Origin of the sequence: Morganella morganii H1r (assembly GCF_000633515.1) — a bacterium.
Classification (GTDB): domain Bacteria; phylum Pseudomonadota; class Gammaproteobacteria; order Enterobacterales; family Enterobacteriaceae; genus Morganella; species Morganella morganii_B.
The window spans coordinates 1-57671 of sequence record NZ_AYMP01000005.1; the positions used below are offsets into that span (position 1 = coordinate 1).

Annotated in this window: 53 protein-coding genes, 1 pseudogene and 1 riboswitch (1 of these 55 running past the window's edge); of the genes and pseudogenes, 30 read left to right on the plus strand and 24 right to left on the minus strand. The window is 50.8% G+C overall.

From position 1 onward, the window contains the following. Nucleotides 1–184: 184 nt before the first annotated feature. Both murI and btuB read right to left on the minus strand, forming a co-directional pair. Complete coding sequence (murI, locus tag U868_RS0102710) at nucleotides 185–1051, minus strand: glutamate racemase (protein ID WP_025151946.1); 867 nt, start codon at nucleotides 1049–1051, stop codon at nucleotides 185–187. Further along, nucleotides 996–2885 carry a TonB-dependent vitamin B12 receptor BtuB gene (gene btuB, locus U868_RS0102715; protein WP_025151947.1) on the minus strand — a complete coding sequence of 630 codons (1890 nt, stop codon included), beginning with the start codon at nucleotides 2883–2885 and terminating at the stop codon, nucleotides 996–998. Before btuB ends, murI begins: the two co-directional genes overlap by 56 nt. A gap of 65 nt (nucleotides 2886–2950) precedes the next feature. After that, nucleotides 2951–3135: riboswitch (cobalamin riboswitch) on the minus strand. Between the two features lie 107 nt (nucleotides 3136–3242). On the opposite strand from btuB, the gene trmA reads away from it, so the two are divergent. The 6 genes from trmA (at nucleotide 3243) to U868_RS0102745 (ending at nucleotide 7903) form a co-directional block, all read left to right on the plus strand. Continuing rightward, the gene (trmA, locus tag U868_RS0102720; protein ID WP_025151948.1) at nucleotides 3243–4343 is read left to right on the plus strand and encodes a tRNA (uridine(54)-C5)-methyltransferase TrmA; all 1101 of its coding nucleotides are present in this window, start codon (nucleotides 3243–3245) and stop codon (nucleotides 4341–4343) included. A 434-nt stretch (nucleotides 4344–4777) separates the two neighbouring features. Continuing rightward, a complete protein-coding gene (locus U868_RS0102725; protein ID WP_025151949.1) occupies nucleotides 4778–5467 on the plus strand; it encodes a DUF4198 domain-containing protein in 690 nt (229 codons plus the stop codon). 51 nt (nucleotides 5468–5518) lie between these two features. After that, nucleotides 5519–5989 carry an Additional component NikL of nickel ECF transporter gene (locus tag U868_RS0102730; protein WP_240182651.1) on the plus strand — a complete coding sequence of 157 codons (471 nt, stop codon included), beginning with the start codon at nucleotides 5519–5521 and terminating at the stop codon, nucleotides 5987–5989. Nucleotides 5990–6002: 13 nt separating this feature from the next. After that, nucleotides 6003–6635, plus strand: a complete 633-nt coding sequence (gene cbiM / locus U868_RS0102735; RefSeq protein ID WP_004237994.1) for a cobalt transporter CbiM — start codon at nucleotides 6003–6005, stop codon at nucleotides 6633–6635. Beyond that, on the plus strand, nucleotides 6628–7344 hold the full coding sequence (locus tag U868_RS0102740; protein WP_025151951.1) for an energy-coupling factor transporter transmembrane component T family protein: 717 nt from the start codon (nucleotides 6628–6630) through the stop codon (nucleotides 7342–7344). Before cbiM ends, U868_RS0102740 begins: the two co-directional genes overlap by 8 nt. Next, on the plus strand, nucleotides 7259–7903 hold the full coding sequence (locus U868_RS0102745) for an energy-coupling factor ABC transporter ATP-binding protein (RefSeq protein WP_029990535.1): 645 nt from the start codon (nucleotides 7259–7261) through the stop codon (nucleotides 7901–7903). Before U868_RS0102740 ends, U868_RS0102745 begins: the two co-directional genes overlap by 86 nt. Before the next feature lie 56 nt (nucleotides 7904–7959). Here the strand turns inward: U868_RS0102745 and U868_RS0102750 are convergent, their stop codons facing one another. Next, nucleotides 7960–8334: a YijD family membrane protein gene (locus U868_RS0102750; RefSeq protein WP_025151953.1), complete on the minus strand. Its 375-nt coding sequence runs from the start codon at nucleotides 8332–8334 to the stop codon at nucleotides 7960–7962. A gap of 23 nt (nucleotides 8335–8357) precedes the next feature. Next, entirely contained in the window at nucleotides 8358–9014 is a 657-nt protein-coding gene (gene fabR / locus U868_RS0102755; RefSeq protein WP_025151954.1) for an HTH-type transcriptional repressor FabR, read from the minus strand. Nucleotides 9015–9217: 203 nt separating this feature from the next. On the opposite strand from fabR, the gene sthA reads away from it, so the two are divergent. Continuing rightward, a complete protein-coding gene (sthA, locus tag U868_RS0102760) occupies nucleotides 9218–10618 on the plus strand; it encodes a Si-specific NAD(P)(+) transhydrogenase (RefSeq protein ID WP_025151955.1) in 1401 nt (466 codons plus the stop codon). Here the strand turns inward: sthA and oxyR are convergent. Continuing rightward, nucleotides 10615–11526 carry a DNA-binding transcriptional regulator OxyR gene (oxyR, locus tag U868_RS0102765; protein ID WP_004236590.1) on the minus strand — a complete coding sequence of 304 codons (912 nt, stop codon included), beginning with the start codon at nucleotides 11524–11526 and terminating at the stop codon, nucleotides 10615–10617. The genes sthA and oxyR overlap by 4 nt on opposite strands. 248 nt (nucleotides 11527–11774) lie before the next feature. Between oxyR and U868_RS0102770 the strand changes: the two genes are divergently transcribed. After that, nucleotides 11775–12488 (plus strand): hypothetical protein, encoded by a 714-nt coding sequence (locus U868_RS0102770; RefSeq protein WP_025151956.1) that lies wholly within the window; start codon nucleotides 11775–11777, stop codon nucleotides 12486–12488. Nucleotides 12489–12499: 11 nt separating this feature from the next. Beyond that, a complete protein-coding gene (locus tag U868_RS26290) occupies nucleotides 12500–12766 on the plus strand; it encodes a DUF2645 family protein (protein ID WP_071997687.1) in 267 nt (88 codons plus the stop codon). Nucleotides 12767–12895: 129 nt separating this feature from the next. Here U868_RS26290 and U868_RS0102775 read toward each other — a convergent pair whose 3' ends face one another. The 3 genes from U868_RS0102775 to U868_RS26235 all read right to left on the minus strand — a co-directional run bounded on the left by U868_RS0102775 (nucleotide 12896) and on the right by U868_RS26235 (nucleotide 14947). After that, complete coding sequence (locus U868_RS0102775; RefSeq protein WP_025151957.1) at nucleotides 12896–14098, minus strand: MFS transporter; 1203 nt, start codon at nucleotides 14096–14098, stop codon at nucleotides 12896–12898. Nucleotides 14099–14180: 82 nt separating this feature from the next. Next, nucleotides 14181–14594: a helix-turn-helix transcriptional regulator gene (locus U868_RS26230; RefSeq protein WP_345840321.1), complete on the minus strand. Its 414-nt coding sequence runs from the start codon at nucleotides 14592–14594 to the stop codon at nucleotides 14181–14183. Further along, nucleotides 14591–14947, minus strand: a complete 357-nt coding sequence (locus U868_RS26235; RefSeq protein WP_345840322.1) for a hypothetical protein — start codon at nucleotides 14945–14947, stop codon at nucleotides 14591–14593. The genes U868_RS26230 and U868_RS26235 overlap by 4 nt, the downstream gene beginning before the upstream one ends. Before the next feature lie 198 nt (nucleotides 14948–15145). On the opposite strand from U868_RS26235, the gene U868_RS0102785 reads away from it, so the two are divergent. Further along, entirely contained in the window at nucleotides 15146–15367 is a 222-nt protein-coding gene (locus tag U868_RS0102785; protein ID WP_025151958.1) for a helix-turn-helix domain-containing protein, read from the plus strand. Between the two features lie 64 nt (nucleotides 15368–15431). Here U868_RS0102785 and argH read toward each other — a convergent pair whose 3' ends face one another. The 4 genes from argH to argC form a co-directional block, all read right to left on the minus strand. Beyond that, a complete protein-coding gene (gene argH / locus U868_RS0102790) occupies nucleotides 15432–16811 on the minus strand; it encodes an argininosuccinate lyase (RefSeq protein WP_025151959.1) in 1380 nt (459 codons plus the stop codon). Between the two features lie 77 nt (nucleotides 16812–16888). Continuing rightward, nucleotides 16889–18112 carry an argininosuccinate synthase gene (locus tag U868_RS0102795; RefSeq protein WP_025151960.1) on the minus strand — a complete coding sequence of 408 codons (1224 nt, stop codon included), beginning with the start codon at nucleotides 18110–18112 and terminating at the stop codon, nucleotides 16889–16891. A gap of 70 nt (nucleotides 18113–18182) precedes the next feature. After that, a complete protein-coding gene (gene argB, locus U868_RS0102800) occupies nucleotides 18183–18956 on the minus strand; it encodes an acetylglutamate kinase (RefSeq protein WP_025151961.1) in 774 nt (257 codons plus the stop codon). Between the two features lie 42 nt (nucleotides 18957–18998). After that, complete coding sequence (gene argC, locus U868_RS0102805) at nucleotides 18999–20009, minus strand: N-acetyl-gamma-glutamyl-phosphate reductase (RefSeq protein WP_025151962.1); 1011 nt, start codon at nucleotides 20007–20009, stop codon at nucleotides 18999–19001. A 97-nt stretch (nucleotides 20010–20106) separates the two neighbouring features. Here argC and argE point away from each other — a divergent pair, with 97 nt between their 5' ends. After that, a complete protein-coding gene (gene argE / locus U868_RS0102810) occupies nucleotides 20107–21267 on the plus strand; it encodes an acetylornithine deacetylase (RefSeq protein ID WP_025151963.1) in 1161 nt (386 codons plus the stop codon). Between the two features lie 274 nt (nucleotides 21268–21541). Then, complete coding sequence (metF, locus tag U868_RS0102815) at nucleotides 21542–22441, plus strand: methylenetetrahydrofolate reductase (protein WP_025151964.1); 900 nt, start codon at nucleotides 21542–21544, stop codon at nucleotides 22439–22441. Between the two features lie 155 nt (nucleotides 22442–22596). Here metF and U868_RS0102820 read toward each other — a convergent pair whose 3' ends face one another. From U868_RS0102820 to metB, 6 genes are all read right to left on the minus strand, one after another. After that, complete coding sequence (locus tag U868_RS0102820) at nucleotides 22597–22971, minus strand: hypothetical protein (RefSeq protein ID WP_025151965.1); 375 nt, start codon at nucleotides 22969–22971, stop codon at nucleotides 22597–22599. A 293-nt stretch (nucleotides 22972–23264) separates the two neighbouring features. Next, complete coding sequence (locus tag U868_RS0102825; RefSeq protein ID WP_025151966.1) at nucleotides 23265–23894, minus strand: hypothetical protein; 630 nt, start codon at nucleotides 23892–23894, stop codon at nucleotides 23265–23267. A gap of 145 nt (nucleotides 23895–24039) precedes the next feature. After that, the gene (locus tag U868_RS0102830) at nucleotides 24040–24375 is read right to left on the minus strand and encodes a carboxymuconolactone decarboxylase family protein (protein ID WP_025151967.1); all 336 of its coding nucleotides are present in this window, start codon (nucleotides 24373–24375) and stop codon (nucleotides 24040–24042) included. 149 nt (nucleotides 24376–24524) lie between these two features. After that, the gene (ppc, locus tag U868_RS0102835) at nucleotides 24525–27158 is read right to left on the minus strand and encodes a phosphoenolpyruvate carboxylase (protein ID WP_025151968.1); all 2634 of its coding nucleotides are present in this window, start codon (nucleotides 27156–27158) and stop codon (nucleotides 24525–24527) included. Between the two features lie 717 nt (nucleotides 27159–27875). Further along, nucleotides 27876–30314, minus strand: coding sequence for a bifunctional aspartate kinase/homoserine dehydrogenase II (locus U868_RS0102840; RefSeq protein ID WP_025151969.1), 2439 nt, complete (start codon nucleotides 30312–30314; stop codon nucleotides 27876–27878). A gap of 8 nt (nucleotides 30315–30322) precedes the next feature. Then, a complete protein-coding gene (gene metB / locus U868_RS0102845; RefSeq protein WP_025151970.1) occupies nucleotides 30323–31483 on the minus strand; it encodes a cystathionine gamma-synthase in 1161 nt (386 codons plus the stop codon). 183 nt (nucleotides 31484–31666) lie between these two features. Here metB and metJ point away from each other — a divergent pair, with 183 nt between their 5' ends. Next, complete coding sequence (gene metJ / locus U868_RS0102850; RefSeq protein ID WP_004236602.1) at nucleotides 31667–31984, plus strand: met regulon transcriptional regulator MetJ; 318 nt, start codon at nucleotides 31667–31669, stop codon at nucleotides 31982–31984. 120 nt (nucleotides 31985–32104) lie between these two features. On the opposite strand, the gene rpmE is transcribed toward metJ, so the two are convergent. Next, the gene (rpmE, locus tag U868_RS0102855) at nucleotides 32105–32320 is read right to left on the minus strand and encodes a 50S ribosomal protein L31 (protein ID WP_025151971.1); all 216 of its coding nucleotides are present in this window, start codon (nucleotides 32318–32320) and stop codon (nucleotides 32105–32107) included. A gap of 303 nt (nucleotides 32321–32623) precedes the next feature. Here rpmE and priA point away from each other — a divergent pair, with 303 nt between their 5' ends. From priA to rraA, 7 genes are all read left to right on the plus strand, one after another. Beyond that, nucleotides 32624–34825, plus strand: a complete 2202-nt coding sequence (priA, locus tag U868_RS0102865) for a primosomal protein N' (RefSeq protein ID WP_025151972.1) — start codon at nucleotides 32624–32626, stop codon at nucleotides 34823–34825. Nucleotides 34826–35076: 251 nt separating this feature from the next. Further along, a complete protein-coding gene (gene cytR / locus U868_RS0102870) occupies nucleotides 35077–36105 on the plus strand; it encodes a DNA-binding transcriptional regulator CytR (protein WP_025151973.1) in 1029 nt (342 codons plus the stop codon). A gap of 77 nt (nucleotides 36106–36182) precedes the next feature. Further along, entirely contained in the window at nucleotides 36183–36989 is an 807-nt protein-coding gene (gene ftsN / locus U868_RS0102875) for a cell division protein FtsN (RefSeq protein WP_025151974.1), read from the plus strand. A gap of 100 nt (nucleotides 36990–37089) precedes the next feature. Beyond that, on the plus strand, nucleotides 37090–37620 hold the full coding sequence (gene hslV / locus U868_RS0102880; protein WP_025151975.1) for an ATP-dependent protease subunit HslV: 531 nt from the start codon (nucleotides 37090–37092) through the stop codon (nucleotides 37618–37620). Between the two features lie 11 nt (nucleotides 37621–37631). After that, a complete protein-coding gene (hslU, locus tag U868_RS0102885) occupies nucleotides 37632–38966 on the plus strand; it encodes an HslU--HslV peptidase ATPase subunit (RefSeq protein WP_025151976.1) in 1335 nt (444 codons plus the stop codon). Between the two features lie 114 nt (nucleotides 38967–39080). Then, the gene (locus U868_RS0102890) at nucleotides 39081–40010 is read left to right on the plus strand and encodes a 1,4-dihydroxy-2-naphthoate polyprenyltransferase (protein WP_025151977.1); all 930 of its coding nucleotides are present in this window, start codon (nucleotides 39081–39083) and stop codon (nucleotides 40008–40010) included. Nucleotides 40011–40136: 126 nt separating this feature from the next. Beyond that, nucleotides 40137–40670 carry a ribonuclease E activity regulator RraA gene (gene rraA, locus U868_RS0102895; RefSeq protein ID WP_025151978.1) on the plus strand — a complete coding sequence of 178 codons (534 nt, stop codon included), beginning with the start codon at nucleotides 40137–40139 and terminating at the stop codon, nucleotides 40668–40670. 268 nt (nucleotides 40671–40938) lie between these two features. On the opposite strand, the gene zapB is transcribed toward rraA, so the two are convergent. Then, nucleotides 40939–41181, minus strand: coding sequence for a cell division protein ZapB (zapB, locus tag U868_RS0102900; RefSeq protein WP_004236611.1), 243 nt, complete (start codon nucleotides 41179–41181; stop codon nucleotides 40939–40941). Nucleotides 41182–41496: 315 nt separating this feature from the next. Here zapB and U868_RS0102905 point away from each other — a divergent pair, with 315 nt between their 5' ends. The 6 genes and pseudogenes from U868_RS0102905 to glpQ all read left to right on the plus strand — a co-directional run bounded on the left by U868_RS0102905 (nucleotide 41497) and on the right by glpQ (nucleotide 48464). After that, nucleotides 41497–42315 carry an MIP/aquaporin family protein gene (locus tag U868_RS0102905; protein WP_025151979.1) on the plus strand — a complete coding sequence of 273 codons (819 nt, stop codon included), beginning with the start codon at nucleotides 41497–41499 and terminating at the stop codon, nucleotides 42313–42315. Between the two features lie 69 nt (nucleotides 42316–42384). Further along, nucleotides 42385–43911, plus strand: a complete 1527-nt coding sequence (gene glpK / locus U868_RS0102910) for a glycerol kinase GlpK (protein WP_025151980.1) — start codon at nucleotides 42385–42387, stop codon at nucleotides 43909–43911. Nucleotides 43912–44305: 394 nt separating this feature from the next. Continuing rightward, on the plus strand, nucleotides 44306–44752 hold the full coding sequence (locus U868_RS23360; RefSeq protein ID WP_240182644.1) for a hypothetical protein: 447 nt from the start codon (nucleotides 44306–44308) through the stop codon (nucleotides 44750–44752). 15 nt (nucleotides 44753–44767) lie between these two features. Then, entirely contained in the window at nucleotides 44768–45634 is an 867-nt protein-coding gene (locus tag U868_RS0102925) for a hypothetical protein (RefSeq protein ID WP_025151981.1), read from the plus strand. Nucleotides 45635–46014: 380 nt separating this feature from the next. Beyond that, nucleotides 46015–47367, plus strand: a pseudogene (glpT, locus tag U868_RS23365) (glycerol-3-phosphate transporter). A gap of 14 nt (nucleotides 47368–47381) precedes the next feature. Next, nucleotides 47382–48464: a glycerophosphodiester phosphodiesterase gene (gene glpQ, locus U868_RS0102940; protein ID WP_025151982.1), complete on the plus strand. Its 1083-nt coding sequence runs from the start codon at nucleotides 47382–47384 to the stop codon at nucleotides 48462–48464. Between the two features lie 66 nt (nucleotides 48465–48530). Here glpQ and emrD read toward each other — a convergent pair whose 3' ends face one another. Continuing rightward, entirely contained in the window at nucleotides 48531–49718 is a 1188-nt protein-coding gene (emrD, locus tag U868_RS0102945) for a multidrug efflux MFS transporter EmrD (RefSeq protein WP_025151983.1), read from the minus strand. Between the two features lie 325 nt (nucleotides 49719–50043). Between emrD and fpr the strand changes: the two genes are divergently transcribed. Continuing rightward, entirely contained in the window at nucleotides 50044–50793 is a 750-nt protein-coding gene (gene fpr / locus U868_RS0102950) for a ferredoxin--NADP(+) reductase (protein ID WP_025151984.1), read from the plus strand. 34 nt (nucleotides 50794–50827) lie between these two features. Here fpr and U868_RS0102955 read toward each other — a convergent pair whose 3' ends face one another. Then, entirely contained in the window at nucleotides 50828–51256 is a 429-nt protein-coding gene (locus U868_RS0102955; protein ID WP_025151985.1) for a DUF805 domain-containing protein, read from the minus strand. A gap of 57 nt (nucleotides 51257–51313) precedes the next feature. Here U868_RS0102955 and U868_RS0102960 point away from each other — a divergent pair, with 57 nt between their 5' ends. Further along, the gene (locus U868_RS0102960) at nucleotides 51314–51934 is read left to right on the plus strand and encodes a DUF1454 family protein (RefSeq protein WP_025151986.1); all 621 of its coding nucleotides are present in this window, start codon (nucleotides 51314–51316) and stop codon (nucleotides 51932–51934) included. Nucleotides 51935–52067: 133 nt separating this feature from the next. After that, entirely contained in the window at nucleotides 52068–52838 is a 771-nt protein-coding gene (tpiA, locus tag U868_RS0102965) for a triose-phosphate isomerase (RefSeq protein ID WP_025151987.1), read from the plus strand. A gap of 96 nt (nucleotides 52839–52934) precedes the next feature. Here tpiA and U868_RS0102970 read toward each other — a convergent pair whose 3' ends face one another. Then, nucleotides 52935–53537, minus strand: coding sequence for a phenylacetic acid degradation protein (locus tag U868_RS0102970; RefSeq protein ID WP_240182645.1), 603 nt, complete (start codon nucleotides 53535–53537; stop codon nucleotides 52935–52937). A gap of 391 nt (nucleotides 53538–53928) precedes the next feature. Next, complete coding sequence (gene pfkA / locus U868_RS0102975) at nucleotides 53929–54906, minus strand: 6-phosphofructokinase (protein WP_025151989.1); 978 nt, start codon at nucleotides 54904–54906, stop codon at nucleotides 53929–53931. A gap of 907 nt (nucleotides 54907–55813) precedes the next feature. On the opposite strand from pfkA, the gene U868_RS0102985 reads away from it, so the two are divergent. After that, nucleotides 55814–57671, plus strand: partial view of an autotransporter outer membrane beta-barrel domain-containing protein gene (locus tag U868_RS0102985; protein WP_025151990.1) — the 5' portion only. Its footprint extends 668 nt past the window's final position; the window shows 1858 of its 2526 coding nt (coding positions 1–1858); it begins with the start codon at nucleotides 55814–55816; its stop codon lies off the right edge, out of view.

The window sequence follows — 57671 nt, forward strand, 5'->3', positions numbered from 1 at the left end:
GCGAGGCTGCGTATATTACGCTTTCCTCATTTGGTGTCAAGCATTTATTTCAGACTTTTCACCTTGTTATCTCAGCGGACTTCGCGTCCTGTGCTGTGACAACGGATGCGCATTATAGGGAGTTTTCATCTGACCGCAAGGGGTAATTTATAAAAATGTGCTGACTGCTGATTAATGCAGCAAATCATCCTGTAATCGTCAGTTTTTTCAGCGATTCGAGTCCCAATTGCTGCAAAACAGGCTGTAATTTCTGTGTCGTTTCATCATCCCGCATGCAATACGCCACGTTTTTTTCAGCGGTTAAGTGATGAGGTTTCTCACTGTTATTGATTAACCACTGCACGCGGCGGGCAATCGCCGCACCGGAATCCACCAGCCGGGTGCCGTCCGGTAATGCCGATTTCAGTTCTTCGGCAATCAGCGGGAAGTGTGTGCATCCCAGCACCACGGTGTCAGGCGGCTCTTTCATATTCCGCCACGGCGCAAGGATAGTTTCCAGGGCACCCGCCGGAATCGCCTCGCCGTACAGTTTGCGTTCCGCAAGTTCGACCAGCTCCGCCGATCCTAATAGTGATACCTGACACTCTGAAGCAAACCGGTCAATCAGTTCCCGGGTGTAAGCCCGTTTTACCGTTGCCCGTGTTGCCAGCAGCCCGACCAGGCCGTTGCGTGTCAGTTTCGCTGCCGGTTTGATCGCCGGAACCACGCCGACCACCGGAATATCAGACATTGCACGCAGTGCAGGCAGCGTGATGGTGCTTGCGGTATTACAGGCAATGACAATCACTGCCAGCGGATGCTGCTGAGCAATCTGACGGACAATCTTAGTCACACGTTCGACAATAAAGGCTTCGGTTTTTTCACCGTAAGGAAACGCCTCATTATCGAATGCATATATGTAGTGGAGATCAGGAAGTAATTGTCTTACTTCCTGATAAACAGATAAACCGCCCATGCCGGAGTCAAACAGCAGCACTGTCGGGCGGGTTTTCAGGTCAGAAGTTGTAGCTTCCTGTGAGGAAGTATTCACGGCCAGCGGTTCGATAGCCATACACAGTCTCGTAGTCTTTATCAAACAGGTTAGCTACTTTACCACGAATTGTCAGATGGTCAGTGACCGGATATGCAGCAGTCACATCAAAAAGACTGACACCGCCCATAGAGACAGGTTTATAACCGTTAATTGCAGGATCAAAAGAACCGTAATCTTTATCAGTACGCTGGCCAATGTAATTATAGGTCAGGCCGAGATCCCACTCCTCAATATTCCAGTCCAGCTGGTATTTGAGTTGTTGTCTTGCCCGGCGTTCCAGCCTTTCATGGGTTTTCCCGTTTCTCGCATCAATATACTGATAAGAGAAAGTGTGATGGAAAATCCAGGTATCCATTTCACCGGTAAATTCCACACCTTCTATTTTTGCTTCTCCGACATTATAGTTTTGATACGGATAACTTGATTCGCTCTGAATTAATTCATCAATGTCATTACGGTATGCTGTCAATCTCCATTCCAGCGGCCCTGTAATTCCTTCAAATCCACCTTCCCACTGCTTACTTTTCTCCGGCTTCAGGTCCGGGTTGCTGCCCCACGCACTATAAAGCTGATTTAATGTCGGCGCTTTAAATGCCGTGCCGTACCCGCCGATCACCCGGTAACCTTCTGCAAATTCCCAACCGACATTTGTCTGCCATGTTGTATTCCAGCCATAATCTGAATGATGGTCAGACCTGATTGATGCCTCTGCGATAACCGGACCCAATCCTTGCTGTCCTGTTAAATATACACCGGTGTTATCGAAATAATTTTTATCCGCAGTTGTAAAATCACTGGAGCCGTCCATCATTTTCTGACGCGACCAGTCAACACCACCACTGACAGATCCATTTCCGACCTGAACATGGTTTCCCCACTGAACATTCTGCTGCTCAGTATCTGTGAGCCGGTGCTCTTTACCATATTGACCATGGCGCGGGTCATAGTTGTAATCTTTGGTACGGTTATAGCTGTAATTCAGAAATGAAGAATAGATTCCGCTGCTATATGAAATTCCGCCGTCATACGTTCTGCTGTACAGCTGGCGGGTATCAGCTAATACGTCATTGTAACTATCATAAAATGCATCGTAAGCCGTCCGGTTATCAAACCCGTATGCTCTGGTATATACATCAACATTATCATTTATCTGATGTTTTACCCCCAGCCAGAGGGACTTATTCATAAACCCGTCACGATCCGGCTGACGAACACCGCCGGTATTACCGTTAGCTTCAACATCAAACCCTTTCGTATAAAGATAACTTCCTGCCACAGTGATCGTAGTTCTGTCACCGATTTTTTGCTGTGTTGACGCATCGTATTCCTGATAACCATGAGACCCCATGGTTGCATTCAGTGTGGTTCCTTCTGTTTTACGTTCTGTCAGAATATTAATGACTCCACCAACCGCATCAGAACCATATACTGCGGAACGGGGCCCGCGGATATACTCAATGCTCTGAACCATCGATAACGGAATCTGACTGATATCTGAACTACCGGATACGTTGGCCTGATTCAGACGGACACCATCAACTAAAATCATCACATGACGGGCATCCGTCCCTCTGACAAACACTGAACTGGTCTGTCCGATACCACCGCTTTGGGCAACATCTACACCCGGCAGTCTCCGCAGCACATCTGCAACAGAATTCGACTGCCATTTATCTATCTCTTCACGGGTCACAACGGTTACCGGCGCCAGCACGGACGAAACCGGCTGCCGGAAGCGGTTAGCGGAAACAATTATCTGATCATCTTTAGTATTAGCAGAAGCGCTAAACGATAACGCGGAAAACACGGCCAGTCCGACAGCGGACAGCGCATAAGGCGAGGTCATTTTCATTTTTTCCTGAGCACCCACATATATATAAAGAGGATGCCACCCGTCTGCTTTGTAGCGTCAGCAGGACGGACGACAAATCTTCGGCAGGTCTTCGGACTCAGGAGGGTACTACGTGATTCCCCGCAACGACTTCCCGTCATTTATAACAGTGTCATCGTGTTGCTTTGCCATTACCGCTGCGCGCCAGTTCCGGAATTTCACCGGATTCCCTTTTCATTCTTATGAAGAAACCGAATTATCATGCTACGATCCGGTTTTAAAACCTGTCCAGAATAAGATGTCTGAATTGTCGGGCGGAACACTTTAATCACCAGGACACGAACATTTTTTGTGATCAGCAAAACGGATCGACGCGCCATGCATAACACGTTACCTATTGAAAATTATGAAGAACAACTTGCGGAGAAGGTAAGAAGTCTGCAAACAATGATGCAGCCTTTTCAGGCGCCGGATGCTCACGTATTTGCGTCACCGGTTTCACACTACCGGATGCGCGCTGAATTCCGTATCTGGCATGAAGGGGATGATCTCTGGCATATCATGTTTGATCAGCAGACCAAACAGCGTATCCGGATTGATACCTTCCCGGCCGCGAGCCAGCTGATTAATGACATGATGCAGGCTATTTTGCCGTTACTGAAACAGACTCATCTTCTGCGTCACAAACTGTTTCAGATTGATTATCTGTCGACACGAAGCAACAAAATTATTGTCTCCCTGCTCTATCATAAAAAACTCGATGACAGCTGGACTGAAGCCGCCAAAACACTGCGGGCACAATTGCAGTCACAGAGTTTTGATTTACAGCTGATTGGCCGTGCCTCTAAAACAAAAATCATGCTGGATAATGATTATGTTGATGAAGTTTTACCGGTCGCAGGTAAAGAGATGATTTACCGCCAGGTGGAAAACAGCTTCACGCAGCCGAATGCGGCGGTCAATATCCATATGCTGGAGTGGGCACTTGCCGCGACCGACGGCTCACAGGGCGATTTGCTGGAGCTGTATTGCGGCAACGGCAATTTCTCACTGGCACTGACGCGTAATTTCCGCCGTGTGCTGGCAACCGAAATCGCCAAACCGTCAGTGGCTGCCGCGCAATATAATATCGATGCTAACCATATCGATAATGTGCAGATTATCCGTATGTCCGCGGAAGATTTCACACAGGCAATGCAGGGCACACGTGAATTTCACCGCCTGGCGGGGATTGATCTGTCCTCTTATGAATGCAATACCATATTTGTCGATCCGCCGCGCAGCGGACTGGATGCGGAAACCGTCAAACTGGTTCAGGGCTACGAGCGGATTCTGTATATTTCCTGTAATCCGGAAACATTATGTGAAAATCTGGAAACACTGAACCAGACACATGATGTCGTGCGGCTGGCGCTGTTTGATCAGTTTCCGTACACCCCGCACATGGAAAGCGGCGTTTTGTTGATCCGGCGCGGATAAGTTGTTACGTGTTTTCCCAAGAAGTTCTTGATCACTGATCAAGAACTTTTTTACTTTATGAGTTTATATCAATTATTTCTTTATGATCTCCGGCTGACGTCCCGGTTTTCTTTGTTCATCAGAATGATCCACTGAGGCCGCTGGCAAGCGGTGAAAAACACGTCATAAAGTGGCATTTAAATCCTGTAAATATTCATTCAACGAATATTCATTACACTCATAACATTTCAGAGACAAAAAATAACCCTCACGCAATAGATTAACAACCCACCCAAGTCCATTAAAAAAAACGGTTGCGGTAAATAAATATTTAACAATTTACTGTGAGCAGTTCCTGATATTAATTATTCTTCTGAATTTAAGGTCTTATTTTTATTTTCACTCCTCTATACTCGGCCATAAATAATCCCGCAACTTAACCGAAAGGTATTTTTATGTCTCTGAAGAAAATGACGTTAATTTCAGCCGCCCTGTTATTTGGTAGTTTTCAGGCAAATGCACACAATGTTTGGATTGAACAAACTGACGGCTCTGATTATGTTGTCCGTTTTGGTCATAATCCGACAGAAAAATATCCGGAAAATAAATTAAAACCGGTTCAGGCGGTAATGCATGACGGTAAAATGGAAACTGTCGGCACCACCTTTAAAGATGGTGAAGCTTACTTTGTTATGCCTGAGAATGCGTCAATTATATTATTAGGTTACGACAACGGTGTCTGGAGTAAATTAAAGAACGGCCGTACCGTTGAGAAAAATAAACTTGAAGTACCGGATGCTGAGTTCAGCAAGAACCCGATTAAATTCAGCAAAAATATCGTCAAATGGGATGACAATGCCACAAAAGTCTTTAACACCCCGTATGAGCTGGTACCAATGACCAAACCGGTGGCCGGTCAGGAGTTTGAGATCAAAGCCCTGAAAGATGGTCAGCCGCTGGAAGGCATGAAAATCGCCAAAAGCGAAGAAGACCCTGGTGTGCTGACCAACAAAGACGGCCTGGCAAAATTCAAAGCTGAAAAAGGCGCCAATAAAGTTTACGCCGAATACAAACTGGACACACCGGATAATAAAGAATACGGGTTCCAGCAGCTGGAATATGTTTTATCTTTTGACGCTGAGTAATTAAACGTTATGAAATCTGTTTATTTATTTGTCATTTTACTGATTAACGGGGTGCTGTTGGCAACAACAGCACAAGCTCACTCCATGCATGTGGTTGCACAGCTGGAAGGGAATGTGATCAGCGGCCAGTCGTATTATTCTGATATGTCTCCGGCAAAAGATACTTATGTCGGTACGTATCTGAAAGGCCATGAAGATGATGAAATATCCGGTAAGACCGATGAAAAAGGGTATTTCAAAATCGAAGTCCCTGCGACCGGTGATTATATTCTCTATGTTGAAGGTGATGAAGGGCACAAAGTGGAAACGGAAGTGCCGGTTATTTCCGCCACCGCCAATACCGGCAGCGGTGATTCCTCTTCCGGTTATATTCAGATCCGCCAGGATATTGACCAGCTGAAGAATAAGATCTATCTGCAGAATATTCTCGGTGGTGTGGGCTATATCGTGGGTATTTTCGGTGTGATTGCGTTTTTCCGTGCCCGTGAATTAACGAAGCAGGCCGCCAAAAACGCCGCATAACAGGAGGAAGACCATGCATTTATCTGAAGGCGTATTACATCTTCCTGTTCTGGCCGGTGCCGGTGTGGTGGCAGCCGCCGGGGTTGCCATCGGCATCCGTCAGCTGGATACCTCGCGTCTGTCACTGGCAGCCCTTTTCGGAGCGGCATTCTTTGTTGCCGGTACCATCCATGTGCCGATCGGGGTCAGCAGTGTGCATCTGATCTTAAACGGACTTGCCGGATTGTTTCTCGGCTGGGCGGTTTTCCCGGCATTCCTGATTGCCCTCGCACTGCAGGTGCTGTTTTTTTCCTTCGGCGGCTTCGCGGTTCTCGGGGTTAACCTGTGTAATATTTCCATTCCGGCGCTGCTGGTCTATTACCTGTTCCGGAATTCCCTGCGTCCGGGGCTGAGTCAGGGACGTCTGGTTTATCTCGGGGTCATGGCCGGGGTTATCGGTACGCTGGGTACGGTGTGTCTGACCTCACTGGCACTGGTGCTCGACAGCGGTAAATCCTATATCGATCTGGTCTGGCTGCTGTTTATCGGACACCTGCCGATTTTTGTCACCGACTCCCTGATCAGTGTGGGGATCCTGCTGGCGCTGGCAAAAATGCGTCCGGCCTCCCTGATGGTCAATCAGCCCGGGCAGCATACCTATGGATAAATGGCTGCCTCCCCACCGGCGCCTGCTTCTTGCGGTTCTCTGGGCTTTTCTGCTCAGCGGTATCCGGCAGACCGACTGGCTTATTGCCGGTCTGTCGGGTGCTTTTCTGCTGTTTGTTGTCTGCCGCCGCCGTCAGTTGGGCCGTTCACTGCTTACCGTGCTGAAACTGAATATTTTTATTCTGTTTGTCTGGCTGACACTGCCGTGGAAAATTGAAAGCCAGGGCATTGTGCAATCCCCGGCAGGGGTGTTTCTCGCCCTGCAAATCACGCTGAAAATGAATGCAATTCTGCTGTTTGTCTCTGCGATGCTGACAAATATGACAGATATCGATCTGGCGTGTGCGGTGAAATGTTACCCCCTGCCCGACAAGCTGATAAAGCTGTTTATTCTGACTATCCGCTATATCGCGATTTTCAGTGAAACCAAACAACAGCTTGAAACGGCCATGAAAGCACGGGGATTCCGCAAAGGGATGAATAAACGGACATTTACTATGTTATCCCAGCTGGTCGCCCTGCTGCTGATCAAAGCCATGCACAAAGCGGAAACCACTGAAATGGCGCTGAAAGCCCGGGGTTTTTACGCGCGTCCGTCTTCTGTTAATACAAAAAGGTCTGTTAATGACGTCCCAAAATCCCCTGATTCAGGTCAGCAATCTGGTTGTCAGCCGCAACAATGCGCCAATAATTCAGGATCTGAGCTTTGAACTGAACGCCGGAGAACGGCTTTTTCTGTGCGGTGATATCGGCAGCGGGAAATCGACCCTGCTGCACACACTGTTAGGTTTTATCCCGTTCACCGGGGATATTTCGGTTTTCGGTCAATCCCGTCACTCGGAAGATGATTTCACCGGGGTGCGCGGCCCGCTGGGACTGCTGTTTCAGCATCCGGATGATCAGTTGTTCGGCCCGGGTGTGCTGGATGATGTGATGTTTGGTCCGCTGAATATGGGAATGACACAGGATGCCGCACGGGAGCGCGCTTTACAGTGTCTGGAAATGCTGGATATTGTCCGCCTGAAAGACCGGGCTGTGACGGAGATTTCCGGCGGTGAGAAAAACTTTACCGCGCTGGCCGGTGTGCTGGCAATGTCACCGTCTGTTCTGCTGCTGGATGAACCGACCAACGGCCTGAATGAGAAAAATATTCAGCGTCTGGAAGCGATTCTTACACAGCTGGATCTGCCGATGATTGTAGCCTCACATAATCAGCAGTTTACACAGCGGATGGCGCACCGCGTGATCCCGTTCCCCTGCCGTCCCTGACACGGACACTAAAAAGCCGGTCAGTGACCGGCTTTTTCATCGTCTTTCTGACACAATTACTCTGTCACTTCATCCTGCCCGGTGGCACGGCGCTGTTTCATCGCCCGGTAGAGCCACACGGCAATAATCACAATAAAGACGGCGGAAAAGTAGTTTGACCCGGCTTCCGGATATTCGGCACGCATCAGGGCATTATAGGAGAACAGACCCAGGAAGAACGTACCGGTTACCAGTTTCGGCATGCCTTCCGGCAACATCTGGTTGAGGTAGCGCTGATGGAAACAATAGACCGCAAGGCACAATGCCAGAACCGGAAAAACCGAAAAATGGACTGCGGAATTAAAAAGTGCTGAAAAAGTACCGTGTACTGAAAGCCCGACAATAAACGCGAGCAGTAAGGTTCCTTTGTCACGGCGATACTGTTCCGTCATAACGTTCTCCTTGATGATGAGTGCTAGATTAATGGGGTGTAATCGGGGTCATGCATTTTCTCTTGTTCGCGGCGGTACCAGTAATATGCGCCTCTGGCGATCATCCGCAGCTGTAATACCAGCCGCTCTTCCAGGTACGCCCGCTTGTCCAGATCAATATCCAGTGCTTCCGCACCGGCGCTGAAAACGATGGTTACCATCGATTCTGCCTGTAATTCAGTAAACTGACGCGGCATTTTACTTTCCAGTTCCAGATAATCTGCCAGTTCTGCAATAAAATGCTGGATTTCCCGTGCGACCGCCGCACGGAATTCTGCGGATGTACCGGAGCGCTCACGCAATAATAACCTGAAAGCGTTAGGGTTATTACCAATAAACTCCATAAATGTCGCAACTGATGTCCGGATCACACTCCCGCCTTTGGCGATACGCTGACGCGCCTGGCGCATCAGCTGGCGCAGCATCAGCCCGCTCTCATCGACCATTGTCAGCCCCAGCTCATCCACATCCTTGAAATGACGGTAAAAAGAGGTCGGGGCAATCCCGGCTTCACGGGCGACCTCGCGCAGGCTCAGACTGGTGAAGCTGCGCTCAGCACTGAGCTGACTAAAAGCAGCTTCAATCAGGGCCCGGCGGGTTTTTTCTTTCTGTTTTGCTCTTACACCAATCACGTTACTCACCGAATTCAGACTCTCAATTTATTCAGACGGATCAATATAACAAACTTAATACTTTTTTCAGTGATGATTAGCTTATGACCGGTGAAATTCCCGAAAAAAGATTTTCCGAAGTGTGACCTGTAAACCTTACTAATCATAGGCTGATTTTCCATCTGATGTTAAGATGATGTTGTTAATTTATGTATAAACAGGTTATTTCTCATATGCAACAGAACCAGTTTGATGCCATTGTCATCGGCTCCGGCCCGGGTGGCGAAGGTGTGGCAATGGGACTTGTGAAGCAGGGAAAACGGGTTGCCGTAATTGAGCGTTATAATGACGTCGGCGGCGGCTGTACCCACTGGGGAACGATTCCTTCCAAAGCACTCCGCCACGCCGTCAGCCGTATTATCGAATTTAACCAGAATCCGCTGTACAGTGATAACTCCCGGGTTCTGAAATCGTCATTTTCTGAGATCCTGGCACACGCCGGCCGGGTCATTACCCAGCAAACCGGCATGCGCCGTGGCTTCTATGAGCGCAACGGCTGCACCATGTTCTGCGGCGAAGCAAAATTCACCGAAGAGGGTGCTGTCCGTGTGCGCTACAGCGACGGCAGCTGCGATATTCTCCGTGCGGAGAATGTGGTTATTGCCACCGGCTCGCGCCCGTACTGCCCGCCGGATGTGGATTTCAGCCACTCCCGCATCTATAACAGCGACACGATTCTGTCGCTGACACACGAACCGCGCCATGTCATCATTTATGGTGCCGGGGTTATCGGCTGTGAATATGCCTCTATTTTCCGCGGCCTGAGTGTGAAGGTGGATCTGATCAACACCCGCGACCGCCTGCTGGCGTTTCTCGACCAGGAGATGTCGGACGCCCTCACCTATCACTTCTGGAACAACGGCGTGGTTATCCGCCAGAATGAAGAGTATGAGCGGATTGAGGGCACGGATGACGGTGTGATTATTCACTTCCGCTCCGGAAAAAAAGTGAAGGCAGACTGCCTGCTCTTTGCCAACGGCCGCACCGGTAACACCGATAATCTCGGTCTTGAGCATGTCGGGATCACCGCTGACAGCCGCGGTCTTATCAGTGTCAATGATACCTATCAGACCAGCAACCCGGCGGTTTATGCGGTCGGGGATGTTATCGGCTACCCGAGCCTCGCCTCAGCGGCTTATGACCAGGGGCGGATTGCCGCCCGTGCTATCACCCATGACGGCAATGCGCCGCTGCATCTGATAGAGGATATCCCGACCGGGATTTACACCATTCCGGAAATCAGCTCAGTCGGTAAAACCGAGCAGCAGCTGACGGCAATGAAGATCCCGTATGAAGTGGGCCGGGCACAGTTCAAACATCTGGCACGGGCACAAATTGCCGGGCTGGATGCGGGCAGCCTGAAAATTCTGTTCCACCGCGAAACCCGGCAGATTCTGGGGATCCACTGCTTCGGTGAGCGTGCGGCTGAGATTATCCATATCGGCCAGGCGATTATGGAACAAAAAGGTGAAGGTAATACCATCGATTATTTCGTCAATACCACCTTCAATTACCCGACGATGGCGGAAGCCTACCGGGTTGCCGCACTGAACGGGCTGAACCGCTTATTTTAAGCGGCAGGCTCCTGCTGGTAATAAGCGCACATTTTTGCACGGATAGCCTCTGCCAGCTGGCTGTAACGGCTGCGCAGCGGCGACCCCGGACGATAAACCAGGATCACTTCACGGAACGGTTCCGGATTGGTGCAGGAGAGATAACACACGCCGTCACGTTTGTGTTCCGGCGGAATCGCCAGATCCGGCAGTAACGTGATACCACTGCCTGCCGCCACCATATTGCGCAGGGTTTCCATACTCGTCGCCCGGAAGTGGGTATCTTCCCGTGCACCGGCCTGGAAACAGAATCCCATCGCCTGATCACGCAGACAGTGCCCGTCTTCCAGCATCAGCAGTTTTTCCCCTGCCAGTTCATGCATTTCCACTTCCTGGCGGGATGCCCACGGATGTTCATCATAAATCGCCAGTTTCATCGGCTCATTAAACAGCGGCTCTTCAATAAAGCTGCCGGTTTCTTTTACCCGCGCCAGAATCGCGCAGTCCAGTTTCCCGCTGTCCAGTTGCGCCAGCAACTGATGGGTCTGAGCTTCGTGAAGATACATTTCGAGCTTCGGCCATAACCGGTGCAGTTCCGGAATGATATGCGGCAGCAGATACGGGGCGATAGTCGGGATCAGCCCGATATGCAGCGGCCCCGCCATGCTTTCCCCCTGAAGGGAGGCCATTTCCTCAAGGATTTTCACTTCCCGCAGAATGGTCCGGGCCTGATCCACCAGCAGCATTCCCTGCTGGGTAAACAGGACTTTGCGGCTGGTGCGCTCCAGCAGCATCACACCCAGTTCATCCTCGAGCTTGCGGATCTGTCCGCTCAGTGTCGGCTGGCTGACATGACAGGCATCTGCCGCGCGGCGAAAGTGATTATGCTCAGAAAGTGCCACCAGATATTCCAAATCCCGGATATTCATGCCTGTGTCTCCGACTGCAATTAATAGATAAAATCAATTGATAACTATCATAACGCAACTGCATTGTTAGTCGAGCTTAAATCACAGGCAGAATACAAGCGTAAATTGATGTTCAGGTGTTCACCATCATTTCAGATAAAAAATTCCGGTTATCTCTGAAAAATACTATACTGAAAAAGATAGTATTTTCAATCACACGAAATAAGTTAATTTACTTGGTTGATGTATTACAAATAAAAGGATTTTAAATGTCAGATCTAATGGATTTATGCAATGCAGACAGCAATGAAAATTATCCAAAATGGGGAGTAATTGATGCCGCATGGTGGCAAACATTTGGAGGGGACGATTACCTCAATAAATATAAAGACAGCTACCTTATTTATCACAGAACGAGTATAAAAAAAATAGCATCACAATATAAAATACCTGCTGACTTATTAGGAAGTGTAGCCAGAATAGAAGCTAGCGGAAAACCTGATGGAGTAAAACAATATGTTGTTCTTCCGATCAGGCAACTTGATTATTCAGGCCCTGATTGGATTGACAAACATCTCACAATGACAAACCCGCCTGAAAATACATCTATTGGTATAGTTGCAATACAAATAAGAATAATAAGTGAAATGTTTGGTAAGAACCCGGAGAAACTAAGCATCAATGATGTTAACTATATATCCAATTGCTTACAAAAGGATATTTTTAACCTGAATGTTGTTGCAAAGCATCTTCACGACCTGATTATTTATGATTTCCCTGATATTGATACAACAAATTTAACTGATGAACAATTCATCATTGCCGGATCAAGATACAACAGAGGGAAAGAACGTAATTTAAATGATTTCAAACAATCCATTAATACAGATACAAGCGATTACAGCTCAAGAGTGTATACTTCATATGGAAGAACGATGCTGAGAAACAGAAATAAAGTAAAAGCATTACTTGAAATTAAATAAATGGAGTAAACATGAAATTACTACTGATAGCCTATACTTTTATTTCATTATTAATAATAAAAATATTTACATCTTCAGATTATGAATCGTTATTAAGTGATGGTATTTCCAGCGTCTGTGAACTACCAAAAGATAATGATTCAATATCCTATTTTTTGCCGATCCTGTGTTTCGTGCCATTTTTATTTTTCAAGAGAAATAAACTATTTTACCTGTCACTTTCATTTATTCTGATTTATTACATATGGAGAATCTGGCTCAGATTTTTATTTTGTTAGAATCATGTATTAATCGTGACCTGCGATGTTTTACCGGCTACAGCCAACACACCGCAGAACATAACCGGAAAAAGTCAGATATATCACTGTTGAAGTGCCGGGATAATTACCCGGCACTGGCCGGTGTTGCTACCGGTAAGCGTATGCCTTCATATCACTATTCCGCATTAACCGGTAAGAAAGTGCGACTGTGAGACCGGTGGCGGCGATATACACCCCGGCATATGTCAGGTCATATGACACCAGCCAGCCGATAATTAACGGGGTAAATCCGCCGATCAGGGTGGATGCCAGGTTATAACCCAGACTTAAAGTGGTAGTGTGACCACGGGAAATACCGGCAATCACCGATGCCAGTGTGCAGGAGATACAGGATGCATTAATGGTCAGAATCAACTGAGCGGTAATGACCAGGCCGGTGTGTTCGCTGCTGAGTAAGAAATAAATTGGCACTGATAATATCACCAGACATCCGGCACTGATTTTAAAAACACGTTCCGCTGAACTGTATTTATCCGTCAGCCACCCGCAGATAAGAATAGAGATGAACAGAAAACAGGATGAGTATATTGCATAACCTTCTTTCAATATGTCTGTCTTAATCTGTTCACGGACCAGTGAGGAAGACATGTTATAGGAATAGAAAACAGCGGAACCCGGAATCGTCATCAGAAAGATAAGCAGTGCCTGATAACCATTAACCTGTTTGCCCGTTACCGGTTTAACAGATAGTTCCGGTAATCGTGTACGGAACCAGAAACTCATCATAATATTCGCCAGACCAACCAATAACGGAATACGCCAGCCAATACTTTGCATCATATCTGGTGTGAGCATCGTTTCCAGAACCAAAACCAACCCGAGAGAGATAATCACACCGAGAGTAGAACTTGCCACAACGAGTGATGACAACCTTGCTTGTTCATTATCTTTTGCATGACTGAACAGATACGTAATTAATGACGGATACTCACCGCCAAAACTGAACGACAATGTCATTTGCAAAACTAAAACGGCAACAGGTGTATAAGATCCTAATAAATTAACCGGCAATAACGCCATACATAACGTTGCAGTACCTGTTATCAGGCTGGTTAATATCAGCGCCGATCGTTTCCCGGCCCTGTCCGCATAATGTCCGATAATATAGCCGCCGATCGGGCGTGCCAGAAAACGCAGCGCAAATATTCCCCAGACCATTTCAGTTGCTGATTCATAGCCCAGTCTTTCAAGCTCAGCACTGAGGTATACGGAGATTGCCGCAAAAACCGCGATATCGTAATACTCCAGTGCATTCCCTGCCACGGCACCCAGCCGGTATCTCCATTTCATTCTCAGTTCCCTTTGATCCTGGTAAAGACGGGCTGCCCGGCAGCCCGTTCTGTTATTTTGTTATCTTATTTGTACGAACGGCTTACGGCAGACTTACCAGGGTATCCAGACACGCCAGTGTGATCCCGTTTTCTTTCAGCGCATTAAACACCCCGCCGGACGATGCATGCGGGCAGCCCAGTTTTTCTTTTATCCGCTGAATACGTTTATGCTCTGATGCTTCTGAACACCCTTGTATCGCGCTGATTTCTTTTATTTTACGATGGGATAATAATAATCGAATGGTGAGAATTTCTTTGCGGGTAAAGCGGATATTACCGAAACGCATATATTGGTGGATATCTAAAATATCAGCAGAGTCATTGTTTACCTGATCATTTTCATTAGCAGACGTATTTATTTCTGCCCGCAATGGTAAAATCAATTCTTCTTTCTTTTTCCAGAGTCTGTCTGCGTAATCAGAAATAACCGGTTTCCATTTATAGATGGTCATCATATCCGCGACAGATAATTTTTTTCCTGAATTGATGGACACAATCTCAAATGAATCGCCGTGCTTCGTACAGAAATCCACTTTAAACTGACTATTTTTCCCTTTCCGTAAAACCGCTCTGTACTCATCCTCCAGTACTGAATTCCTGCACTCAGGCGTTCCCCGATACGTAAATCCATATCATCCCCCCAGAATGTCAGTAACCAATCATAGTCACTGGATAAGACATTGACGGATTTGTCAGAAAGATTAATTCTGGAATAATTAATCCCCATATCATTCCAGTCAAAATATTGAGAAAAATCATTTTTCAGATTATTACATAATTCTTCCATTGCGATACTTTGAATATTCATTTTATTCCCTGTGCAAGTGAGTATTTGTTAAATTACTTTAATGTTTAGCATAGTGAAACAATATTTCAACCCCTCAATTTACTCGTATTTTAAAATTTATAATTTAGTCTACCCTTTAATTTCAGTACTAATATTACTAATTAGCATGATATTAAATACTCACCAAATTTAGTCAGATTAATTAATAAAGGAATAAATATTCATAAAGCACAAGACTGGCATCCGGCGGATATTATTGCCGCTATCAAAAAAAGAGGAACATCATTGTCGGCACTGTCGCGTAATGCCGGATTACGGCCGGCGACACTGAATAATGCCCTTGCACGGCGCTGGCCGAAAGGCGAAAAGATTATTGCGGATTTCCTGAATGTATCACCGGCCGACATCTGGCCTTCGCGTTACAGGCAAAAAATATACTGATGATAATAAATAAAAACCCCGGATCACGGGGGGACAGAGCGTGATCCGGGGACAATGCATTATGTTATACCCGTTTCAGCCGGATTTTGGCTTCACTGATGGCCGCCGCCACCTGCTCCGGTGAAACACCGCCTTTCGCGCAGCGTTTTTCCAGGCAGGACTGAAGTGACAGGATGTCATACACATCCAAGGCAATCACCGGACTGAATTCCTGCAATTCGGTCAGCGGCATTTCTTCCAGTGCCACGCCTTTTGCTATCGCACCGACCACCACTTCACCGACAATATGATGCGCCTCGCGGAACGGAACACCGTTTGCCACCAGGTAATCCGCCAGCTCAGTCGCGTTGGCATAGCCCTGTTTGGCCGCTTCCTCACAACGCGGGCGTTTTACCTGAATACCTTCCAGCACCAGCGCCGCCATATGCAGGCAGTCCAGCCAGCTGTCGAGAGCATCAAACAGCCCTTCTTTGTCTTCCTGCATATCCTTGTTATAGGCAAGCGGCAGACCTTTGAGGGTCATCATCATGCCGGTCAGCGCACCCTGCACCCGGCCGCATTTACCGCGGATAAGTTCAAGGGCATCCGGGTTTTTTTTCTGCGGCATCAGGGAAGAGCCGGAGGTGACACGATCAGATAACTCAATAAATGCCGCTTCGCCGCTGTTGAAGAAAATCATATCTTCAGCAAAACGGGAGAGATGCACCATGCTGATCGCCGCATCACTGAGCAGTTCCAGTACATGGTCGCGATCAGACACACTGTCGAGGCTGTTGCGGGTCGCACCGACGAATCCCAGCCAGCCGGCCAGCTGTTCCCGGTCGATGGCATACGCGGTTCCGGCCAGCGCGCCCGAGCCGAGCGGGCTGTAATCAAAGCGCGCCAGGGCATCACGGACACGGCTTTCATCCCGCGCCAGCATTTCACTGTACGCCAGGCACCAGTGGGCAAATGTCACCGGCTGTGCCCGCTGTAAGTGGGTGTAACCCGGCATCACCGCATCCTGATTCTGCTCCGCCGTCAGCACCAGCGCCTGCTGTAATTCCTGTAATGCCGCGAGGATCTGACTGACCGCCTCTTTGCACCACAGTTTTAAATCAGTGGCCACCTGGTCGTTACGGCTGCGCCCGGTGTGCAGTTTTTTTCCCAGATCGCCGACTTTGCCGATCAGTTTGCCTTCCACCCAGCTGTGGATATCTTCCGCATCACTGCGCAGAATGGCACGCGGATCAGCCTGCACTTCCGCCAGCAGCTCATTCAGTGCCTGCTCCAGCGCCGCCTGCTCCTGTGCGGTCAGCACATTGACCGTCACCAGTGCTTTCGACCAGGCCACAGAGCCGGTGATGTCCTGCTCCGCCAGACGATAGTCGAATCTCAGCGAGTCGTTGAATTGTTTGAACCGTTGATCTGCTTCCTGACTGAAGCGTCCGCCCCACAATGCCATACTTTTTCCCTTTCTGTTTTTAATGATAAATCAGTCTGATGCACGTCCCTGTGCATAATCTCCCTGTCTCCCGCCGGTTATTTCTGCGCTTTCAGCGCACGGATCCGTGAGGAGAGTGAATACAGGCGGATAAAGCCGCCCGCATGGCTGTGGTCATAGACTTCATCTTCGCCGAATGTGGCGAACTCTTCAGAGTAGAGGCTGTTGGCAGATTGTTTCTGAATCGCCGTGACCTGTCCTTTATAGAGTTTCAGCACCACTTCACCGCTGACCTCTTCCGCCAGGGAATCTGCTGCTGCCTGAATAGATTTACGCAGCGGGGCAAACCAGCGCCCGTCATACACCACATAGGACATTTCCAGGCCAATCTGCTGACGCCATTTGAAGCTGTCACGGTCAAGGATGATCTCTTCCAGTCCGCGCAGCGCCGCCATCATGATGGTGCCCCCCGGGGTTTCATAACAGCCGCGGGATTTCATCCCCACCAGCCGGTTTTCCACAATATCGATCCGGCCGATACCGTGTTTTGCGCCCAGTTCATTCAGGGCATTCAGGCAGTTATACGGAGACAGCGCTTTGCCGTTCACACCGGTAACTTCACCGGCCTTAATGGTGACAGTGACCAGTTCCGGCTGATCCGGCGCTTCCTGCGGATCAGCTGTCCATACCCAGCAATCCGCATTCGACTGATTCCACGGGCTTTCCAGCACGCCACCCTCGGTGGAGATATGCCATGCGTTTTCATCACGGCTGTAGATTTTTTCCAGGGATGCGGTGGTCGGGATATTACGGACTTTCAGGTAATCCAGCAGCGCCTCACGGGAACGCAGATCCCACTCACGCCACGGCGCAATCACTTTCAACTGTGGTGCCAGGGCGGTGTAAGTTCCCTCAAAACGCACCTGGTCATTCCCTTTACCTGTCGCACCGTGTGCCAGGGCATCCGCGCCGACTTTCAGTGCCAGCTCAACCTGGGCTTTAGCGATAATCGGCCGCGCCATCGAGGTACCGAGCAGGTATTTGCCTTCATAAAGTGCGCCGCTTTTCAGCACCGGATAGACAAAATCTTTAATAAATTCTTCACGCAGATCGACGACGTAGCAGGAAGATGCCCCGGAGTTCAGTGCTTTCTGCTCGACGCCGTCGAGATCTTCCGCGCTCTGGCCGATGTTGGCGACAAACGCCACCACTTCGCAGTTATCATAATGCTCTTTCAGCCACGGAATAATCGCCGATGTATCCAGGCCGCCGGAGTAAGCCAGTACGATTTTTTTAATGCCTGTTTTTTTTGCCTCTGTCATAACCCTGTCCTTTCAAGTAAATGTTATCCGCCGCTGCGGAGTGATTCTGCCAATGTGCTGATAATCCGGATTACGCGGAAATCCGCGTGCCGATGGCTTCGCCATCAAATAATAAATGCAGCTGATCCGCGTGACGCCAGGAGGCGATATCTACCGGACGCCCCAGTGTGGCCGCAGCTTCCAGCGCCGCATTCACTTTTACAACCATGCCGTCAGTGATAATGCCGTCGCCGATCAGTTTCTGTGCATGTACACTATCGAGTGCCTTAATTTTCTGGCCTTTGCCGTCCAGGATGCCGCTGACATCCGACAGCAGTACCAGATCCGCGCCCAGCGTTTCCGCAATCGCGGTCGCCGCCTGATCCGCATTCACATTCATCAGCAGCCCGTCTTCCGTGATACCGATGGAGCTGATGACCGGCAGAAAACCGTTGTTCAGTAACAGATTCAGCAGAACCGGGCTGCCGGGCTCCGCTTTGCCGACATGGCCCAGCTCGTCACTTAGTGGTGTGACTTTCACACTCTGACCATCGCCGAGACACAAACCGGTGCCGTTGAGCTGATAACGGGTCGCCCACGCCAGCAGAGTTTTGTTGGCACTGCCCGCCAGCGCCCCGGTGATAATGTCTATCTGATCCGCCGGGGTGACCCGCAGTCCCTGTTTTTTCACCACCGGTAACTGTAATTTCGCCATCAGTTCATCCACCACGCAGCCGCCGCCGTGAACGATGACGATGCGGCGGTTATTCGACGCCCGGTATGCGGCCAGTGCGGTGAACAGACGCTCCAGCGCTTCTTCGCTGTCCAGTAACACACCGCCTAATTTGATGACTAATGGTTCCATTTCCGTTTTCCGTCAGATAAAAGAGTGAATCGGGCTGTTTGCTCACTGTGGCAGCAGGGACAGCGTTTCATTAAAGCCAAAACGAATATTCATGCACTGAACCGCCTGAGCAGCCGCACCTTTGAGCAGATTATCCTCTGCACCAACGACAATCAGATGCTCACCCTGCACGGCAAAACCCAGGTCACAGAACGGCTGGCCGACAACGGCATTCAGTGCCGGTACGCCGTGGTCATACACCCGCACCAGCGGTTTATCGTCATAGGCGCCGTGATAGGCCGCGCTGACCTGCTCTGCCGTTACGCCGTTTTTCAGTCTGCAGGTGATGGTTGCCAGGATCCCGCGCTTAAAATTGCCGAGATGCGGGGTAAAAATCACCGGTGTGCCGAGATGCGCGGCAATTTCCGGCTGATGCCGGTGAGTAAACAGCCCGTAGGGTTGCAGACTCACCTCACAAAAACTGTTATTCAGCGCAGCTTTACGCCCCGCGCCGCTTACACCGCTGGTGGCATTAATCACCGGCCATTGGGTCAGATCCAGCAACGCATTATCGAGCAGCGGTTTCAGTGCCAGCTGGGAGACGGTCGGATAACAACCCGGTACCGCAATCAGCTGTGCGGTACGGATATTTTCATGCTGCCATTCCGCCAGCCCGTACACGGCCTGAGCCAATAAGGCGGTATGTTTGTGTTCAAATCCGTAGTATTGTGGGTAAAAATTATCCTGCTGAACGCGGTAAGCGCCTGAAAGATCAAACACCACGCAACCCGCCGCAAGGAAAACCGGGACAAGGTCATGGCTGACTTCATGGGCGGTTGCCAGGAACACCACATCGGTATTTTGTGCAGCGGCGGCCGGGTCTGTCAGCGGCTCCAGCGGTAAATCCACCAGGCCCCTGAACTGCGGATGCAGATCCGAAAAGCATTTTCCGGCATCCGCACTGTTGGCGGATACCATCAGGCCGGCCAGTTCCGTCTGCGGGTGGCGTTGGATATAAGCAGCGAGCTCTGCGCCGGTATATCCGCTGGCACCGATAATCAGCGTTTTCAACATAAGTTATCTTCACCTTGTACCTGAAACACAAACAATGTATTTTTATTCACATAAACTGCATGAATATTGATACTATTATGACTAAAGGCTGTCAACAGTGAATATTAAATTACCTGCATTTATTGAGATTTATCGTCAGCTCATCGCGGCACCTTCCATCAGTTCCACGGAAGCGGAATCTGATCAGAGCAATGAAACTGTTATCAATCTGCTGGCGACCTGGTTTGAAACCCTGGGGTTTGATGTCGAGGTGCAACCCGTTCCGGAAACACGCGGCAAGTTCAATCTGCTTGCCAGTCTCGGGGATGGTGACGGCGGTCTGCTGCTGTGCGGCCACACCGATACCGTTCCGTTTGATGAAGGGCGCTGGAGCAAAGATCCCTTCACCCTGACAGAACAGAACAACAAACTGTACGGGCTGGGAACGGCGGATATGAAGGGCTTTTTCGCTTTTATCCTCGACGCGCTGCGCGATATCAGTGTGAAAGATTTGCAGCACCCGCTCTATATCCTCGCCACCGCAGATGAAGAGACCACCATGGCCGGGGTGCGCTATTTTGCCGCCAATGCCGCTATCCGCCCGTCCTTTGCCATTATCGGCGAACCCACGTCGTTACAGCCGGTGCGGGCACACAAAGGCCACCTCTCCAATGCTATCCGCATTACCGGTCAGTCCGGTCATTCCAGTGATCCGGCGCGCGGCGTCAATGCGATTGAGCTGATGAATGAATCCATCACACACCTGATGTCGCTGCGTAACGAGCTGAAAGAAAAATTCAATAACCCGGCGTTTGTTATTCCGTATCCGACCATGAATTTCGGTCATATTCACGGCGGTGATGCGGCAAACCGTATCTGCGGCTGCTGTGAATTACATATGGATATCCGCCCGCTGCCGGGTATGACCCTCAGTGATATCGATGACATGCTCAATACCACGCTGGAGCCGGTGAAACAGCGCTGGCCGGGACGGCTGGCGATTGAGGAGCTGCACGCGCCTATCCCGGGTTACGCCTGCCCGACGGATCATAAAATGGTCGGTGTGATTGAAAACCTGCTCGGCGAAAAAGCGCAGACCGTCAATTACTGCACCGAAGCACCGTTTATTCAGGATCTGTGCCCGACTCTGGTTCTCGGTCCCGGTTCAATTGAACAGGCGCATCAGCCGGATGAGTTTCTCGAAACCCGCTTTATTGAGCCGACCCGCGAACTGCTGACTCAGCTTGTCACCCATTTCTGCTGCAAAACTCCCGAATAATTCTTCTCAGCGGACAGCCCGTCTGTCCGCTGTTTTTCCCTGATCATGACAATTTTTCATGCAGTGCGTGAGAAACCCTCACCCGTACTGTGACAATTAGTGGTTGACGTTTAACCAATTCATCCCGTAATCTACATCCAGACGTCTAAACGTATAGACATTCAAATAATCACGTGCCGGGATATATACCCAACGTCATTCAGGATGCAACCAACGAACCTGCAATTTGAATGAATAAGGGTATTTGCGCCACGGACGACTGCGGGGGGCAGCAATGAGTTTTTTACATATAGACCAGCACGAAGCACTGAATCAGAACCTGGCAGAACTGGCCGGTCGTGTGGCCGTATCCTTTGAATTCTTTCCGCCGGGCACGCCGGAAATGGAAAAAACCCTGTGGCAGTCCATCGAACGCCTCAGTGTGCTGAAACCGAAATTTGTTTCCGTCACTTACGGGGCGAACTCCGGCGAACGGGATCGCACTCATTCAGTGATTAAAAATATCAAAGAGAAAACCGGGCTGATTGCTGTTCCGCATCTCACCTGTATCGATGCCACCCGCGATGAGCTGAAAACCATCGCCAAAGATTACTGGGATAACGGTATCCGCCATATTGTGGCGCTGCGCGGCGACCTGCCGGACAGCAGCAGCAAACCGGATATGTATGCCGCTGACCTGGTCGGTTTGTTAAAATCAGTCGCCGATTTTGATATTTCCGTCGCCGCTTACCCGGAAGTCCATCCGGAAGCGCGCAGCGCGCAGTCGGATCTGATTAACCTGAAAAAGAAAATTGATGCCGGCGCAGACCGCGCTATCACGCAGTTTTTCTTTGATGTCAGCACCTATCTGCGTTTCCGGGACCGCTGCGCGGCGGCCGGTATTGATGTGGAGATTGTGCCGGGTATTCTGCCGGTCTCTAACTTTAAACAATTACAGCGCTTTGCAGGAATGACTAACGTCCGCATCCCCGGCTGGCTCGGCACCATGTTTGAAGGGCTGGATGATGACCCGGAATCCCGCAAGCTGGTCGGGGCTTCCGTGGCAATGGAGATGGTGAAACTGCTCAGCCGCGAAGGCGTGAAAGATTTCCATTTTTACACCCTGAACCGCGCGGAACTGACTTACGCTATCTGCCATACCCTGGGTGTCCGCCCGGCAGCCTGTGTGGCATAAAAGATAACGATATCATTGAGCAGTCAGAGTGAAACACCGGTAAGTACGGTTCCCGGGTTCCGGATTCATTTCTGATAACACCACCCACAATAAAGCGCCCGGCAGATTTCACCGGGCGCTTTAAGACGGTAAAAAATATATCAGCGCTTATTTCATCAATTGTCTTTCATTGATTCTAACGTGATAACATCATACGCATCTAATACAGGGTTGTGTTCAGCATGATTAATATCATGTGCCACCAATATGTCAGAAATAACGCCTTTTTTAATTTCACCTGTATAGCGCTCAACTATCTCTGTTCCGCGGATCAACTCACTGCCTGCACCCTTTTCTGCCATCTCCAGTACCGCCCGTATTTTTTCCTGCATCTCCGGTGCAGTGTCCGGTTTATGCAGTTGTTTGCTCAGCATGTCATACAGCTCCTGTGCGGAGCACTCCGATGCTTTCAGCACAGATAATCTGCCAATAGACGCACTGCCGGGTACACCCGTTTCACTTCTGGCAAAGATCTTATCAGGTATTGCCATATTAAGTTTTTTTACACACTCTCCGGTGAATCCCTCTGTATAGTATTCCGGTTTTCCGCTGTAATCTGACTTACTGGTGTTTTATGCATCAAATCCTGTATTACTGCTCTTGATTGCATTTTTTCATTCCTTATTTAATAAAAAAAAAATAAATAGTAAGGAATGAAATTGTTGCCGTATTTTAAGAAAGCACCATTTTCTCAGAAAAAATACGAAGCAATAACAGAAAGGCCGCAACAATATATGTCACGGCCTTTTTAGTACTTAACGGCTAATACCGCTGAATTTTCTTATTACGAAGATAAACTATTACTCAATTTTTCAAGTTCTTTAACAGTGTCACTGTCTAATACTACACCACCACCAATTTCATTCCTGCGGTGTTCCTTCAATATATCGGCACTGATAATGATCTGCTGTTTATTCATACCACGTTCAACCATGTCAGTGTATGCCTCAGGGTTTATAGCTGTATCCGCCTTACCCAGTACCATTTGTATTTTTTCACGCATCTCCTGCGAAGTCCCGGGTTTATCCATCTGTTTACTCAGCATGTCATGCAATTCCTGTGCGGAATACTCTGTTGTTTTCAGGACAGATAATTTACCGATAGACGCAGCAGCAGATGTATCCGCTTTACTGCTGACAGAAACCTTACTATCCGGCGATGTCATACCAAGCTTTTCTGCACCTCGTTTCATCGCATCTGTTGTATAGCGCTCCGGTTCAGCCAGTGTCAGAGCAGCCAGCCTTTCACACGCTTTTTGTATATTATGATCTTTCTGTGTACTGCATCCCGTGGAGAATGTCTTACAACTGTTCACAACCGCGACAAACTTATCCGCTATCGTCTGAAAAATATTCCGGCTTTCCGTTGGCGGTATCCCACTGACCGATGGCAGCCCTATTGCATTTACTGGCATTTTTCCTTTCCTCACTGAATTAACAACACACAGATAGTAAGGAATGAACCGGTTACCGTATTTTAAGAAACCACCATTCGCTTCCGGTAAAAAAATACGGGTTACACACTTTCGTCTGTAACCCGTGTCATAAAGAACGATGCCTTTAGGAGAACTCTTTAAATGCCTTAATCGTATTCGCCGCATACATCACGGACGGTCCGCCCCCCATACCGATAGCAATGCCGAGCGCTTCTGATAATTCCTGCTCCGTAACGCCCAGCTCCACCAGCGTCTTGGTATGAAAACCAATGCAGCCGTCACAGCGGTTGGCAACCGCAATCGCTACCGCTATCAGCTCTTTGGTCTTTTTATCCAGTGCGCCATCAGCCGTGCTGCTTTGCATGATGCTCATAAACGCGCCCATCACATCCGGAATATTTTTGTGTAATTCCTGCATATTGCCGGCGATATCGCTGATCACATCTTTGTAGTAGGACATAGTTACCCCTGTTATAGATATTGATAATATATACTATTATATAATATTAAATCAGATAACATACAACCCTTTTCCGGCAAACGGATGTCAAAAAAAATGGCCGCTGATAAAGGCGGCCATCCGGAGTAAAAAAATACGTGCTGATAATATCAGCCGGTATTTCGCATACCGGCGGCAATACCGGCGATAGTGACCATCAGTGCCTGCTCTACCTGCGGATCAGACTGATCACATTCGCGTGAGCGGTGCAGCAGTTCAGCCTGTAAGACGTTCAGCGGATCGGTGTACACGTTACGCAAAGCGATAGATTCCGCAATCCACGGCAGATCCGCCATTAACTGCTCATCTTTGGAAATCATCAGGACACTCTTAATATCCTCTGATAACTGTTCGCGCAGTTTTGCCCCCAGCGGCCACAGGCGCGGCTCCACCAGACGCTGGTCATAGTATTCCGCCAGCCATAAATCGACTTTGGCGAACACCATTTCCAGCATACCGATGCGTGTTCTGAAGAATGGCCACTGATAATACATCACTTCCAGCATGGCCCGGTTGCCTTCATCCACCGCCGTTTTCAGTGCCGCACCCGCGCCGAGCCAGGCCGGCAGCATCAGGCGGTTTTGTGACCAGGCAAAAATCCACGGGATCGCACGAAGTGTTTCCACGCCGCCGGTCGGGCGGCGTTTTGCCGGACGGGAGCCCAGTGGTAATTTGCCAAGCTCCTGCTCCGGCGTGGCCGCGCGGAAATACGGGACAAAATCCGGCTGTTCGCGGACATAGTCGCGGTACATCTCACAGGAGACATCAGAAAGGCGATCCATAATTGCCGCCCACTCCGGTTTCGGTTCCGGCGGCGGCAGCAGATTCGCTTCCAGGCTGGCGCTGGCGTACATGGCCAGGCTGCTGATAGTGACCTGCGGCAGACCAAACTTAAAGCGGATCATCTCACCCTGTTCTGTCACACGCAGACCGCCTTTCAGGCTTCCCGGCGGTTGTGAGAGCAGTGCGGCGTGTGCCGGTGCACCGCCACGGCCGATGGTGCCCCCGCGACCGTGGAACAGCGTCAGTGTCACGCCTTCACGGGCGCAGACTTTAATCAGTGCATCCTGAGCGCGGTACTGTGCCCAGGACGCGGCCATTACCCCGGCATCTTTGGCGGAGTCAGAGTAACCGATCATCACCATCTGACGGTCATTTATCAGATTGCGGTACCAGTCAATGCTCAGCAGGCGGGTGATGACACTCTCTGCGTTATTGAGGTCATCAAGGGTTTCAAACAGCGGTGCGACCGGCAATGTGACCGGGCTGCCGGATTCTTTCAGCAGCAGTTTGACCGCCAGGACATCCGACGGCACTTTTGCCATCGAAATCACATAGGAGGCGACAGAATTTTCCGGTGATTCAGCAATCACCCGGCAGGTATCAAAAACTTCGCGGGTTTCATTGCTGCACTGCCAGTTCTGCGGTACCAGCGGACGCTTTGACTGCAGTTCACGCAGCAGGAATTCCTGTTTTTCCTCTTCCGGCCAGGCGGCGTAATCCCCGAGGCCGAGATACTGAGTCAGTTCAGACAAGGCTTCGGTATGACGGGTGCTTTCCTGGCGCACATCAATACGCACCAGCTGCAGACCGAAGCAGCGGATACGGCGCAGTGTATCCAGCAACTGACCGTTGGCAATTATTTTCATGCCGCACTCAACCAGTGAGCGGTAGCAAAGATACAGCGGCTCCCATAACTCTTCGTTATCGGTCAGCAGGTTATCCGGTTTAATCGCCGGTTCACCGGCCAGGCAGCGCTCCAGATAGTCCAGCGTGCTTTTCAGACGGGCACGTAACTGTTTGGTGATGACACGGTACGGCTCTGCGGCATCTTCACCCACCCGCTCACGCAGCGCCGGTGTGCATTCGCTCATGGAGAGCTCGGAGACCAGCACCTGAATGTCATTATAGAACAGGTCAGCGGCCTTCCAGCGGCTGAGGGTCAGCACGCGCCGGGTGATATCTGCCGTGACATTCGGGTTACCGTCGCGGTCACCGCCCATCCAGGAGGTAAAGCGGATCGGCGTGGCTTCCACGGACAGGTTGTAGTCCAGTGACGCCTCAAGCTGCTCATTAAACTCGCGCAGAAACGCCGGAACACCTTCCCACAGACTGTTTTCCACCACAGCAAAGCCCCACTTCGCCTCATCAAGCGGTGTCGGACGGTCTTTGCGGATTTCATCGGTATGCCAGGCCTGTGCCACCAGCTGACGCAGACGGCGCATAATACGATCATGCTCATAATCAGCCAGGTCGTCGTGATCCAACTGCGCCAGGCAGGTATTCACCGCCACCAGTTTGTGGATCAGGGTACGGCGGGCAATTTCGGTCGGATGCGCGGTCAGCACCAGCTCAATAGAGAGCTCATCCACGGCCCTGCACATCGCTTCATTGGTGAAATTTTTGGCTTTCAGCTGATCAAACAGCGCCGCCAGGGCAACCGGATTACTGGCCGCCTCACCGTGCGGCGAAATGCTGTGATACTGCTCCGCCACGTTGGTTAAATTCAGGAACTGGTTAAATGCACGGGCAACCGGCAGCAGTTCTTCATTGGATAGATTTTGCAGTGTCATCAGCAGCTTCTGCCGCTGGATTTCATTACCGGCCTGTGACGCTTTGGATAACTTACGGATGGATTCTACTTTCTCGAGAATATGTTCACCCTGGGCCTCTTTGATCGTGTCTCCGAGGAGTTTCCCGAGCATACTGACGTTACTGCGCATTGCGGAATATTGTTGATTCATACGACCCCTGACCCTTATTGACGGCAGAATCCTATGACCGCCGGTGAGGAACTTTCAGCCGGCAGTTCTCTGTCCTGTACATCTTAGTGATTTCATACGACGGATTAATTCTTATTTTGTGACGCCGTTCCCTTGCATTTACCTCTGCCCTATATTCATATCAAAAAAAACGCGCTTTGAAAGGACTTTATCAGATTTAATTACCGTACTGCCGTCATGTTGCACACAGGCAGATACCGGATTATCGGGTAAAATTCCGTCCCGTCAGCATAATGAAAGGGAAAAACAAACGTCACAGACAGATATCGCGAATTAAGGCAAAAATAGTAACGATTCAGCCTGAGCGAAAATCCTCAGTCCGGCGGGGAAAATTCAGCGGAAACGTTTAATGGAAAATGTTTCATAGAAAACAACAGGGAAGTGAAAATAGTAACGGGATGCAATTAAATCCGTTAATTGCATCCCGCCGGGATTGTTTCTGTCCTCAGACTGACATCCTGTCAGAAAAAGCACGTCCGGTGCATATCCTTACCATGACATCCTGTCACAGCCATCATCCATGATGGTTATATGTCCATCCTGAAACATCACCATGCGTTATTTATACCAACGCTGTACTATAAACTTAATAAGACAATTCCCGTTATAGTCGTTTTTTGTCCCGTATACCGGTTTTTTAAGACTATTTAACCCCGGTTGTCATCGCAATCCGATGCATTACAGCAATTGCGCCAGACGGTTTAAGTCTGACTGAATCGCCCCGGCGGTGACATCACGTCCGGCACCCGGTCCGCGGATCACCAGCGGATTATCACGGTACCAGCGGCTTTCCACGGCAAAGAGGTTATCACCCGGCTGTAATGAGGCCAGCGGGTGATCAGGCCGGACCGCTTCCACCCCGACCCGGGCTTTGCCGTTGGCATCAAAACGGGCCACATAACGCAGCACCATGCCCATTTCACGGGCAGCTTCCAGGCGGCAGGCCATCTGTTCATTCAGTGCCGTGACATTCTCAAAGAAGTGATCCGGTGTGCCTTCCTGTGCCGCTTCCGGCACCAGGGATTCCACCCGGACATCTTCCGGCTCAATTTCATACCCGGCTTCGCGGGCAAGGATAATCAGCTTGCGCATCACATCCTGACCGGACAAATCAATACGCGGATCCGGCTCGGTCAGCCCCTGCTGCCAGGCCTGCTCCACCAGCTCGCTGAACGGTACGGTACCGTCGAATTGCAGAAACAGCCAGGAGAGTGTGCCGGAGAAGATCCCGCTGATCGCCAGAATGCTGTCACCGCTTTCATGCAGATCGCGCACACAGTGGTTGATCGGCAATCCCGCACCGACAGTGGCGTTGTACAGCCAGTGACGCCCGGTTTTACGGAATGCATCGCGGATCTGACGGTAATCCCGGGTTTTTGCCGCCCCGGCGATTTTGTTGGCACTGATAACATGGAAACCGTACGCGGCAAAATCAGCGTAGCTTTCCGCCAGGGTTTTGCTGGCAGTCAGGTCGATAATCACCAGGTCATCAAACGGATGGTTGCGCATCCACAGATACAGGGTGTCTTCATCGGTGATCGGCTCGGCCTCCTCATTGAAGAAAGCCAGTGCGCGGCTCGGATCCAGTCCGTCATAACTGAGCAGCGCTCTTTCGCTGTCCGCCACCCCGGCGAGAATAAATTCAAACCCGCTGCGGGCAGAAAGATTGCGCTGCTCACGCGCAAACAATTCCAGCCAGCGGCTGCCGATATTGCCTTTGCCGAACACCATCAGACCGATCTGTTTTTCCGCACGGAACAGACTCTGGTGCAGACCCTGAATCACATGCCCGGTCTGTCGGGTGCGCAGAATCGCCACCAGGCTGATGCCGTCCTCGGCCTGCCAGATAAATTCCACCGGCTGGTCTTTGAGCTGCTGATAAAAACGGTGGTAATGCAGCAGGTTTTTACAGACCCCCGCCCCGACCAGCGCCACCAGTGAGAAGCCGTCACGCAGTGTCAGAGAGCCCGGCAGCCCGGCACTTTCCAGTACGTGCAGGGCGCTGTCTGCCACTTCGGCGGTATAACTGAGCTGAATAAGATTATCATCATTATGCAGACCAACCGCCAGCGGGCGGATCTGGCTGCGTTTAAGCAGCAGATCAATACTTTTATAACGCGCCTTCGCATCATCTCCGGCCGGCAGGCGGATATCAATCAGACAAACCTCATCATGGTTGGTGACGATTTTCGCTCCGGTACCGGATGCCAGCACGCGCTCAATTTTTGTCGAGCCCTGTTCCGGCTGATAACTGCAGCGCAGCTGTAAATCGATATCACTGACGGACACCGGCTGTAAGGTACGGGTATGCAATACCGGTGCAGCGAGACGGGCCAGTTCACTGGCTTCATCCAGACGCAGCAGCGGCAGCAGACAGGCATCTTTGACTTTACGCGGATCCGAGCTGTAAACCCCCGCGACATCACTCCATATGGTGACTTTTTTCACCCCGGCCAGCGCACCGACCTGCGTGGCAGAATAGTCACTGCCGTTACGGCCGAGCAGTACGGTTTCCCCGGCAGCGTTGCGGGAGATAAACCCGGTCACCACCAGACGTTTACCCGGATGCAGCGCCAGCAACTCAGCCAGCAGCGGCTGCGACCGTGCGGTATCGACTTCCGGCTGCGCCGCCCGTTCCGCGCACAGAAATGTGCGGGCATCCAGCCATTGCGCCGCCATGCCCTGCTCCTGAAGCACCTGCGCCATCAGACGGGCAGACCAGATCTCCCCGTGACCGACCACTTCCGCGTAAATCACATCATTCAGCGGGTGTTTCAGCAGTTCAGCCAGGCGATGAATATCGTCATTAAACTGAAAAATCAGGACATTAGCCTGAACTTCCGGCAGCAAATCACTGATAAGGGCAGTCTGATAGCGTTGCAGGGTCTGTTGCGCCTGCTCTGCGGCAGCGCGGTCACTCTGACTCAGTTTGACCCAGTTAATCAGCTGGTTAGTGGTGCTGCCTGCGGCAGACACAACCATCAGGTCATCCGGCTCACTGTAGTTCGCCATAATATTCGCCACCCGCAGATAGCATTTCGCATCTGCCAGGCTGCTGCCGCCGAATTTATGTAACTGGCGTCCTTTTACTGATTCATCAATCACCAACGCACTCATGATTACCCTTACCCCTTAGTCACTGACTGAAATGCGCGATCCAGATCAGCAATCAAATCGCTGCTGTCCTCAATCCCCGCAGAAATACGTAATAAACTGTCTGAAATTCCCGCTGCATGCCGCGCCTGCTCAGGCATTCCCGCATGTGTCATGGTCGCGGCATGGGAAATCAGTGTTTCCACCCCGCCCAATGACTCTGCTAGTGTAAAGAGAGACAGGTGAGATAAAAAGCGGGAAATTGCCGCTTCATCACCATTAATGTCAAAACTGAGCATTGCGCCGAATCCTTTCTGCTGCTTTGCGGCCAGTTCATATCCGGGATGCGTCACCAGTCCCGGATAATACACCTTTTTCACCAGCGGCTGGCGCACCAGATAATCCGCCAGAATAGCGGCATTTTTTTCCTGTAACGTGATCCTCGGGATCAGGGTGCGGATACCGCGCAGCAGCAGATAGCTGTCAAACGCCCCCAGCGTCACACCGATATTATTCGCCCACCACGCCAGTGTTTCGCAGTGTTCCGCGTCTGCGGCGATCACCACACCGGCGACCACATCGGAATGCCCGTTCAGGTATTTGGTACAGGAATGGATAACAAAATCGGCCCCCAGCGCCAGCGGCTGCTGTAATGCCGGGCTGAGAAATGTGTTATCCGCCGCCACCAGCGCACCGGCCTGATGCGCTTTTTCACTGACAGCCGCGATATCCGTGATACGCAGCAGCGGGTTGCCCGGTGTTTCAATCAGCACCAGTTTCGGCTTTTCCGCCAGCGCGGCACTGAGTGACACCTCATCATTCATATCCGCAAAGCGGACGGTAAAATGGCCGCGCTGCTGACAACTGTCGAGTAACCGGTAAGTGCCGCCGTAGCAGTCATGCGGGGCCACAATCACATCCCCCGGTGACAAAAACACGGTAAACAGCAGATGCAATGCTGACATCCCGCTGCTGGTCACCACCGCCCCGGCGCCGCCTTCCAGCTCAGCCAGTGTGCGCCCGGTGATATCCCGGCCCGGATTGCCGCGCCGAGAATAGTCATGCTCACGCGGGCTGCCGAAAGCCGGAAAATTGTAAGTCGATGAGAGATACACCGGCGGTATGACACAGCCGAATTGGGTCTCTTCATTGAGTCCGTTATGAATTGCCGCTGTCGCGGGTTTACGTGCCATACCTCTTTCCCTGTCAGTCACTGAACGAGTTATCAGCATATCCGTGGTTCATTTAGCCGTCAATATGTCTGGACATCCATCCTGCTTTACGGTTATATATACAAGTGGGATAATATCGGTATCTGTCAGGTACATTTCTGTACCCGGCACCTCCTCAAACTGACTAAGATAACAAGGTAATCCATGGCTGAATGGAATGGCGAATATATCAGCCCTTATGCTGAGCATGGCAAGAAAAGTGAGCAGGTAAAGAAGATTACAGTTTCTATCCCGTTGAAAGTGCTTAAAATTTTAACGGATGAGCGTACACGCCGCCAGGTGAATAACCTGCGTCATGCCACCAATAGCGAACTGTTATGTGAAGCATTTCTGCATGCTTTTACCGGACAGCCACTGCCCGATGATGATGATCTGCGCAAAGAACGCAGTGATGAAATCCCGGAAGTGGCAAAAGAAATTATGCGCCAGCATGGGGTCGACCCGGATACGTGGGAATATTGAGCTTTATCCGCGTGTTATACGACTTATTAACCCGGAAACAGACATAAAAAAACGCCCTGTGAAATATTTTCATTCAGGGCGTTTTTTATGGAACAAAGCGCGGCATGCCGCGCAGTGCCATTATTTCTTCGCAGAAGGAACGCTGAAGCGTTTGTTGAAGCGATCAACACGGCCGCCGCTTGCAACGTCACGCTGTTTACCGGTGTAGAACGGGTGGCATTCGCCGCACACGTCCAGGTTCAGGTTGTGACCTGCGGTAGAGTTAATTTTCATTACATTGCCGCAAGAGCAGGTTGCAGTGATTTCTGCGTAGTCTGGGTGAATACCTTTTTTCATGGGAAAACCTCGGTTAAGGCCGTGTCGCTATCCGGGCCTTTTTGCCGGACACCACACGTCGTGTTGATGATAAGTTATCGGTGGTATTTTAATTACCAAAGGCGGCGGATCATACAGAAAATCCCTGAACCATGCAATGAAATCCGCTGTCTTTTCGTGGTATTCTGGATCCCGCATTGCGGATAATTTCCCTGTTTTTACCGGGGAAAAGCTGAAATCCGGTGATTATTCATACACTTTTACGCCTTTTCCGCCGTTGTGTGTTTTTTACACGCCGGCGCTCTGCCGATAATGGACATTATAATGACAGTCGTCCGGGTGATATTACCAGTACCTCTGACACAAACATTTGACTATTTACTGCCTGATGATATGCCCCGCCCGGTGCCGGGGGCACGGGTGATTGTGCCGTTCGGACGGCAGAAACAGGCAGTCGGCATTGTGGCTGAACTGGCGGAAACCAGCACCTTCAGCCCGGAAAAACTCAAACCTGTTATTGCCTGTCCGGATGATGACACGCTCTTTCCCGGTGATCTGTGGCCGCTGCTGAACTGGGCAGCGCAGTATTACCACTATCCGTTAGGGGAAGTGCTGTTTCATGCCATGCCGATTTTGCTGCGTCAGGGCAAAGAGGCCGCCTTTGCACCGCTGTGGTGCTGGGAAGTGACGCCGGAGGGGCGTGAGATTGATATCCATACCCTCAAACGCTCCCCGAAGCAGCAGCAGGCACTGGCCTGTCTGCGCCGTCAGCCGGTTTACCGCCATCAGACTGCGGAATATGAACTCAGCGACAGCGCATTACAGGGACTGAAAAAGAAAAACCTGATCACCCTGAACGATGTCCAGCCGGAGAGCAAACCCTGGCAGCCGGGATTTGCCGTCACCGGCGAACGCCTGAAACTCAATACCGAGCAGGCCACCGCCGTAGGGGCTATCCGCGCAGAGCAGCATCAGTTTTCTCCCTGGCTGCTGGACGGCGTCACCGGCTCCGGGAAAACGGAAGTGTATCTCAGCGTGCTGGAAAATGTGCTGGCCGAAGGCCGCCAGGCTCTGGTACTGGTGCCGGAAATCGGCCTGACCCCCCAGACTATCGCCCGCTTCCGCGCCCGTTTTCAGGCACCGGTGGATATTCTCCATTCCGGTATGAATGACAGCGAACGGCTGGCTGTCTGGCTGCGGGCAAAACGCGGGGAGACCGCCATTGTTATCGGCACCCGCTCCGCGCTGTTCACGCCGTTTACCTCACTCGGCATCATTATTATCGATGAGGAACACGACGGCTCCTATAAACAGCAGGACGGCTGGCGTTATCACGCCCGCGATCTGGCGGTATTCCGCGCCAAGAAAAATGATATTCCGATTGTGATGGGCACAGCGACCCCGTCACTGGAAACCCTGTTTAATGTCCGGCAGAAAAAATACAAGGTACTCCCGCTGACGCAGCGGGCGGGAAATGCACAGCTTGCCGATCAGCACCTGCTCGACCTGAAAGGGCTGCCGCTGACCTCCGGGCTGTCACAACCGCTGATCAAACGTATCCGCCACCATCTGGCGGCAGATAATCAGGTTATTCTGTTCCTCAACCGGCGCGGCTTTGCCCCGGCAATGCTGTGCCACGAGTGCGGCTGGATAGCGGAATGCCCGCGCTGCGATCATTTTTACACCCTGCACCAGAACCACCGCATGCTGCGCTGCCATCAGTGCGACAGCCAGCGCCCGGTGCCGAAACAGTGTCCGCAGTGCGGCTCCACGCAACTGGTGCCGGTCGGGCTGGGCACCGAACAGCTGGAGGAGAGCATCACCCCGCTGTTCCCGGATATTCCGGTCACACGGCTGGATCGCGATACCACCAGCCGCAAAGGCGAGCTGGAGCAGCACCTGGCGGATGTGCATCAGGGCGGAGCCCGTATCCTGATCGGCACCCAGATGCTGGCCAAAGGGCATCACTTCCCGGATGTTACCCTTGTCGCACTGCTGGATGTCGACGGCGCACTGTTCTCCGGTGATTTCCGCGCAGCAGAGCGTTTTGCCCAGCTCTACACTCAGGTCTCCGGCCGGGCCGGACGCGCCGGTAAACGCGGCGAGGTGATTTTGCAGACTCACCACCCGGAGCACCCGCTGCTGACCGTCCTGCTGGAAAAAGGCTACGCTGCTTTTGCCGCACAGGCACTGAATGAGCGGCAGAGTGTCTGCCTGCCGCCTTACACCAGTCAGGTGATGATCCGCGCCGAAGATCAGAATAACCAGCGGGCCAGCGCATTTCTGCAGGCCGTGCGACAGTTATTCGAATCCCATCCGTTACGGGATGAGCATTTCTGGCTGATGGGGCCGCTGCCTGCTATACAGGCCAAACGCGGCGGACGTTTCCGCTGGCAGTTACTGTTACAGCATCCGTCCCGCAGTCAGTTACAGAAAATTGTCGCGCAGGCCATTCCCTATATTCAGCAGATGCCGGAAAGCCGGAAAGTCCGCTGGAATGTGGATGTTGATCCGACCGACGGCTGAGACTGACGCCTTACTGAAAGTGCGTGTCGTCTCAAAAAATTGAGATAACTCACAGTTTTATGCAAACCAGGTAACAGATTAATTTTACAAAGGGCTTAGAATAGCCGTTAATAGAATGATTAATAAACCGTCTGAATTTCACTTAAGAAGCTCAGGCGGTTTTTCACAGGCATGTGAAAAATACAGCGGACCATAATGATCACAAAAACCGCGCAATCGATACACTTACAGGGTAACCAAAGGAATTAATGATGGAACCACGCCGCAACGATACCGGCGCGACAATGAAAGATGTCGCCAGAGCCGCGGGCGTCTCAACCGCGACCGTGTCGCGGACACTGATGAACCCGGAGAAAGTGTCCGTGCAGACACGGCAGAAAGTGGAGAATGCTGTTCTGGAAGTGGGATATTACCCGCATAATCTGTCCAGGGGGATGAAACGTAATGAATCCCGCACCATTCTGGTGATTGTGCCGGATATCGGCGATCCGTTTTTTACCGATATTATTGTCGGTATTGAGGAAGTGGCCGCCAAACACGGCTATCTGGTGCTGATCGGCGACTGCCGTTATCAGCACAAGCCGGAACACACCTTTGTGAATCTGATTGTTACCAAACAAATTGACGGTATGGTGCTGCTCGGCTCCGATGTGCCGTTTGACAGCCGCCATGATGAACAGCGCCACTTCCCGCCGATGGTGATGGCTAACGAGTTTGCCCCGGAGCTGGAGCTGCCGACGGTCAATATTGATAACCTGACCGCCGCCTTTAATGCCACACATTACTTACAGTCACTCGGACACACCCGTATCGCCTGTATTTCCGGGCCGGAAGCGCTGCCGTTATGTCAGTACCGTATCGAGGGGTATATTCAGGCTATGCGCCGCATGGGAATGCCGGTGCGGGAAGAGTATCTGGTGCGCGGTGATTTTACCCACGAGAGCGGTGCGGAATGTGCCGCACAGCTGCTGGCACTGCCGGAACCGCCGACGGCCATTTTCTGCCATAACGATATTATGGCGATCGGCGTACTCTGGGCGGCCAGAAAACAGGGACTGACACTGCCGCAGGATCTCTCGGTTGTCGGTTTCGATGATTTACCGGCTGCGCAATACTGTTCGCCGACCCTGACGACTATTGCACAACCCCGCTATGAAATCGGCCGTCAGTCTTTTTTACTGCTGCTGGAACAGTTGCAGGGACACACCGTGGCAAAAGGTTCGCGCCTGCTGGATTCTGATTTAATCATCAGAGAAAGTGCCTGCGCGCCTAAAAGCTAGGCAAAAACCGTAAGGTTAAGTAACATATAACGCTGAATAAGATGTTTCCTTAACCGACTTATTAGTGAATTGAAACAGTGGCACAACGAGATTATGTGGGACGCGGACGCTCTGCGCCGCGTAAAAAAAGTAAATCACGGAAGAAAAGTCAGGCGAAAGGCCTGCCGTTCACCACATTGGTGATCGCCGTGGCACTGGTGGTCGTTTTTGTCGGCGGCCTGTTCTATCTGGTCCATAACAAAAAAAGTCAGACCGCTTCTGACAACATCATTCCGCCTGCACATCAGCAGAGTACCGGCAACGGGCTCCCGCCGATCCCGGAAGAGCGCTGGCGTTATATCAAAGAGCTGGAAAACCGCGAAGCCGGGGTACCGGAACAGTATTACGCCAACCCGCAGACACCGGCTAACCGCATTGACCCGGGTGCCAGACTGACCCCGGAACAGCGGCAGCTGCTGGAGCAGATGCAGTCTGATATGCAGCAGGCACCGGTTCAGTTGCAGGAAGTACCGGCAAACGGCACTGTTCCGCGTTCTCAGGTCGTGGTTACCGGTCAGGATCCGCAGCTGCGTATGCAGCCGGAAACCCGTGCTGCACCACAACCGGCGGAAAAACCGGCTGAGAAACCAAAGCCGGTGCAGGAAAAACCGCAGGCCGCACCTGAACGCTGGTTAGTCCAGTGCGGATCATTCCGTGAAAATGGTCAGGCTGAGGAAGTCCGCGCCGGTCTCGCCTTCTCCGGTATCGAAAGCCGCGTCTCACAGGGTGGCGGCTGGTATCGGGTGATGCTCGGCCCGTATGAAAAATCCGCCGCGCAATCGGTGAAAAGCCGTGCCGCTGATGCCGGCGTAACAAATTGTATTCTTCGCGCCGCCGGGGGTTGAAATCCTTCAGCCCTCCCCCCATATCTGAAGTTAATTCTGTGCCGCTGGGAATATACCCGGCGGCCTCTCTCCATCCTTTAGCACAACCAGGGGCTGACTCATGACAACAATCGTAAGTGTTCGCCGTAATGGCCAGGTCGTAATTGGTGGTGATGGGCAGGCGACAATGGGTAATACCGTCATGAAAGGTAATGTCCGCAAAGTCCGCCGCCTCTATCACGACAAAGTCATTGCCGGTTTCGCCGGCGGCACCGCGGATGCCTTTACCCTCTTTGAACTGTTTGAACGCAAGCTTGAACTTCATCAGGGACACCTGACAAAAGCTGCCGTTGAGCTCGCCAAAGACTGGCGTACCGACCGCATGCTGCGCAAACTGGAAGCCCTGCTGGCCGTTGCCGATGAAACCGCATCGCTGATTATTACCGGTCAGGGGGATGTCGTTCAGCCTGAAAATGATCTGATTGCCATTGGTTCCGGCGGCCCGTACGCCCAGGCAGCAGCCCGCGCCATGCTGGAAAACACCGATCTGAGTGCCCGTGAAATCGCGGAGCGCGCACTGACTATTGCCGGTGATATCTGTATCTACACCAACCACAATCTGAATTTTGAAGAATTACCTTCAAAAGCATAAGGATCGACGTTATGTCCGAAATGACTCCACGCGAAATTGTCAGCGAACTCGATAACCATATTATCGGCCAGGATAAAGCCAAACGCGCTGTCGCCATCGCACTGCGTAACCGCTGGCGCCGTATGCAGCTCAATGAAGAGCTGCGCCACGAGGTCACCCCGAAAAATATTCTGATGATTGGCCCGACCGGTGTCGGTAAAACGGAAATTGCCCGTCGTCTCGCCAAACTGGCCAATGCGCCGTTTATCAAAGTCGAAGCCACCAAATTCACCGAAGTGGGTTATGTCGGTAAAGAAGTGGACTCCATTATCCGCGATCTGACGGATTCTGCCGTGAAAATGGTGCGCCTGCAGTCTATCGAGAAAAACCGTTTCCGTGCTGAGGAAATGGCCGAAGAACGCATTCTCGATGTGCTGATCCCGCCGGCAAAAAATAACTGGGGTCAGACTGACACCCAGGCAGAGCCGTCAGCTACCCGCCAGGCATTCCGCAAAAAACTGCGCGAAGGCCAGCTCGATGATAAAGACATTGAAATTGAAGTGTCTGCCGCACCAATGGGTGTGGAAATCATGGCTCCTCCGGGCATGGAAGAGATGACCAGCCAGTTACAGTCCATGTTCCAGAACCTGGCCGGGCAGAAACAAAAACCACGCAAAATGAAGATCAAAGAGGCCTTCAAACTGCTGATTGAGGAAGAAGCCGCCAAACTGGTGAATCCGGAAGAGCTGAAAGAGCAGGCGATTGAAGCGGTTGAACAGCACGGTATCGTGTTTATCGATGAATTCGATAAAATCTGTAAGCGCGGCGGCCAGTCCTCCGGGCCGGACGTATCCCGTGAGGGGGTTCAGCGCGACCTGCTGCCGCTGATTGAAGGCTGCACGGTCTCCACCAAGCACGGTATGGTGAAAACCGACCATATCCTGTTTATCGCCTCCGGCGCATTCCAGGTTTCCAGCCCGTCAGATCTGATCCCGGAATTACAGGGTCGTCTGCCTATCCGTGTGGAATTACAGGCACTGACCACTGAAGATTTCGAGCGCATCCTGACCGAGCCGAACGCCTCACTGACCGTTCAGTACAAAGCACTGATGGCTACCGAAGGTGTGGATATTTCCTTCACCGCTGACGGCATCCGTAAAATTGCGGAATCCGCATGGCAGGTCAACGAAACCACCGAAAATATCGGTGCCCGTCGTTTACACACGGTGCTGGAACGATTAATGGAAGAAATTTCTTATGACGCCAGTGAAAAACAGGGTCAATCCATTGAGATCAATGCGGAATATGTGAAAGATCATCTGGATCAGCTCGTGGCTGATGAAGATTTAAGTCGCTTTATTCTGTAATTCGATAATAATCAGACATAATATTATTCAGACTGCACGGGTATCATCCGCCCGGCAGTCTGCGTTATTATTTTTTGTCGTTATTATTACATTCTGAAAAGTAAGCGAGTTTCAATGTCAGTCACCCCTTCACCGGCCATCAGCCGTACCCAAGCCTGGCTGGAAAGCCTGCGGCCCAAAACATTACCTCTCGGGGTGATCGCGATTATTACCGGTTCCGCGCTGGCTTACTGGACCGGTCACTTTAAATTCCCTGTTGCCCTGCTCGCCCTTATCACCACCGGGATTCTGCAGATCCTGTCGAATCTGGCCAATGACTACGGCGATGCGGTAAAAGGTACCGATACCGAAGCGCGTCTCGGGCCGCTGCGCGGTATGCAAAAAGGTGTGATCACTGCCGCCCAGATGAAAAAGGCGCTGATTCTGACCGTCACGCTCGCCTGTCTGTCCGGACTGGCTCTGATTATTGTCGCCTGCGAGAAACCGGAAGATATTATCGGCTTCCTGGGGTTAGGTGTGGCGGCGATTATCGCTGCAATCACCTATACGGTCGGGAAAAAACCCTACGGCTACCTCGGGCTGGGTGATATTTCTGTTCTGATCTTTTTCGGCTGGCTGAGCGTGATAGGCACCTATTACCTGCAGGCCGGTTTTTTCAGCCCGCTGACCATTCTGCCCGCGACCGCCTGCGGACTGCTGTCTGTTGCGGTGCTGAATATCAATAATATGCGCGATATCGAAAATGATATCCTGACCGGGAAAAATACCCTGGCCGTCCGCCTCGGCCCGCAGAAATCCCGCTATTACCACGCCACCGTGATCACGGCGGCGTTCCTGTGCCTGGTGCTTTTTACCCTGCTCTATCTGCACGGCTGGTACAGCTGGCTGTTCCTGCTCTCCGCACCGGTACTGTTTATGCATATCAGACGTGTGCTGGGTGACATGACCGCCACGGGAATGCGCCCGCTGCTGGAACAGATGGTGAAAGCCGCACTGCTGGTCAATATCCTGTTTTCCGCAGGGCTTATCTGCCAGCGCCTGTAACCGGGAATACGCTGAAATCTGCCGCTTTCTTGATTCAGATCGGAAAGCGGTCGCTGTTGATTTTGCAAACAACGGTGCGAAGGGGCTATACTGACTGTATCCGGCAGCAACCAGACGTAAAATCCTATGAAAAATGATACCTTCGACACCTCCGAACTTTGTGACATTTACCAGGAAAATGTGAATGTCGTTGAACCCCTGTTTTCCAACTTCGGGGGCTGTTCATCGTTTGCGGGGCAAATCACCACCGTAAAATGCTTTGAAGATAACGGACTGCTCTTTGATCTCCTGGAAGAAGAGGGAGAGGGCCGTATTCTGCTCGTTGACGGGGGCGGGTCTGTCCGCCGCGCACTGGTTGACGCGGAACTCGCGGCACTGGCAGTGCAGAGCGGCTGGGAAGGTATTGTGGTGTACGGTGCGGTGCGTCAGGTGGACGACCTGGCAGAAATGGATATCGGTATTCAGGCCATGGCCGCCATTCCGGCAGGCTGCGGTTCAGAAGGTATCGGTGACAGTGATATCCGCGTGAATTTCGGCGGTGTGACATTCTTCTCCGGCGATTATCTGTATGCGGATAATACCGGGATTATCCTGTCTGATATCCCGCTGACCCTGCCGGAAGAAAATGATGACGATGAAGATGAGCTGACCGAAGCGTAATCCTCATCAGATACACAGACAGCAAAAAGGGCGGATATCCGCCCTTTTGTCGTTATGACGCCATATAAAACCGCATCACACTCAATCAGTTATTTGCAGTAAGGCGGACGAATGAAGTCAGCACCACAGAACAATACCCGTATTACGCTAAATCATTCGTTCTGTGGCAAGAGGCGGTGAAGCGAAGAGCTCCGGGAGCATACATCAGTATGTGACCGGGGAGCTGAGCGAAACCAACACAGCCACAGGGCGAAGGATGACGTGTAATTTACTGGACGTCGTCCATCTTACCCAGCAAAGCCCGCAGACGCTCCTGCCAGCCTGCCTGCTCCTGCTTCAGCTGCTCGTTTTCACGCACCAGTGACTCACGGGCACCGGCGGCATTCTGCACTTCGCGGTTCAGGTTGTTGTTCGTTTCTTTTAATTCGTCGATTTCCATCTGTAACAGGGTGATGGTGTCGATAGCCTGCTGGACTTTTGCTTCCAGCTTTTCAAATACTTCAAATGACATCTTGCGTCCTCCTTGTAAGCGATGCTCTGATTGTAAGTAGGTGTTATCAATGTGTCCAGTCACATCACGTGTATTCCCCATAATGCCGCAGAATAAAATCCGGCAATTATCAGCCTGAATGTTGCATCCCTGTTACAGAATATGCGAAATCGCTCAATTTGTTGACGCGATCCACAGTTTTTGATTTCGTTATTTCTCGTTTCCGAACATTAACGATAAATTCACACTCAGACATATGTCTGATACACGAAGAACATCATTTGTTAATAATTCACACTTATTTCACCCTAATTTTGCACTATCAGGATTGATACTATGAGTCTAATAAAATCTCCGACCCTCTTCGGACAATGTCTTTCCGAATTCCTGGGTACAGCTCTGCTGGTCTTCTTTGGTTTAGGCTGTGTGGCTGCGGTTCGTATTGCCGGCGCACAACTGGGATTATGGGAGATAAGTGTCATCTGGGGCCTGGGCGTGGCACTGGCGGTGTATCTGACTGCCGGGATCTCCGGCGCGCATCTCAACCCGGCGGTCACACTTGCTCTCTGGCTGTTTGCCTGCTTTGATCGCCGCAAAGTTATTCCGTATATCGCGGCACAATTTCTCGGCGGATTTGCTGCCGCAGCACTGGTGTATTCAATGTATTACAATGTATTTCTTGATTATGACCAGGTGCATCATATTGTGCGCGGCTCACCGGAAAGCCTCTTTACTGCCGGGGTATTCTCCACCTATCCTGCAGCAGCCGTCAGCGTGGGTCAGGCGTTCTTTATCGAAGTGGTAATCGCCGCCATCCTGGTCTGCCTTATCCTGGCACTCACTGATGACGGCAACGGCGTACCGCGCGGCCCGCTGGCACCGCTGCTGATTGGCCTGCTGATTGCGGTTATCGGCGGCTCCTTCGGTCCGCTGACCGGATTCGCCCTTAACCCTGCCCGTGACTTCGGCCCGAAAGTGGTTGCATACCTCGCAGGCTGGGGAGATATCGCCTTCACCGGCGGGCGTGATATCCCGTATTTCCTGGTACCGATGTTTGCGCCGGTCGCCGGCGGGTTACTCGGTGCATTCGGCTACCGCAAACTGATCGGGCGTCATCTGCCGTGTGAAGTGTGTGATACCGGAGACGAAAAATAATACCGCAGCGAATCACGTACTCTGACGTTATCGCGTGTTTGTTCACTCAGAAATAAAACAGGTTTAATTATGACAACAGAAACAATCACCCGTGAGAAAAAGTATATCGTCGCGCTGGATCAGGGAACCACCAGTTCACGGGCGGTACTTTTTGATCGTAATGCCAATATTATCGATATCGCTCAGCGCGAATTCACCCAAATCTACCCGAAACCGGGCTGGGTGGAGCATGATCCGATGGAAATCTGGGCCACACAGAGTTCCGTTTTAACGGAAGTCCTCGCCAAAACGGACGTACATCCGGACGAAGTCGCCGCTATCGGTATCACCAACCAGCGCGAAACCACCATCGTCTGGGAAAAAGAAACCGGCAAACCGGTTTATAATGCGATTGTCTGGCAATGCCGCCGGACGGCAGATTACTGCACCGGCCTCAAGCAGAATGAAGAAATGGTCCGCTACATCCGGGAAAACACCGGTCTGGTGGTCGACCCGTATTTTTCCGGCACCAAAGTGAAGTGGATCCTCGATAATGTTGAGGGTGCACGGGAAAAGGCGGAGAAAGGGGAATTACTGTTCGGAACCGTTGATACCTGGCTGGTCTGGCGCATGACCCAGGGACGTGTGCACGTCACCGATCACACCAACGCCTCGCGCACCATGCTGTATAACATCCGTTCACTGGAATGGGATCAGAAAATCCTCGATCTGTTCGGCATTCCGCGTGCCATGCTGCCGGACGTGAAAGCATCATCAGAGATCTACGGCAAAACCAACATCGGCGGGAAAGGCGGCACCCGTATTCCTATCGCCGGTATTGCCGGTGACCAGCAGGCGGCACTGTTCGGTCAGATGTGTGTTCAGCCGGGCATGGCGAAAAACACCTACGGCACCGGCTGCTTCCTGCTGATGAACACCGGTAACGAAGCGGTGCTGTCTGAACACGGCCTGCTGACCACGATCGCCTGCGGTCCGCGCGGTGAAGTAAATTATGCCCTTGAGGGCGCAGTTTTTGTGGCCGGTGCCTCCATTCAGTGGCTGCGTGATGAGATGAAAATCATTGCCGATGCCACCGATTCCGAATACTTCGCCACCAAAGTCAAAGACAGTAATGGTGTGTATGTGGTGCCCGCCTTTACCGGCCTCGGTGCACCTTACTGGGATCCGTATGCACGCGGGGCCATTTTCGGTCTGACACGGGGAGTGAACAGCAATCACCTGATCCGCGCCACACTGGAATCTATCGCCTATCAGACCCGCGACGTGCTGGAAGCCATGCAGGCCGATGCCGGTACCCGTCTGAAGGCACTGCGTGTCGATGGCGGTGCGGTGGCAAACAATTTCCTGATGCAGTTCCAGTCCGATATCCTGGGCACGTCTGTGGAGCGCCCGCTGATCCGTGAAAGTACGGCATTGGGTGCGGCATTGCTGGCCGGGTTATCCACCGGGTTCTGGCAGGATTTGGAGGAAATAAAAGCCAAATCCACCATCGAGAAAACCTTCCGTCCGGGCATTGAAACCACGGAACGGAATGTCCGTTACAACGGCTGGAAAAAAGCCGTTGCCCGCGCACAGGACTGGGAAGACCACAGCTAATCCCTCTGAGTTTTACCTTTCTGCCGCCGGTTAATACCGGCGGTTTTTTATGCGCGAAAACAACAATTATCACCAGAACGAAAAACCACCTCACCCGGTAAAAGCCATAGTCAGCCGTGCTGACAATCTTAATGTGACAGAACCTTTTTTATCATTAGTATTCATTTATTATTTCAATGTATAGTATTGTCACCTGAATATAATTCTACTCTAATGCTGGTTAGTACATTGGATATCTGATTAAAGGATTAAACAGTTAAATGGGAAAACTTTTATTTATACTCGGTTTGCTCATTGGTGGGTGTGGTGTTTTTTTGTACCACTGGGTTAAACCCGAGACTTATGACCCCTACTTTTTTTATCCCCAAAGATAGCTGAAGGGCACCCTATCAATGTGCCAATAAAACTGTATAAAAAAGGAGATACTGTTAATTTTACTTTCTGGAAAACACCCTTCCCTGAATTTAAATTACTTTATTTATTTCCTGTTAGCCCACCATCATCAAGTATAATTTTAAATATAAATGAAGATAGAAATAAGGATTTTGGTTTTTATTCATCTGAAATATTCAATGGTAAAGGACCAATAAAAGATCGTGGAAACTACCCGATATTTAAAGTGAAATTATATAAAATAAACAATGATATGACAGAACACCTGGTGTTAGATAAAATACATAAAAACAATAGCGTCCGTAGATCAGATGCATTTTCTATAGCATCCGTCCCGGAAGAATATGGGCAGTATAGATTAGAGGTCACGGTTTTAGGCGACTGGCCTGAACTGGAAATAGATGGGCTGGATTATTTCATCACAGTAAGAACTTATGTTGTTAAATAAAAATGGATGTAATCAGTGAAGCCGGAAAATAAAACCGAAGAATTACTTGAATTCGCTGCAAATCAGCGTTATACAAAAGCAGAGAACAGAAAAAGACTGATTGAGCACTGTGCTTATCCAAGTAAAAGAAACCTCTCTACTGCGGGGCCTTGCCAAACCTGTCTGCCGCCAGATGCAAGACCGGAATTTGTTGAGCATATCCTGAGTTCTCTGGATGCCAGGTATACGGTAACCATTTACACTGCATATCCGGGCACGCCATTGAATAATGATGATGGTTCACCCGGATTTGAAGGCGAACAAAGAAAAACATCTGCTGCGGGTCATATGTGGCTGCAAATAAAAAAAATAAATGAAGATGGTATTGAAACGGGTAATATCTCTTATGGATTCGCACCTATCGAACATGGAATAGAAGGCCCCGGGGAAGTGATTGACAAAGACACCCTTCACTACGAAAATCCATATTACAACAGAACCATGGAAATAACCAAACGACAACATGACAACATCTATGAATTTGGTTTCGAAGCAGAAAGTAAAAAATCCGATAAATATTTCAATCTCAAGTATCATGGCTTAACAAACAGTTGTATCAACTTCACATGGAAAGCATTGGGTCATGCAGGAATAAAGCCGGCTCTGGCGTGGAATGATATGAGTATATACAATGTACAACGTAAATTAGCAGGTAAATTTGAAGGTGACATAAAAGTCATAAATAACATTCCGCATGTGAAGTCAATTCCGGCACCGTTTCCGGACAGCGAATTAAACACTGAAAAATACAATGAAATACCACCCAGAACCAATCTGGAATGGATTGTATCTCAAAATGAAAACACTCAACATGACGACAATATCGAGTTAGCAAAAAGATAGTATTTTCGGGCTTGTCACAAAAATTGAGTTAATGATGACACAGGTAAAATGCAGCATCGCCTCGTCGTTTTCGGCCTTATTCTGCCGCCGGTTAATACCGGCGGTTTTTTATGCGCGAAAACAACAATTATCACCAGAACAAAAAACCACCTCACTCTGTAAAAGTACCTGCCTGCAGATTAAATTCCCGGGTATGCCACATTGATCACAAAAATTAACCAACTGTAATCAGTATGTAACACCTTGTGCTGAAATTCACAGTAATAACGAATAAAAACGAATAATCTGTGAGCGCAAAGGAAAACACATGAAGAAAACCGCCGCTGTTCCGGTAAACTTCATCACCGCACACTGACAAATACTTAGCGAAGGAGATGTCTATGCTAAGCCTGTTTAAACCCGCGCCTCATATTCAGCGGCTCAGTGCCGATCGCATTGATCCGGTATACCGCCGTCTGCGCTGGCAAATCTTTATGGGGATCTTTTTTGGCTATGCTGCCTATTACCTGGTCCGGAAAAATTTCGCCCTTGCTTTCCCCAGCCTGATGGAACAAGGGTTCTCCAGAGGTGAACTCGGTACGGCATTATCTGCGATCTCCATTGCTTACGGTCTTTCCAAATTTATCATGGGATCGTTTTCTGACCGGGCTAACCCACGCTATTTTCTCCCGACCGGACTTATTCTTGCCTCCGCTGTCATGTTAATCATGGGCTTTTGCGACTGGGCAACCTCTTCCGTCTGGATTATGGCTATCCTGCTGTTTCTCTGCGGGTGGTTCCAGGGGATGGGCTGGCCGCCGTGCGGACGCACCATGGTCCACTGGTGGTCACAAAAAGAGCGCGGCGGGATTGTGTCTGTCTGGAACTGTGCCCATAACGTCGGCGGCGGCTTACCGCCGATGCTGATGCTGCTGGGAATGTACTGGTTCGGTGACTGGAAAGCTGCGTTTTATATGCCGGCATTTGCCGCCATTCTGGTGGCACTCATCGCATTTGCCCTGATGCGGGATACCCCGCAATCCTGCGGCCTGCCGCCAATCGAAGAGTACAAAAACGACTATCCTGATGATTATACAGAGAACAGCGAAGTTGAACTGACGGCAAAACAGATCTTTATGCAATACATTCTGCCGAATAAGTTACTGTGGTATATCGCTTTTGCTAATGTCTTTGTTTATCTGCTGCGTTACGGCGTGCTGGACTAGTCACCGACTTATCTCCGGGAAGTCAAACATTTCGATATAACGGGCTATTCTGTCGCCTATTTCCTGTATGAATGGGCGGGGATCCCCGGCACACTGCTGTGCGGCTGGATGTCAGATAAAGTCTTTAAAGGAAACCGCGGTGCAACCGGGGTGTTCTTTATGGCACTGGTCACCATCGCCACCGTGGTCTTCTGGCTCAATCCGCCGGGAAACCCGGCAGTTGATATGGCGTGTATGATCACCATCGGCTTCCTGATTTACGGCCCGGTCATGCTGATCGGCCTGCACGCCCTGGAGCTTGCACCGAAAAAAGCGGCCGGTACAGCTGCCGGATTTACCGGATTATTCGGCTATCTCGGCGGTTCTGTGGCAGCAAGTGCCATCGTCGGCTTTACCGTGGATTATTTCGGCTGGGACGGTGGTTTCGGCGTGATGATCGGCGGCAGCCTGCTTGCGGTTCTGCTGCTGTTAGTGGTAATGCGTGGTGAGAAAAAACACCACGATGACATCGCCCGCAATAAAGCATAAACGGAGGAATACCGATGACGTTATCCCGTCAGTATTATCTTGTCAGTGCCCTGGCCGGTGCCATGCTCTGCGGCTCCGCCGCTTTTGCGGCAGACGATAAAATCGTGATTGCTCATCGCGGCGCCAGCGGGTATCTCCCGGAACATACCCTGCCGGCCAAAGCGATGGCGTATGCGCAGGGCGCTGATTATCTGGAGCAGGATCTGGTGATGACCAAAGATGATGAACTCATCGTCCTGCATGATCATTATCTCGACCGTGTTACCGATGTGGCAACACGCTTTCCGGATCGCGCGCGTAAAGATGGCCGTTACTACGCTATCGACCTTACCCTCGCGGAAATTAAGTCCCTGAAATTTACTGAGGGATTTGAAATCGAAAACGGTAAACCGGTACAAAAATATCCGGGTCGTTTTCCGATGGGAAAATCAGATTTCCGTATTCATACCTTTCAGGAAGAACTTGAGTTCATTCAGGGTCTGAATCATTCCACCGGAAAAAACACCGGGATTTACCCGGAAATCAAAGCGCCGTGGTTCCACCGTCAGGAAGGTAAAGATATCACCCGTAAAACCCTGGAAGTGCTGAAAGCCTACGGCTACCAGACTAAAGATTCCGGGGTATTTCTTCAGTGTTTCGATCCGAATGAATTAAAGCGCATCAAAAATGAACTGATGCCGGAAATGAAGATGGATCTGATGCTGATACAGCTGATCGCTTACACCGACTGGCAGGAAACATTTGAACAGAATGCGGAAGGCAAATGGGTCAACTATAACTATGACTGGATGATGTCGCCCGGTGCGATGAGTAAAATCGCAGCATATGCTGATGGCATCGGGCCTGATTATCATATGCTTATCAGCAAAGAGTCCGGACCGGGCCACATCACTCTGACGCCGATGGCAAAAGAGGCACACGCTTCGCAACTGATGATCCATCCGTTTACTGTCCGGACGGATGCCTTGCCGCCGTATGCGGAGAACACAGAACAGTTATTTGATGCTATTTATATTCAGGCCGGAGCAGAAGGGTTATTTACTGATTTTCCGGACAAAGGCGTACAGTTTCTGCAAAAACATAAACTGCATCAGTGATCACTCCGCTGCGGAACAGAACAACGGGCACAACAGTGCCCGTTTTCTTTATATCAGAAGCCTGACTCAGGATGCCATCGGCTGCTGATTCTGCAACCGGTGAGCCAGCGGCAGCCAGCACAGCACCATAATCACAGAGACCGCCAGCATCAGCAGGCCGACACTGCCCTGCCCGCCCTGCGGCATCAGCGCTGAAATCCAGGTGGCAACACCGGAACCCACATTCTGCAATCCGCCCACCAGCGCACCGGCAGCCCCCGCCAGATACGGGAAAGGCTCCATTGCCGCTGTGGTGGCCAGCGGGAACAGCATCCCGGCACCAAAAAAGAACAGCGCGGCAGGGATCAGTAAGGTCCAGATATTCATCACACCCAGCAGTCCCGGGATCCACATCAGCGCACCGGCCACCAGGCAGCAGATTACCGCACACCACACCAGAAAACTGAAGGATTTACTGTCCCGTCCGGCAAACCAGGCACCGAAAAATGCCGCCGGGATCGGCAGAATAAACAGAATACTCACCGCCATACTGCCCAGCCCCAGGCCGTCACGCATCAGCACGCCGCTGGATGCCTCAAATACCGCCACCCCGGCCAGGCCGCAAATCAGCATCGCCAGATACGGCACAAATGTCCGGTTGGTCAGCAGCAGGCGGAAAGAGGCCCACATTTTCGGTTTCTCTTTCATCGGCGGACGGGTTTCCGGCAGCTTGTGCCACATGTTGTAACCCACCGCCAGACCGAGCAGGAGCAGAAACGCATAACAGGCGCGCCAGCCGAAGAAAAACGCCAGCGCACCGCCGAGCATCGGGGCGATCAGCGGGCTGACCAGAATCCCCATATTCAGCAGGCTGTTGGCATAGCGCAGGGAAATCCCGGTATATAAATCACGCGGCATGGTCCGTGCCATCACCCCGGCCACCCCGGTCCCCAGCCCCTGTAACCCGCTGGCAATCACCAGCATGGTCAGGTTCGGCGAGAACAGCGCAGCAGTCGTGGATAACACATAAATAAATAACCCGGTGAGGATCACCGGACGGCGGCCGATTTTATCTGAGATCGGCCCGTAAATAAGCTGGGATGCACCATAGGTAAATAAATACGCCGCCATCACGCTCTGCACGGCACCCGCCGGTTCGCCGAAATCCAGCGCAATATCCGTTATTACCGGTACATACACCGTCTGCGTCATTTGCCCGACAGCAATCAGCGCAATCAGCATTACCAGCAGATGAAAGTTTTCCAGTTTTTTCATTTTTATTGTCAGTCTTTACATTGTTACCGGGAGGGCACAGCACAATTCCGGCAGTGATAATTACAGCCAGAATCAGTCATACTTGCGATACCCTATAAAATAGCAAATTAAAAAAATTTTGGGAGATAGTTCACACATTTATTTTTGTTACCAAACGACCGTTTTTATGCTGTTTCCGGCAACTAAACTGTACAGTTCATCCTGATTTATCGTATTCATGCGACAGGATCCTCTGACGCATTTAATCGATACATTTTTCCCCGTTGGCTTATTACACTGGTTTACATATTAATAACGACCATTCTGCGACTGACGGAGGTTATGCATGTCAAACTGGATCACAGGACGTGTCACACGTATCACACACCATACTGATACCTTATTCAGCCTGCATGTTCAGGCACCTGTCCGCCCGTTTACGGCGGGACAATTCGCCAAACTCGGCCTGGAAATTGACGGCGAACGCACACAGCGCGCTTATTCTTATGTTAATGCACCGGATGATGATGACCTCGAATTTTATCTGGTCACTGTCGGTGACGGTAAACTCAGTCCGCGGCTGGCAGCCCTGATCCCGGGAGATGAACTGCTGATCACCGATGAAGCGGCCGGTTTTTTTGTGCTTGATGAAGTACCGGACTGTGACACACTCTGGATGCTCTCCACCGGCACCGCCATCGGCCCGTTTTTATCCATTCTGCAATATGGCAGAGATCTGGAGCGGTTCCGGCATATTGTGCTGGTGCATGCCGTGCGCTATGCCGCTGACCTGAGCTATCTGCCGCTGATGCAGGAACTGCAGAAAAAACTCGGGAGTGACAAACTGCGGATTGTGGCTGTCGTCAGCCGGGAACATGCGGAAGGCTCACTGCATGGCCGGGTACCGGCGCTGATCAGTTCCGGTGAGCTGGAAGCCGCCGCCGGCTTGCAGCTGACCGCCGAAAGCAGCCATGTGATGCTGTGCGGTAACCCGGAGATGGTGAAAGATACCCAAAATCTGCTGAAAACGGAGCGGGAAATGCGCAAACACCTGCGCCGCAAACCCGGGCATATCACCAGCGAGCAATACTGGTGATACCCTGACAGCGGGTTCGCCCGCTGTCTCCGCCTCAGTGGCTGTCGATTTTATCCACCGGCTGCGTGCTCTCCCCGAAGCGGTTGCCCTCATCAAGACTTTTAAACACGCCGCAGTCGAGCACCATAATCATCACGATAAAAATCGGCAGAAAACGTCCCAGTCCCCACTGCCAGAAATCACCGGCAAGGCTCCAGTCCGGTGTGGTCAGCGCCCACGCCATCAACAGCATCAATGCCCAGCCGCCGCGTTTATTGCGATCATGCAGGCGTTTGGTAAAAATTGCGGCTGCCGGATACATCACCATCAGTACCGCAATCATAATCACTTCAACAGGTAACTGAAACAGCCCCTGTAATGACATCAGGAGAAACAGCACTGCGCCGCACACGCCGATCCCCGCCCAGAATGCTTTGCGGCCGATCCGCCCGTGAAACGAAAACGCCCATTGTTGTAGTGTCATTTCTCTTTCCTAATCGTGTACACTGGTTATGTTGCAGACAGATCACAGGGAGCCGTTATGAACGCAGTCAAAAAAACCGTACTGACCGCCCTGACAGCGGGATGCGCACTGCTGCCTGTCACATCCGCTGCGGCAGGTGATACGGTACTGATCCCAATCCCCTGCTCACCGGAAGCGCTCTGGCTTCAGGCGGATGCGCCCGCCTTCGGCATCACCATCCCCGTTATGCGCGAACAGTTTAACCGCAACAACCCGTTGCTGCCATTGCGGGAATACAAAGTCGTGGCCTCAAACGACATTACCGCCAGCTATCTGCGGGCGGCAACCCGCATCAGCCCTTATATTTACTCCTCTGCCGTCCTTGAGCGCGACAGTGAAAAAATCAAAAGTCTCCAGCTGACACTGCTGCCCGGTGCGGACAGTACGGCGGAAAAAAACAACCGGGCCCTGATGCTGGCCTATATTAAAGCACTGATTATTCAGTTCGAGCCGACACTCAATGAAAACAATATCGATGCCGCCCTGAGCCGGGCACTGGCAACGGATTTCAAAACCGGCACTTACGCCTCTCAATTCGGTGCATTACGTTATCTTCTGGTAGTTGATAGTAAAAATGGGGTAACTTTCGCTATTGAACCGATTAAGCTTTCGCTATCTAATAGTGATACGGCACAGTAAACAGTGGCCGAAAAGCAAAGCTATTTCGCGCCGCTTTCACTATACTGTCACTCTGTTTGCCTGTTCGCCGTTCTGCGCGGACAATGGTAATAAAGCTGAAGTCATTTAACTCATTCCGGCAGGAGGAAATACAATGCGACATCCCTTAGTCATGGGTAACTGGAAGCTGAACGGCAGCAGTAAAATGGTTCATGAGCTGATCACCGCTCTGCGTCATGAAATCGGTAATGTCACCGGATGTGATGTTGCGATCGCACCACCGGCAATTTATCTCTCTCAGGCCAAACAGGTTCTGGCGGGCTCCTCCATTGTGCTGGGTGCCCAGGATACCGGTCTGAATCTCTCCGGTGCGTTCACCGGCGAAACCTCCCCTGAAATGCTGAAAGATATCGGCGCGCAGTACATCATTATCGGTCACTCCGAGCGCCGTACTTACCACGGTGAAAGTGATGAATTAGTGGCAGAAAAATTTGCTGTCCTGAAAAAACTGGGTCTGACCCCGGTACTGTGCATCGGTGAATCCGAAGCAGAGAATGAAGCGGGTAAAACCGAAGAAGTCTGCGCACGCCAGATTGATGCCGTTCTGAACACTCAGGGTGCAGATGCCTTCCTCGGCGCTGTCATTGCGTATGAGCCAATCTGGGCTATCGGTACCGGCAAATCCGCCACCCCGGCACAGGCACAGGCGGTGCACAAATTTATCCGCAGCCATATCGCGAAGAAAGATGCGAAAGTGGCAGAGCAGGTCATCATCCAGTACGGCGGTTCCGTGAACGATAAAAACGCCGCAGAGCTGTTCACTCAGCCGGATATCGACGGTGCATTAGTCGGCGGCGCATCACTGAAAGCCGATGCGTTCGGCGTGATCGTCAAAGCTGCTGCCGCAGCCAAAGCGGCAAAATAATCCCGGATTCCGGACAGCAAAAAGCGGCGAAATCGCCGCTTTTTTTGTGTATTCCGTGAAATCAGAACCGGTACTGTCGTTTTAAATAACAAAAAACTAGTTTTTCCAGTTTATATTATTTTTATTTTCACTTTTAAATGTCTCCCGCACCCTGTCAATAATATCTGTCTGCGCCTTTGTCGGTTCCCCCTCCAGCGTCACCACACGTTCTAATAATGAAAGGAATGTCACAACCATTTCAGGTGTAAATTGCTTCATACTCAATTTAAGTATATGAGGGACACTTTGATCAAAATTCAGTTCGTTATCATGTACCAGATGTGACGATGACGAAAACAAGTCCGCAGCATCCTGATTTTCCAGGTTAAAATTATCCGTAAACAGCGTAATTACCGTTTGTTTTTGTTCCCGGGATATTTCCCCTTCCTGCTTCAGTGCCCCGACAATAATAACGGCAGCTGCTTCTGTTGCCGTCGGCAAATTATAAATAGGTTTCACCCCATAGAGTTTTTGCCACTTTCTTCGCCGGGCCCAGGTAAACGGATTAAACGAATTCAGATCAACACCTGAGTTTTGTAATGAATGTAACGCCCATACAAGCGCAGCTAATGCTGAAATTGCAGCAATAATAATATGCATATTGAGGTCTGCCCCACTGTCCTTATGAATCCGGTATCCGATTTCTTTTAAATTCTCCATGTTACAGACAGAGATGCAACAAAAAATGTGTGACAAGGCGGCAACGTGAGGATATCCCCGGGAACATACACCAGTATGTGACCGGGGTGGGCGAACGCAGCCAACACGGCCACGGACTGAAGGACAATTCGCGTAATCCTCTAAATCATTCAGTTTGTGGCAAGGCGGCAAAGTGAGAACATCCCCGGGAACATACACCAGTATGTGACCGGGGTGGGCGAACGCAGCCAACACGGCCACAGGCTGAAGGACAATTCGCGTAATCCTCTACATCATTCAGTTTGTGGCAAGGCGGCAAAGTGAGAACATCCCCGGGAACATACACCAGTATGTGACCGGGGTGGGCGAACGCAGCCAACACGGCCACGGACTGAAGGATGACGAGGATTTTTTAGTAGAGTTTCTTCGCGGTCTCATACCAGTCTTTCTTAAACACCCGCTTCATATTCATCACTGCATCAATAATATCGTGATGAACCAGTTTTTCATTCTGGATCCCGACACAGCGGCCGCCGTAACCTTCCAGCAGTAACTGAATAGAATATGCGCCCATGCGGGATGCGAGGATACGGTCATACGCCACCGGCGATCCGCCGCGCTGGATATGGCCCAGCACCGTTGCGCGGGTTTCGTGATGTGTTGTTGCCTCGATCTGGCGCGCCAGCTCATACACATCGGTGACATGTTCGGTGATCGCCACAATGGCATGACGTTTACCTTTATCAATCCCGGCTTTGATTTCTGCAATCAGTTCATCACTGCTGTATTCCACTTCATTCGGCGGCAGAACGATAAATTCACAGCCCCCGGCAATGGCGGCAGACAGCGTCAGGTCACCGCAATAGCGCCCCATCACTTCCACAATAGAGATACGTTTGTGGGAAGTGGAGGTATCACGCAGGCGGTCAATCGCTTCAACCACGGTTTCCAGCGCGGTAAAATAGCCGATGGTGTAATCGGTTCCCGCCACGTCATTATCGATAGTGCCCGGCAGGCCGATACACGGGAAACCCGCTTCAGTCAGTTTTTTGGCACCGAGGTAGGAACCGTCCCCGCCGATAACCACCAGCGCGTCGATGCCGTTTTTGCGCATATTTTCAATCGCCGTTTCCCGCACTTTATCATCACGGAATTCCGGGAAACGGGCTGACCCGAGGAATGTGCCGCCGCGGTTGATCACATCAGAGACACTGAAGCGGTCGAGCTGTTTCATCCGGTTTTCATACAGCCCGAGATAGCCGTCATAAATCCCGATAACTTCCAGCTCTTCTGACAACGCAGCGCGGACAACGCCACGGATCGCGGCATTCATGCCCGGCGCATCACCGCCGCTTGTCAGCACACCGATTCGTTTGATCTTCTTGCTCATGATGACCTCTGATTTGCAGATGTAATATGTGTAAATCTGAAAAACCTGAGCGGCATGTTATCACGCTTCCCCGGTCAGGCTTCGGGAATTCACTGCTGTAATGCGGTGCTGAATTGATTCACCTAACCCTATAGTAAAATAAGGTTTCGCCGGATGCACCTACCTTTGCGGATTTTTTTGTCATTTTGAGACACCGGAAACACTGGTACGTCATAACCGGATATTATTCAGCATACCCGTTAAGGATACCCGAAAAACAGAAAATAATTAGCGTATCCGAAACATTTTTTTCACAAAAAATGCGTTACAGGAAAGAGAGGAGTAAAAACCGGGATTTGAAATAAAAAATCACATACGGAGAAGAATATATATCCGGATTCCCCGCACATTATGTAATTAATGAAAACAAACAGTAATAAATTATGTGAGAATTTACATTGTGACATGATTGATGCAATAGGATTTTATATAATATTTTTTTGCAATTATTGAATATTACTTATGGCAGGTATTAAAAACAAGAATATTCGTAACATTCAGACATACTAATTTAATGTTTATCACACTATTATCATTACTCATATCACGGGTATCTCCATTTCCTCCGGTAAATCAAATCCGGAATTTAAACAACAATACTAACCCAAAAACAGACTTAACAAGAATATTATACTGGTCAATAAAATAAAAAAACCATCAGATTACCTTCATTCATCCTGTGTATTAAGATTCATTCCCACCAGATAAAATTAAAAAAATCACTTAAATATGCATTTTGCTCTCCGTTGATTAAACAAATCTTAAATAAGATACTTATCTCATAAATAAAAATAACTGCTTTAAACATTTACCATTTTCGTCTGACGAAATGGCTTTTGTTATATATACCGACACCAGGGAATCACTAATGAAACCAAAAAAGAAAATATTACATCTCGCCATATTGTCCGTTATTTTTACCACCGCGCCTTCATTGGTGATGGCAGAAACATTCTGTGGTGACAGAGGCAGTATCACTTACGGCGGGAGCTCAACACTCACCGGAGAACTCACGGCGGATCAGTGCTATGAGGTTGGCGCATCAGTTATCGGCGATCCCGCAGACTATATCGGGATTGCCAAAGATCTGACCCTGCTGAGCGGCAGTAAACTCAGTGTGCTTGGCCTGTTTGAGGATTCTCAGGTTCAGGGTGGTGCTGAAGTCTGGATTGATAAAACAAGCCATATTGCCTGGGACGGCTATCACACCGGTTTCCCGGCTACCGGCAGCCGTATTGATATTCAGAGCGGTGGTTTAATCCGTGTTCTGGACGGCGGTATATTAAAAGACTCCGTACTCAACGGCGGAACCGTCTATGTCAGTAATACCGGTAAAGCGGATGACCCGGGCCGGTCAGAAAATAATATCGTCAGCAACGGCGGGAAATTATTTATTTACCTGGGCGGGGAATCAACCGGTACACAGGTTAATGACGGCGGTTATGAATATGTCCAGCAGGACGGTAAATCCCTGGATACCGTTGTCAATAACGGCGGTGCCCAGATGCTGAAATCCGGCGGATTTGCGGACAGTACCATTATTAATGACGGCGGATTACAGCAACTGCACGGCAAAGGGTTTGCCGATAATACCCTCGTGAACGCCGGGGCCCGGCAATATGTTGTCGATGACTCCAAAGCCACCAATACAACCGTTGATGGCGGCCAGCAATATATTTTCCGTCAGAATACCACCGCTGCTGCCGGTATTGCGGAAGTTAACCGGATAAAGAACGGCGGTGCCCAGATTATTAAAGGCGGCGGACAAGCGATTAATAACAAACTCTATGACACCGCCGTACAACATATTTACGAAGCCTCCTCCGCGACAGATACCACACTGAGTGACCGTGCCAAAAGCTGGCTGGCGGCCGGCGCGCAGCTCCTCGGCGTCACCACAGTTAATCAGCAGTCTCAGGTACAGCTGACTGCCGGTGCGGAAGACAGACTGGCTGCGGATGCCGGGGCATATGCGGAAAATATCATCTTATCCGGCACGGACAGCACCCTGCTGGTGATCACCGGCGATACCGGGAATACCGCCTTTGCCGGTTCGCTCAGCGGGCAGGGGCAGATCCGGTTTGTTGCGCCGGTCAATGCCGGATACAGCCATCTGCTCATTGATAATCTCTCCGGCAGCCAGACATTTTTTATGAACACTGCCATTGCGGAACAACAGGGGGATTACCTCACTATCCGTAACGGCAGTGGTGATCATGCTCTGAATGTACAGGATTCCGGGGCTGAAATTACCCGTCCGGATGAGTCACGTCTTGATATAATCACGGACGAAAGCAGTAATGCACAGTTCCGCCTGAGCGCCCTCGACGGTACCAATATCAATGCGGTGGACGGCGGGACCTATATGTACTCGCTCTATCAGCGTGATGAGCAGGACGGCAAAATCTGGTATCTGGCGGCTCAGAAAGATGAACCGGGCGAGCCTGAAAAGCCGGTTCCGCCGGTTGTTCCGGACAATAAAACCACACCGTCCACCGACGCGGTGTTATCCATGTCTGCCGCGCCGCAGCTGATTTTTAATCACGAACTCGACACTCTGCGGTTCCGCCGCGGCGAGTTACGGGATAATCAGGGCGATGCGGGGGTCTGGGTGCGCCTGACCGGCGACAGAACCCGTGCGGGCACCGGACACACACACTTTAAACTGAATCAGGCCGGTTTTGAGCTGGGTGCGGATAAATCCGTCCCGCTGGAAAACGGCAAAT

What these genes read in the sequence shown, in the direction of transcription:
- murI (WP_025151946.1), bottom strand. Translation starts at nt 1,051, where the DNA reads ATGGCTATCGAACCGCTGGCCGTGAATACTTCCTCACAGGAAGCTACA.
- btuB (WP_025151947.1), bottom strand. Translation starts at nt 2,885, where the DNA reads ATGAAAATGACCTCGCCTTATGCGCTGTCCGCTGTCGGACTGGCCGTG.
- trmA (WP_025151948.1), top strand. Translation starts at nt 3,243, where the DNA reads ATGCATAACACGTTACCTATTGAAAATTATGAAGAACAACTTGCGGAG.
- U868_RS0102725 (WP_025151949.1), top strand. Translation starts at nt 4,778, where the DNA reads ATGTCTCTGAAGAAAATGACGTTAATTTCAGCCGCCCTGTTATTTGGT.
- cbiM (WP_004237994.1), top strand. Translation starts at nt 6,003, where the DNA reads ATGCATTTATCTGAAGGCGTATTACATCTTCCTGTTCTGGCCGGTGCC.
- U868_RS0102740 (WP_025151951.1), top strand. Translation starts at nt 6,628, where the DNA reads ATGGATAAATGGCTGCCTCCCCACCGGCGCCTGCTTCTTGCGGTTCTC.
- U868_RS0102745 (WP_029990535.1), top strand. Translation starts at nt 7,259, where the DNA reads ATGACGTCCCAAAATCCCCTGATTCAGGTCAGCAATCTGGTTGTCAGC.
- U868_RS0102750 (WP_025151953.1), bottom strand. Translation starts at nt 8,334, where the DNA reads ATGACGGAACAGTATCGCCGTGACAAAGGAACCTTACTGCTCGCGTTT.
- sthA (WP_025151955.1), top strand. Translation starts at nt 9,218, where the DNA reads ATGCAACAGAACCAGTTTGATGCCATTGTCATCGGCTCCGGCCCGGGT.
- oxyR (WP_004236590.1), bottom strand. Translation starts at nt 11,526, where the DNA reads ATGAATATCCGGGATTTGGAATATCTGGTGGCACTTTCTGAGCATAAT.
- U868_RS0102770 (WP_025151956.1), top strand. Translation starts at nt 11,775, where the DNA reads ATGTCAGATCTAATGGATTTATGCAATGCAGACAGCAATGAAAATTAT.
- U868_RS26290 (WP_071997687.1), top strand. Translation starts at nt 12,500, where the DNA reads ATGAAATTACTACTGATAGCCTATACTTTTATTTCATTATTAATAATA.
- U868_RS0102775 (WP_025151957.1), bottom strand. Translation starts at nt 14,098, where the DNA reads ATGAAATGGAGATACCGGCTGGGTGCCGTGGCAGGGAATGCACTGGAG.
- U868_RS26230 (WP_345840321.1), bottom strand. Translation starts at nt 14,594, where the DNA reads ATGATGACCATCTATAAATGGAAACCGGTTATTTCTGATTACGCAGAC.
- U868_RS26235 (WP_345840322.1), bottom strand. Translation starts at nt 14,947, where the DNA reads ATGAATATTCAAAGTATCGCAATGGAAGAATTATGTAATAATCTGAAA.
- argH (WP_025151959.1), bottom strand. Translation starts at nt 16,811, where the DNA reads ATGGCATTGTGGGGCGGACGCTTCAGTCAGGAAGCAGATCAACGGTTC.
- U868_RS0102795 (WP_025151960.1), bottom strand. Translation starts at nt 18,112, where the DNA reads ATGACAGAGGCAAAAAAAACAGGCATTAAAAAAATCGTACTGGCTTAC.
- argB (WP_025151961.1), bottom strand. Translation starts at nt 18,956, where the DNA reads ATGGAACCATTAGTCATCAAATTAGGCGGTGTGTTACTGGACAGCGAA.
- argC (WP_025151962.1), bottom strand. Translation starts at nt 20,009, where the DNA reads ATGTTGAAAACGCTGATTATCGGTGCCAGCGGATATACCGGCGCAGAG.
- metF (WP_025151964.1), top strand. Translation starts at nt 21,542, where the DNA reads ATGAGTTTTTTACATATAGACCAGCACGAAGCACTGAATCAGAACCTG.
- U868_RS0102820 (WP_025151965.1), bottom strand. Translation starts at nt 22,971, where the DNA reads ATGGCAATACCTGATAAGATCTTTGCCAGAAGTGAAACGGGTGTACCC.
- U868_RS0102825 (WP_025151966.1), bottom strand. Translation starts at nt 23,894, where the DNA reads ATGCCAGTAAATGCAATAGGGCTGCCATCGGTCAGTGGGATACCGCCA.
- U868_RS0102830 (WP_025151967.1), bottom strand. Translation starts at nt 24,375, where the DNA reads ATGTCCTACTACAAAGATGTGATCAGCGATATCGCCGGCAATATGCAG.
- ppc (WP_025151968.1), bottom strand. Translation starts at nt 27,158, where the DNA reads ATGAATCAACAATATTCCGCAATGCGCAGTAACGTCAGTATGCTCGGG.
- U868_RS0102840 (WP_025151969.1), bottom strand. Translation starts at nt 30,314, where the DNA reads ATGAGTGCGTTGGTGATTGATGAATCAGTAAAAGGACGCCAGTTACAT.
- metB (WP_025151970.1), bottom strand. Translation starts at nt 31,483, where the DNA reads ATGGCACGTAAACCCGCGACAGCGGCAATTCATAACGGACTCAATGAA.
- metJ (WP_004236602.1), top strand. Translation starts at nt 31,667, where the DNA reads ATGGCTGAATGGAATGGCGAATATATCAGCCCTTATGCTGAGCATGGC.
- rpmE (WP_025151971.1), bottom strand. Translation starts at nt 32,320, where the DNA reads ATGAAAAAAGGTATTCACCCAGACTACGCAGAAATCACTGCAACCTGC.
- priA (WP_025151972.1), top strand. Translation starts at nt 32,624, where the DNA reads ATGACAGTCGTCCGGGTGATATTACCAGTACCTCTGACACAAACATTT.
- cytR (WP_025151973.1), top strand. Translation starts at nt 35,077, where the DNA reads ATGGAACCACGCCGCAACGATACCGGCGCGACAATGAAAGATGTCGCC.
- hslV (WP_025151975.1), top strand. Translation starts at nt 37,090, where the DNA reads ATGACAACAATCGTAAGTGTTCGCCGTAATGGCCAGGTCGTAATTGGT.
- hslU (WP_025151976.1), top strand. Translation starts at nt 37,632, where the DNA reads ATGTCCGAAATGACTCCACGCGAAATTGTCAGCGAACTCGATAACCAT.
- U868_RS0102890 (WP_025151977.1), top strand. Translation starts at nt 39,081, where the DNA reads ATGTCAGTCACCCCTTCACCGGCCATCAGCCGTACCCAAGCCTGGCTG.
- rraA (WP_025151978.1), top strand. Translation starts at nt 40,137, where the DNA reads ATGAAAAATGATACCTTCGACACCTCCGAACTTTGTGACATTTACCAG.
- zapB (WP_004236611.1), bottom strand. Translation starts at nt 41,181, where the DNA reads ATGTCATTTGAAGTATTTGAAAAGCTGGAAGCAAAAGTCCAGCAGGCT.
- U868_RS0102905 (WP_025151979.1), top strand. Translation starts at nt 41,497, where the DNA reads ATGAGTCTAATAAAATCTCCGACCCTCTTCGGACAATGTCTTTCCGAA.
- glpK (WP_025151980.1), top strand. Translation starts at nt 42,385, where the DNA reads ATGACAACAGAAACAATCACCCGTGAGAAAAAGTATATCGTCGCGCTG.
- glpQ (WP_025151982.1), top strand. Translation starts at nt 47,382, where the DNA reads ATGACGTTATCCCGTCAGTATTATCTTGTCAGTGCCCTGGCCGGTGCC.
- emrD (WP_025151983.1), bottom strand. Translation starts at nt 49,718, where the DNA reads ATGAAAAAACTGGAAAACTTTCATCTGCTGGTAATGCTGATTGCGCTG.
- fpr (WP_025151984.1), top strand. Translation starts at nt 50,044, where the DNA reads ATGTCAAACTGGATCACAGGACGTGTCACACGTATCACACACCATACT.
- U868_RS0102955 (WP_025151985.1), bottom strand. Translation starts at nt 51,256, where the DNA reads ATGACACTACAACAATGGGCGTTTTCGTTTCACGGGCGGATCGGCCGC.
- U868_RS0102960 (WP_025151986.1), top strand. Translation starts at nt 51,314, where the DNA reads ATGAACGCAGTCAAAAAAACCGTACTGACCGCCCTGACAGCGGGATGC.
- tpiA (WP_025151987.1), top strand. Translation starts at nt 52,068, where the DNA reads ATGCGACATCCCTTAGTCATGGGTAACTGGAAGCTGAACGGCAGCAGT.
- U868_RS0102970 (WP_240182645.1), bottom strand. Translation starts at nt 53,537, where the DNA reads ATGGAGAATTTAAAAGAAATCGGATACCGGATTCATAAGGACAGTGGG.
- pfkA (WP_025151989.1), bottom strand. Translation starts at nt 54,906, where the DNA reads ATGAGCAAGAAGATCAAACGAATCGGTGTGCTGACAAGCGGCGGTGAT.